Source organism: Brevibacillus reuszeri (assembly GCF_002897295.1).
Taxonomy (GTDB): Bacteria; Bacillota; Bacilli; order Brevibacillales; family Brevibacillaceae; genus Brevibacillus; species Brevibacillus reuszeri_A.
The window spans coordinates 1-42,874 of the sequence record NZ_BEXF01000035.1; the positions used below are offsets into that span (position 1 = coordinate 1).

At 49.1% G+C, this 42,874-nt stretch carries 41 protein-coding genes, 1 rRNA gene and 1 riboswitch; of the genes, 31 read left to right on the plus strand and 11 right to left on the minus strand.

What is annotated here, in order from left to right; genetic code table 11:
* Nucleotides 1–142 precede the first annotated feature (142 nt).
* From C3B52_RS31775 to C3B52_RS31785, 3 genes are all read right to left on the minus strand, one after another.
* The gene (locus C3B52_RS31775; RefSeq protein WP_305765424.1) at nucleotides 143–1,036 is read right to left on the minus strand and encodes an NAD(P)-dependent oxidoreductase; all 894 of its coding nucleotides are present in this window, start codon (nucleotides 1,034–1,036) and stop codon (nucleotides 143–145) included.
* A gap of 12 nt (nucleotides 1,037–1,048) precedes the next feature.
* Nucleotides 1,049–1,864, minus strand: coding sequence for a pyrroline-5-carboxylate reductase family protein (locus tag C3B52_RS31780; RefSeq protein ID WP_103110348.1), 816 nt, complete (start codon nucleotides 1,862–1,864; stop codon nucleotides 1,049–1,051).
* Between the two features lie 104 nt (nucleotides 1,865–1,968).
* Complete coding sequence (locus C3B52_RS31785) at nucleotides 1,969–2,649, minus strand: zinc metallopeptidase (protein ID WP_103110349.1); 681 nt, start codon at nucleotides 2,647–2,649, stop codon at nucleotides 1,969–1,971.
* Between the two features lie 283 nt (nucleotides 2,650–2,932).
* Here C3B52_RS31785 and C3B52_RS31790 point away from each other — a divergent pair, with 283 nt between their 5' ends.
* Both C3B52_RS31790 and C3B52_RS31795 read left to right on the plus strand, forming a co-directional pair.
* The gene (locus tag C3B52_RS31790) at nucleotides 2,933–3,820 is read left to right on the plus strand and encodes a hypothetical protein (RefSeq protein WP_103110350.1); all 888 of its coding nucleotides are present in this window, start codon (nucleotides 2,933–2,935) and stop codon (nucleotides 3,818–3,820) included.
* Nucleotides 3,821–3,964: 144 nt separating this feature from the next.
* Entirely contained in the window at nucleotides 3,965–4,411 is a 447-nt protein-coding gene (locus C3B52_RS31795; protein WP_103110351.1) for a hypothetical protein, read from the plus strand.
* A gap of 106 nt (nucleotides 4,412–4,517) precedes the next feature.
* Here the strand turns inward: C3B52_RS31795 and C3B52_RS31800 are convergent, their stop codons facing one another.
* The 3 genes from C3B52_RS31800 to C3B52_RS31805 all read right to left on the minus strand — a co-directional run bounded on the left by C3B52_RS31800 (nucleotide 4,518) and on the right by C3B52_RS31805 (nucleotide 10,882).
* Nucleotides 4,518–9,050: a glutamate synthase-related protein gene (locus C3B52_RS31800; protein WP_103110352.1), complete on the minus strand. Its 4,533-nt coding sequence runs from the start codon at nucleotides 9,048–9,050 to the stop codon at nucleotides 4,518–4,520.
* Nucleotides 9,051–9,295: 245 nt separating this feature from the next.
* Nucleotides 9,296–9,436: a hypothetical protein gene (locus C3B52_RS36955; RefSeq protein ID WP_012684780.1), complete on the minus strand. Its 141-nt coding sequence runs from the start codon at nucleotides 9,434–9,436 to the stop codon at nucleotides 9,296–9,298.
* Nucleotides 9,437–9,589: 153 nt separating this feature from the next.
* The gene (locus C3B52_RS31805) at nucleotides 9,590–10,882 is read right to left on the minus strand and encodes a glutamate-1-semialdehyde 2,1-aminomutase (protein WP_103110353.1); all 1,293 of its coding nucleotides are present in this window, start codon (nucleotides 10,880–10,882) and stop codon (nucleotides 9,590–9,592) included.
* Nucleotides 10,883–11,036: 154 nt separating this feature from the next.
* Between C3B52_RS31805 and C3B52_RS31810 the strand changes: the two genes are divergently transcribed.
* From C3B52_RS31810 to C3B52_RS31825, 4 genes are all read left to right on the plus strand, one after another.
* On the plus strand, nucleotides 11,037–11,879 hold the full coding sequence (locus C3B52_RS31810; RefSeq protein ID WP_103110354.1) for a PP2C family serine/threonine-protein phosphatase: 843 nt from the start codon (nucleotides 11,037–11,039) through the stop codon (nucleotides 11,877–11,879).
* 90 nt (nucleotides 11,880–11,969) lie between these two features.
* Nucleotides 11,970–12,980, plus strand: coding sequence for an ABC transporter ATP-binding protein (locus C3B52_RS31815; RefSeq protein WP_103110355.1), 1,011 nt, complete (start codon nucleotides 11,970–11,972; stop codon nucleotides 12,978–12,980).
* Nucleotides 12,973–13,767: an ABC transporter permease gene (locus C3B52_RS31820; protein ID WP_103110356.1), complete on the plus strand. Its 795-nt coding sequence runs from the start codon at nucleotides 12,973–12,975 to the stop codon at nucleotides 13,765–13,767. The genes C3B52_RS31815 and C3B52_RS31820 overlap by 8 nt, the downstream gene beginning before the upstream one ends.
* 3 nt (nucleotides 13,768–13,770) lie before the next feature.
* Nucleotides 13,771–14,568, plus strand: coding sequence for an ABC transporter permease (locus tag C3B52_RS31825; protein WP_103110357.1), 798 nt, complete (start codon nucleotides 13,771–13,773; stop codon nucleotides 14,566–14,568).
* Nucleotides 14,569–14,802: 234 nt separating this feature from the next.
* Here C3B52_RS31825 and C3B52_RS37600 read toward each other — a convergent pair whose 3' ends face one another.
* Complete coding sequence (locus C3B52_RS37600) at nucleotides 14,803–14,898, minus strand: putative holin-like toxin (RefSeq protein ID WP_235615922.1); 96 nt, start codon at nucleotides 14,896–14,898, stop codon at nucleotides 14,803–14,805.
* Nucleotides 14,899–15,124: 226 nt separating this feature from the next.
* A riboswitch (FMN riboswitch) is annotated at nucleotides 15,125–15,281 on the plus strand.
* A gap of 253 nt (nucleotides 15,282–15,534) precedes the next feature.
* On the opposite strand from C3B52_RS37600, the gene C3B52_RS31830 reads away from it, so the two are divergent.
* Nucleotides 15,535–16,146 (plus strand): ECF transporter S component, encoded by a 612-nt coding sequence (locus tag C3B52_RS31830; RefSeq protein WP_103110358.1) that lies wholly within the window; start codon nucleotides 15,535–15,537, stop codon nucleotides 16,144–16,146.
* A 77-nt stretch (nucleotides 16,147–16,223) separates the two neighbouring features.
* Here C3B52_RS31830 and C3B52_RS31835 read toward each other — a convergent pair whose 3' ends face one another.
* Complete coding sequence (locus C3B52_RS31835) at nucleotides 16,224–16,973, minus strand: DeoR/GlpR family DNA-binding transcription regulator (protein WP_103110359.1); 750 nt, start codon at nucleotides 16,971–16,973, stop codon at nucleotides 16,224–16,226.
* Between the two features lie 384 nt (nucleotides 16,974–17,357).
* On the opposite strand from C3B52_RS31835, the gene C3B52_RS31840 reads away from it, so the two are divergent.
* The 14 genes from C3B52_RS31840 to proS all read left to right on the plus strand — a co-directional run bounded on the left by C3B52_RS31840 (nucleotide 17,358) and on the right by proS (nucleotide 32,292).
* Nucleotides 17,358–18,254 carry a sugar phosphate isomerase/epimerase family protein gene (locus C3B52_RS31840; RefSeq protein WP_306418841.1) on the plus strand — a complete coding sequence of 299 codons (897 nt, stop codon included), beginning with the start codon at nucleotides 17,358–17,360 and terminating at the stop codon, nucleotides 18,252–18,254.
* Between the two features lie 25 nt (nucleotides 18,255–18,279).
* A complete protein-coding gene (locus C3B52_RS31845) occupies nucleotides 18,280–19,089 on the plus strand; it encodes an ABC transporter ATP-binding protein (protein ID WP_103110360.1) in 810 nt (269 codons plus the stop codon).
* 16 nt (nucleotides 19,090–19,105) lie between these two features.
* Nucleotides 19,106–19,900 carry an ABC transporter permease gene (locus C3B52_RS31850; RefSeq protein ID WP_103110361.1) on the plus strand — a complete coding sequence of 265 codons (795 nt, stop codon included), beginning with the start codon at nucleotides 19,106–19,108 and terminating at the stop codon, nucleotides 19,898–19,900.
* Between the two features lie 29 nt (nucleotides 19,901–19,929).
* Nucleotides 19,930–20,727, plus strand: coding sequence for an ABC transporter ATP-binding protein (locus tag C3B52_RS31855; RefSeq protein ID WP_164685009.1), 798 nt, complete (start codon nucleotides 19,930–19,932; stop codon nucleotides 20,725–20,727).
* A gap of 21 nt (nucleotides 20,728–20,748) precedes the next feature.
* Entirely contained in the window at nucleotides 20,749–21,513 is a 765-nt protein-coding gene (locus C3B52_RS31860) for an ABC transporter permease (RefSeq protein WP_103110363.1), read from the plus strand.
* A gap of 30 nt (nucleotides 21,514–21,543) precedes the next feature.
* Nucleotides 21,544–22,857 (plus strand): ArgE/DapE family deacylase, encoded by a 1,314-nt coding sequence (locus C3B52_RS31865; RefSeq protein WP_103110364.1) that lies wholly within the window; start codon nucleotides 21,544–21,546, stop codon nucleotides 22,855–22,857.
* A 35-nt stretch (nucleotides 22,858–22,892) separates the two neighbouring features.
* Nucleotides 22,893–24,062, plus strand: a complete 1,170-nt coding sequence (locus tag C3B52_RS31870; protein WP_164685010.1) for an ABC transporter substrate-binding protein — start codon at nucleotides 22,893–22,895, stop codon at nucleotides 24,060–24,062.
* A gap of 42 nt (nucleotides 24,063–24,104) precedes the next feature.
* Nucleotides 24,105–25,115: a Gfo/Idh/MocA family protein gene (locus tag C3B52_RS31875; RefSeq protein ID WP_103110366.1), complete on the plus strand. Its 1,011-nt coding sequence runs from the start codon at nucleotides 24,105–24,107 to the stop codon at nucleotides 25,113–25,115.
* 27 nt (nucleotides 25,116–25,142) lie between these two features.
* Entirely contained in the window at nucleotides 25,143–26,669 is a 1,527-nt protein-coding gene (locus C3B52_RS31880) for an FGGY-family carbohydrate kinase (protein WP_103110367.1), read from the plus strand.
* Between the two features lie 12 nt (nucleotides 26,670–26,681).
* The gene (locus C3B52_RS31885; protein ID WP_103110368.1) at nucleotides 26,682–27,503 is read left to right on the plus strand and encodes a BtpA/SgcQ family protein; all 822 of its coding nucleotides are present in this window, start codon (nucleotides 26,682–26,684) and stop codon (nucleotides 27,501–27,503) included.
* A gap of 77 nt (nucleotides 27,504–27,580) precedes the next feature.
* Nucleotides 27,581–28,684 carry a M42 family metallopeptidase gene (locus tag C3B52_RS31890; RefSeq protein WP_103110369.1) on the plus strand — a complete coding sequence of 368 codons (1,104 nt, stop codon included), beginning with the start codon at nucleotides 27,581–27,583 and terminating at the stop codon, nucleotides 28,682–28,684.
* A 19-nt stretch (nucleotides 28,685–28,703) separates the two neighbouring features.
* A complete protein-coding gene (locus tag C3B52_RS31895; RefSeq protein ID WP_103110370.1) occupies nucleotides 28,704–29,435 on the plus strand; it encodes an SDR family NAD(P)-dependent oxidoreductase in 732 nt (243 codons plus the stop codon).
* 30 nt (nucleotides 29,436–29,465) lie between these two features.
* On the plus strand, nucleotides 29,466–30,437 hold the full coding sequence (locus tag C3B52_RS31900; RefSeq protein ID WP_103110371.1) for an acetylxylan esterase: 972 nt from the start codon (nucleotides 29,466–29,468) through the stop codon (nucleotides 30,435–30,437).
* Nucleotides 30,438–30,825: 388 nt separating this feature from the next.
* Nucleotides 30,826–32,292: a proline--tRNA ligase gene (proS, locus tag C3B52_RS31905; RefSeq protein ID WP_103110372.1), complete on the plus strand. Its 1,467-nt coding sequence runs from the start codon at nucleotides 30,826–30,828 to the stop codon at nucleotides 32,290–32,292.
* 118 nt (nucleotides 32,293–32,410) lie between these two features.
* Here proS and C3B52_RS31910 read toward each other — a convergent pair whose 3' ends face one another.
* On the minus strand, nucleotides 32,411–33,028 hold the full coding sequence (locus tag C3B52_RS31910; RefSeq protein ID WP_103110373.1) for a winged helix-turn-helix domain-containing protein: 618 nt from the start codon (nucleotides 33,026–33,028) through the stop codon (nucleotides 32,411–32,413).
* A gap of 243 nt (nucleotides 33,029–33,271) precedes the next feature.
* Here C3B52_RS31910 and bcp point away from each other — a divergent pair, with 243 nt between their 5' ends.
* The 5 genes from bcp to C3B52_RS31935 all read left to right on the plus strand — a co-directional run bounded on the left by bcp (nucleotide 33,272) and on the right by C3B52_RS31935 (nucleotide 36,557).
* Entirely contained in the window at nucleotides 33,272–33,742 is a 471-nt protein-coding gene (gene bcp, locus C3B52_RS31915) for a thioredoxin-dependent thiol peroxidase (RefSeq protein WP_103110374.1), read from the plus strand.
* A gap of 37 nt (nucleotides 33,743–33,779) precedes the next feature.
* Nucleotides 33,780–34,832: a M42 family metallopeptidase gene (locus tag C3B52_RS31920; RefSeq protein WP_103110375.1), complete on the plus strand. Its 1,053-nt coding sequence runs from the start codon at nucleotides 33,780–33,782 to the stop codon at nucleotides 34,830–34,832.
* Nucleotides 34,833–34,841: 9 nt separating this feature from the next.
* Complete coding sequence (locus C3B52_RS31925) at nucleotides 34,842–35,603, plus strand: class I SAM-dependent methyltransferase (protein WP_103110376.1); 762 nt, start codon at nucleotides 34,842–34,844, stop codon at nucleotides 35,601–35,603.
* Nucleotides 35,604–35,648: 45 nt separating this feature from the next.
* On the plus strand, nucleotides 35,649–36,200 hold the full coding sequence (locus tag C3B52_RS31930; RefSeq protein ID WP_103110377.1) for a cob(I)yrinic acid a,c-diamide adenosyltransferase: 552 nt from the start codon (nucleotides 35,649–35,651) through the stop codon (nucleotides 36,198–36,200).
* Between the two features lie 72 nt (nucleotides 36,201–36,272).
* The gene (locus C3B52_RS31935; RefSeq protein ID WP_103110378.1) at nucleotides 36,273–36,557 is read left to right on the plus strand and encodes a hypothetical protein; all 285 of its coding nucleotides are present in this window, start codon (nucleotides 36,273–36,275) and stop codon (nucleotides 36,555–36,557) included.
* Here C3B52_RS31935 and C3B52_RS31940 read toward each other — a convergent pair.
* Entirely contained in the window at nucleotides 36,554–37,456 is a 903-nt protein-coding gene (locus C3B52_RS31940) for a complex I NDUFA9 subunit family protein (protein WP_103110379.1), read from the minus strand. The genes C3B52_RS31935 and C3B52_RS31940 overlap by 4 nt on opposite strands.
* Before the next feature lie 131 nt (nucleotides 37,457–37,587).
* Between C3B52_RS31940 and nth the strand changes: the two genes are divergently transcribed.
* From nth to C3B52_RS31955, 3 genes are all read left to right on the plus strand, one after another.
* The gene (gene nth, locus C3B52_RS31945; RefSeq protein WP_103110380.1) at nucleotides 37,588–38,277 is read left to right on the plus strand and encodes an endonuclease III; all 690 of its coding nucleotides are present in this window, start codon (nucleotides 37,588–37,590) and stop codon (nucleotides 38,275–38,277) included.
* Nucleotides 38,278–38,423: 146 nt separating this feature from the next.
* Nucleotides 38,424–38,858, plus strand: coding sequence for a peroxide-responsive transcriptional repressor PerR (perR, locus tag C3B52_RS31950; protein WP_049736954.1), 435 nt, complete (start codon nucleotides 38,424–38,426; stop codon nucleotides 38,856–38,858).
* 229 nt (nucleotides 38,859–39,087) lie between these two features.
* On the plus strand, nucleotides 39,088–40,848 hold the full coding sequence (locus tag C3B52_RS31955) for a glycosyl hydrolase family 18 protein (RefSeq protein WP_103110381.1): 1,761 nt from the start codon (nucleotides 39,088–39,090) through the stop codon (nucleotides 40,846–40,848).
* Between the two features lie 97 nt (nucleotides 40,849–40,945).
* Here C3B52_RS31955 and C3B52_RS31960 read toward each other — a convergent pair whose 3' ends face one another.
* A complete protein-coding gene (locus C3B52_RS31960; RefSeq protein ID WP_103110382.1) occupies nucleotides 40,946–41,320 on the minus strand; it encodes a YgzB family protein in 375 nt (124 codons plus the stop codon).
* Nucleotides 41,321–41,438: 118 nt separating this feature from the next.
* On the opposite strand from C3B52_RS31960, the gene C3B52_RS31965 reads away from it, so the two are divergent.
* Entirely contained in the window at nucleotides 41,439–42,314 is an 876-nt protein-coding gene (locus C3B52_RS31965; protein ID WP_103110383.1) for a nucleotidyltransferase-like protein, read from the plus strand.
* 249 nt (nucleotides 42,315–42,563) lie between these two features.
* Nucleotides 42,564–42,874, plus strand: a 16S ribosomal RNA gene (locus C3B52_RS31970); the annotation flags it as partial.

Sequence of the window (42,874 nt, forward strand, 5' to 3'; positions counted from 1 at the left end):
CGAAGGTCTTAAGAGTCTTAAGGATAGGTATTTTCTTTTACGTCAAACTTAGATGAACCGCCGTATACCGAACGGTACGTACGGTGGTGTGAGAGGTCGGGGGTTAGTCACCCCCTCCTACTCGATTTTTCTGAGCCGATTACTACTTGGCGGCTACGACTTCCTTTTTCTGTTCCAAATGCCGGATAATCGCCATCAAATCCATTTCACCAAGTCCGTCCTCCAAAGCCTGGCGATAACTCGCATTCGCCGTATCTGCCATAGGTGTGGATACGCCCGCTTCCTTTGCGAGTCGGAGGTCTTTTGCCATATGCTTCAAAGCAAAGGCAGCCGGGAATTCATCGGCGAGAATCGAGGCAGCCTTTCCACGGATGAGAGGAGTTCCTACCGCACTTTCCGAAATGATATTTAGCATTTGCTCGCTGCTAATCCCAAGAGAACGAGCAAAGAGCAATGTTTCAGAAACACCCTGCACCGTTATTCCAAGCAACAGATTGATCGCGAGCTTGGCAGATGTACCCGATCCGTTCGGTCCTAGGTGCAGCGCTACTTTCCCGAGCTTGTCCAGCATCGGCTTTGCTTCCTCGTAGTCTACCTCTTCCCCGCCAACCATGATGACGAGTGTGCCTTCCTTGGCAGGACCTACGCTTCCCGAGACAGGAGCATCGAGAAAGCGCAAACCGACTTTCTTTGCCTGCTCAGCCAAAAAGCGAGATGTATCTGGTGCGATGGTACTCATATCTACTGCCAGCTTTCCTTTGACTGCGGCAGAAAGCAGACCGTTTGCTCCCGTATAAATCGCTTTTACAGCGTCATCATCACTGACCATTGTAAACAAGATATCGCACTCATCGACCAACTGTGCAAGTGTCGCTGACTGTTTAGCCCCAAGAGCCAGCAGGGGTGCTGCTTTGTCTGGTGTTCGATTCCAAACATACAGGTCAAAGCCTGCTGCAAGCAAATTGCTCGCCATTGGAATCCCCATGTTGCCGAGTCCAATCCAACCGATTTTCACTGTCACTTTCTCCTTTATCATCTTGTTGATTTGCTACTTTGTAATTTGTTGTTGCACGAGCTCTTTGAGCATCGCATGCTTGGACTCTGTCATAGAAAAAAGCTCGTCGAACCCGCCAGGAAGAGTTTTGTCCAAGACACGTAGTCCTTCTTCTGTAATGCCGCCTTTGGTCGCTACTTGAGTGATCAGCTGATCAAAGCCTAGCTGTTCATTTTTCAAAAGCAGGGCGGTGCCGAGCATAGTCTCTACCAATATGCTGCGTGCTGTATCGATGTCTAGCTGTGGTGTCTTGCGCACTGCAGCCATGGCAAAGGATTCGAGTATTCCTGCAATCAAGCCTGGAGCGCTGCTACTGATGATGGTGGCAGTCTCGATGACGTCCTCTGTTACTTCTTGGGCGGTGCCAATCGCAGAGAGCAGGGTTACAAATTCGCTGCGCTGCTCAGCACTCACTCGGGTGCTGCACGTAAACAAAGAAACACCATGTAACTCCTGAGATGTTACGGTAGGGATGACTTTACTAACGGGACCAGCGTGGCTTTTTTCCAGATCAGAAATGCTCACGCCTGCCGCTACGGAGATGACATGCTTTTCAGCAGAAACGGCTAGACCACCGAGGAGCGGCAAAATGTCCAGAGGCTTGGTACACAGAAAAATATGGTCTGCCTGCTCACAAATCTCCTGCGCATTATGGGCAACCGTGATACCGTACGCAGCTTGTAGTATTTCCGCTTTTTCGCGTGTGCGGTTATATACAATCACATTTTCCGGTGAAATGACGCCGCTTTTGCACAAAGCCTTCACAAGCATTTGTCCTATACTGCCTAATCCAATAATTCCGATGCGCATCGCAACAACCTCCCCTCGTATTGTAACGCAGCCTATGTAAAAAAGGTACAATCTCCCGGAAAGAGAGACTGTACCTTAGGTTTCAAAAGGTTCGAGCCGAATGATTAGTCGTCAGAGCTGCGGAAGATCATGATGTACTTCGCCAGCTCCAGAACAGAGATCAGAGCAGCCGCAACATAAGTCAGAGCAGCAGCACCGAGAACCTTGCTCGCGCCACTTTCTTCGCTATTGCGGATGAAGCCCATGCTCACCATCAGTTCCTTGGCACGGCTACTTGCGTTGAACTCAACTGGCAGTGTGATCAACTGGAAGGCAACCGCTGCGGAGAAGAAGATAATCCCGAACAGCAGAAGACCGGACATGTGGAACAAGAGACCAGCGATCAAAAGCAAAGGAGCCACTCCAGAAACGAGATTCACTACTGGAAAAATGCGGTGACGTGCAACCAGCATCGGGTACGAAACCTTGTGCTGGATCGCGTGGCCTACCTCGTGACAAGCTACCGACAAAGAGGCGATAGAGTTGCCGAAGTAAACGGGGTCAGACAGGCGCACCACGCGCGACATTGGATCGTAGTGGTCGGTCAGTGTCCCTGGGATATGCTCTACCGGAACGCTAGTCAAGCCGTTTGCATCGAGCATACGTCTGGCAGCTTCTGCACCGGTGAGACCGGAGGAAGTAGGAACATCAGCGAACTTGTTAAAGGTCCCTTTAACCCGAAATTGCGCCCAGAGCGACAGTCCGAATGCGATAAAAATCAGAATATCCATGGGGTGGAATAACATTGAACATTCACTCCTCATTTTCATCTATACAAAAGTGCAAACCATACTCATTCAGTGTGTCCCATATCCATATATACGAATAAGTATCATGGCGGTTTCACTATTTATTGTACAATCTCTGACCTTCATTGACAATATTAACGTATGTTTATATGTACACAAAAGGCACAAACCTTTTATCTAATATAAAACTATTATGGAAAATATTTCTTGATTTCTAAATTAGAAATATATTATTATTATTTTTGTGAATCTAATAATAAAACAGGAAAGGATGTATTAAATGAGAAAAAAAGTATTTAATTCCCTTTTGGTTCTATCGTTATTAGTTCCAACTGTCTTTGGTAGCGTAGTTTATGGACAAGAAGAAACTAAAATTGATCGTAATACCTTAGAGAAACGTAAAGAGATAGAGAAAATAATTATTGAATCAGAAATCAAGGCTAGGGAGTATGCAAAAGATAAACTTAAAGAACAAAAGGGGAAAACAGCTGAAGATTATGAGGGAAGTTCCGAATTCATTGAAATATTGTTAGAAAAAGAAAAAGATATACTAAGTGAATATGACATTCAAAGAATCGATGAAGCTACAATTAACGAAGATGGGGGAATCAGTATTCAATCTACATCTCCACCAACTAATGCAATTGATCTAGGTAGTCCAAAAGTATATTCTTCATCTCAAGGGTATTTAATAGTGTCTAGTGTATACTGGAAAAATGAGTATTGGAGGAAACATTTACCTGTTACATCTGGATCACCAGCGAAAATGGGGGGAGCTGATGGCTTGGGAATATTTTTTAATGATTCCACAAACATTGAGATCTCAAGTTCTTCTTTTTACACCTACGATGAATCATTAAAAACATATAATAATAATTTATATCCACATAGAATAGGTGGTAGTGGGGTTTATTATAAGGCCCAGGATACCGTAAATGTATTATGGCCAAACGCTAACAGCTACTCATGGGATAGCTCTTATATTACAGTGTGGCCGTATTTTAAAGGCCGGGTAAACACAACTGCCAGAACACAATTCACTCATACTTGGGGAGATACAGATATTTCAAGTGTCACCATTGGTAATGGCTACATTGGTGTCACATTTAGTAATCCTGGCTATGAATGGGATGGATACTCTTCTGGCTACGCACAAATTAATAATTAAGAAAACATAATATAAGACTTGATAGGGCTATTCCAAATCTCGAATAGAAAGGGATAGCCCAATATTTAAAAACCATTTATTCCTGCTTATCTTAGATAAAGATATAAGAATTACTTCTTGAAATGACTGGGGAGGGATAAGTATTTGCGCAATAAAACAGTGTCTGTACTTGTAGCTTTGGTTATTGTTCTAATCGCAATTATATTGCTAAATAAATATTTAAATCCCAAAAACGAAGATATTTTCATTGACAAAAATAGCTTATTAGTTGAAGAAATCGATAATGTTCAAATTTATGACGCAGAAAATAAAAATATATATACACTCAATCAGTCGATAGAAATATCATCTATACTGTCTATTTTAGAATCTATGAATAATTTAGAGATTTCTAGTATTGATGATTTAACTGCAGATAATGTTAATGTTATTTTTCAGATCTACATAAAACGTAAAGGCTATTATCCAAATTCCCCTATAACTATATTTGAAGATGGAACAGTTCTTGTCGGTGCGAAAGTAGTAACCTTAGATAGTAAAGCAAAGGCAATTTTAGAAAAAGCCCTTAAAGATGCATTAAAATCGAAATAATGTGAAATGCTATCTGTAGACGATGGAATATGTTGGGGGCTAGTAATGGAAATAGACACTCCACCAATTAAGGGAGGAGTGTCTTTTGAAGGTTGAGGTAAGTTTATCACTCTGTAGACACAGACGGATCAGCCTGCTCTTTCTTCGGCGAAATCATGATAAATTGGGAATCCGCTTCGTCGATCCATTTTTGTACGCGGGCAGCCGTTTCGTATTGCTCAGTAGCAAGCAGCTCTTCCTTGTAGTGACCGAGCAGTTCCTGCACATCGCTGACTCCCTGCTGATCCAGCTTGTAGAGGAAGACTTTTGCCCCTTTGGCGATGCGGCGCTCCAATGCTGCCTGGTCAAAGCTCATTTCCGGGTTAAGCTTGACGTAGATGACACCACCTGTCATTCCTGCACAAATCCATGGACCTGGATCACCCAGGACAACCGCGCGTCCATTGGTCATGTACTCGAAGGCAAAGCCCTTCAGATTCGCACGTGAGCCAATGCCGCCAAGCTCATCCTGAATCGGCTCCGTAATCTCTCCGCCAAAGACAACATCAGCACCGGAGAGGCGGATGCAGGCACGGGAATCTGCGTTTCCTTGAACAACGAACAGCCCTTTTTGCGCCCCATAGCAAAAGCTTTTTCCGACAGAACCGTTCACATAAGCACCTTGAAGCCCTTTTGCTTTAAGGACAGAGACACGGCCACCAAAGCTCGTTTTACCGACGCCATCCTGTGCGCCACCCTCGACACGGATGTTGACGCCTTGGACATTGTACGCTGCCAAACCATTGCCTGGCACACTCCCTGCGACAAAATTCAAGGATACCTCTGGCAACGAGGTGTAGCTGCCATCGAGATGGTTTTCTACCCGCGCTCCTGCCCAGCGACTGCCTAGGACACGCTCTCCTGAGAGTATGCTGGTGAACGTCTCCTGAATAGGGCGATCTGCATTGAAATAACGGCTCTCGGAGGCAGTCGCCAAAGCACCTGCTGCTACAAGGACACGCTCCTCGGTTTCATCCACCTGTCCATTCACCGCAGCTTTATAGAGAGGATGTACCGCCAGTAGAGCCGTCAGATCAATTTTCTCCAGCAGACGCTTCTGTACCAGTAGATCAGAGCGTCCGACGAGGTCTTGGGTACGGGTAAAGCCGAGAGCGGCAGTAATACGTCGTACTTCCTCGCCAAACAAGGTAAAGAATGTTTTTAGCCCAGATACCGCAAGATCAGCCTGACGCGGTACGAAGCGGCGGAGTCCTTTTTCATGAGCTTCCTCTACATTGTCGATTTGCGTAGCGATCCCGACGTGGCATGTATCCAAATGACAGCCGCGGCAAGTCGTACAACCTACGGCGATCATAGCGAGCGTAGCAAATCCGATCCGGTTGGCACCAAGCAGCATCAGCTTGACGACATCCGCGGCACTTTTTACGCCACCATCCGCCCACAGCTCCACCTGATCGCGCAGTCCTGCTTCGAGCAGTGCATTGTGAGCTGCTTTGACCCCGATCTCTGCTGGCAAGCCTACGTGCTGAAGCGCATGGACACGGGCAGCACCTGTTCCGCCATCGAAGCCGGAGAGGGTGATATAATCTGCGCCTGCCTTGGCTACACCTACAGCAATCGTTCCGATGTTTGGCACGATCGGCACCTTCACGCAAATTTTAGCTTTGTCATTGGCGGTTTTCAGCTCGGTGATCATCTGCGCCAAATCCTCGATCGAGTAAATGTCGTGGTTGTTGGAGGGCGAGATCAGATCCGAGCCGATGGTCGCGTTACGAGCAGCAGCGATTTTCGCAGTTACCTTGGAGCCTGGCAAATGACCGCCTTCACCTGGCTTTGCGCCTTGACCGATTTTGATTTCTAATAGATAAGCAGCATTTGCCAGTTCTACATTGATACCAAAGCGACCGGACGCGACCTGGATGCCACGAGTATGCCGGTAGCGACCTAGCATATCCTTGATCTCGCCGCCTTCGCCGTTCATACATATCATACCCAGCTGATCGGCTGCTTCTGGATAAGCGCGGAAGGCCGTTTCATTTTGCGAGCCAAAAGACATAGACGAAATCAAGAATGGCAAGGAATGCTCACCAACGCTGATATCGACCTGCTCAGGATCGATCTGTTCTTTTGCCTGCTCAAAGTCAAAGTCAGCAACGTGACGAATCGCGATAGGATTATCCCGCTCGTTTTCATCCAGCTTGAGGGCATAGTCAGAGTAAGGGATGTCACCAGCTGCCATTTGTCCGATCAGCTTCCATAAACGCGGGAAGATATGGAAGGTTTTCGACTCGCGAGCTGTTTCACTAGAAAAGTCGTGATGGCGGCGGATGCTGTCCTCTTGCAGGTCACCAAACGAGACACCTGCCTGCTCGGACCCGCAGAAGTTGACGATGCCAAGCGCTTCTGCTACATCCTGGCGCAAACCGATGGAAGAAAAGAGACGCCCGTAGCCGCGCAGCTCGTGGATGCCGATGGTAGAAATGACTTTTTCCAATCCTTTGTTTATCGCGCTGTACAAATTGCTTGCAGAAACATCGCCATTTTTGGCAGCAGCTGTTGCAAACATCAGGTAAGGTGAGACAGCATCAGCGCCAGAACCGATGGACAGCGCCAGATCATGCAGCGAGCGAATCGCCCCGGATCGCAGAATCAGACTTGCTTTTCGACGCAGGCTGATGCCTTCTTGGTCAAAGGAAGCCTTGAGAGCCTGATCGACAGAAGCGATGACGAGCAGCGGGTCCATCCAGTACTTTTCTTGCTGATGAGCGTCTGTATCGTCGAGAATGAGCAGAACCGCACCGTTTTTGACCGCTTGAATTGCTGTCTGGGTAAGCTGCTTCAGTCCTTTCGCATAGCCATCCTCTGCGATGAAATGAGTGGATAGAATCGCAATGCTGGCTGGATGGTTGTTAAAGTGATGGATAACCTGCTCCAGAGAAAGGGTATGTTGATCGGCAGACGTCTTTTGCAAGGCTTGCCCTTCCACGAGCAGGGGAGATGGCAGCTCGATCCGCTGGTACGTTCCCGCCTTGGAAGAGAGAGGAACACGAGCGCCGATGACGACACGAGTGGAGAAATGCTCCATCTCTCGGTCTCGGTCAATGGCAGGGTTGGTCACAACCGCTACACTTTCCTTGATGAAATCAGCGAGGTTTTGACGTTCCTTGGAGAGAACCCCCAGCGGACCGTCGTGACCAAGTGAACGAATCGGTTCAACACCGTTTGTGGCCATCTGCTCAATCAGCTGCACCTGCTCGCGATCCCAGCCATATGCACTGTAAATGGAAGAGGTCGGAGCGGCGATTTCTGGTTCTGTAGCAAGAACCTCTGCTTCATACAAGTAATGCAAATGTTGACGTGCACCTGAGCTTTCGATTTTTTGCGAAAAGCGCTCGTAAATGATTTGCTGGAGCTGATGATGCGAGAGAACCTCCACCTGTTTTCCAGGGTTGAGGACCACACCGACCTTTTCTCCAGGAGCAAGCGATTTTGGCTCACTTGCCATTTGATGCACAGGAATGACACCTTGCTCAGACGAGAAGTACAGGGAGGTAGGGCCTTCTACCATCCAGAGTGGACGCAGACCGAGGGCATCCACGCTAAATACGCATTCGTTGGAATAGCGGGAAACAATGCCGGCAGGACCTTGGGCAAAATGCCCCCATGCCTGGCGCAGATAAACATAGAGATCCTGAAGATGAGCGGGGAGCAGCTTCATTTCATGGTGAATCGGAGGAAAGACGACTTCCATCGCTTCAAAAAGGCTGAGTCCATAGCGATGAATAAACGTCTCGATGGTCCGATTTACATTTTGCGAGTCGCTGCCGCCATCGACGAGTGGAACCCCAAGCATCTGGGCTTCCTCTTCCAGTTTGCTGATCGTATTGATTTCTCCATTATGGCCGAGTAGCGAAAAGGGCTGGACCCTGAAAAAGTTAGACAACGTATTGGTGGAATAGCGATTATGACCGACAGTAACGGAGGATTGAAACTGTTCATCTGCCAGATCGTCGAAATACGTTGGCAAAATGTTGGCGGCACCCATGACCTTGTAGGCACTGCTTACAGGACTGAGGGAAGCGACATGCACATTATGCGCAGACTCAATGGCTGTATGGATTTCAAAAAGCTGCTTGCTGTATTCGGCTTCGGTCAAGCCTTCTGGGGCAGAGATGGCTATTTGCCAGAATATTGGCTCATCTTTTCTCCCGTTTTTCCCGAGCACGTCCGAGTTAACCGCATTTTCACGTTCAAGCAAAATAGCAAGCTGATTGCTTGTAAACAAGGTGCGAATTTCGTCTTGAACAAGCTGTGCATCATGTCCATTTCGTGGAACAAATATATGAGCGACGGAAAAGCGAGGATCATGAGCAAAATCCCCATCCAGTCCAGCCTGATGCAAATATCTCGACCATAGTGTGCGGGGAATATCGGTCAAAATTCCACAGCCATCACCTTCGCCGTCGATAAAGCCGGAGCGGTGCTCCATTTGAATCAAGGAGCGAATGGTCTCGTCTACATTTTTTCGCGTAGGGATACCCTGTTTTTCGATGATACAGATGATTCCGCAGCTATCATGCTCGATGCGATGATAATCGTGGAATTGTTCAATGGTTTCTTTCTGGTCTCTGTTTAGCATGATTTCTCGGTCAGTTGTAACTGACCATCCACCTCCTATAAACAATTCTGAAACTTCTAAAAATATTGTGGTGTTAAGAATAGCATGAACATTCGCTCAGCGCAATAAAGTGAAAAGCGGCAAATCGTAATGTAAGCGTTTTACCTTTAAGAAAAGTTTTTTAATCGATCAAAACGCCTATGTATCAACGACAAAAAATAGACACATTCCCTTGGTAATTGGTGGAATGTGCCCGTTTCAGGTTTCTAACGATCGTGATTTTGTGTTTTATGATGCTCCGTTTTTCGAGGCGTTTGGAATCCTTTTACTTCGAGCATTTTACTGCTCATCTTGGAATCCAGCGTTTTTTCAGGAGCTTGCGGATAGCTCTTTTCGCCTTTTGACACCAGGATCTCCTCCTCAGATGAATACGGAATCAGACGTGACATCCATTAGTATGACCGAAAAAAGAGGCCCATGATGGTGGCAATGGTTGGTTGCCAGTCATGGGCACAGCTTTGATGTGTTTCTAAAAGGCTCACATCACTAAGCTAAATCATTTACGCCTGCAATTTTGCAAAAGAACGTTCTACCGCAGCGATCGTCTTTTGAATGTCTTCCTCGGTATGGGCGGTCGTGATAAACCACGCCTCGTATTTGGACGGAGCAAGGCAGATTCCCTCATCGAGCATGAGACGGAAGAAACGGGCGAAAAGCTCGCCATCTGCTTTTTGTGCAGCATCATAGTCATGGACAGGCTCGTCTGTGAAGTATACAGCCATAGCGCCTTTGACACGATTGAGCTGGATCGTTACGCCATGCTTATCTGCCGCTTCATGAATACCATTTTCCAGGATGGCACCCAGTCGTTCGAATTCATCATAGACACCGGGCTGCTTCAATACTTCCAGGCAAGCGATTCCGGCGCGGATGGAGGCTGGGTTGCCGGCCATCGTTCCCGCTTGATAAGCAGGGCCGAGCGGAGCTACTTGTTCCATAATTTCACGACGTCCACCGTAAGCGCCGATCGGCAGACCGCCACCGATAATTTTGCCAAGTGCAGTCAAGTCCGGCTCCACTCCAAGCAGGTTTTGTGCGCCGCCGTAGCAGAAACGGAAAGCAGTGATGACTTCATCGTATACGACGAGCGCACCTGCTTCATGTGTCAGTCGGTTCACTTCCTCAAGGAAGCCAGGCTCAGGTGTCACGATTCCAAAGTTGCCGACAATCGGTTCGACCAGCACGCATGCAGTTTCGCTGCCCCATTTTTCAAGCGCCTCAGCGAATGCTGCCTTGTCATTAAACGGTACAGTAATCACTTCGCTCGCGATGCTTTGCGGGATGCCCGCGCTGTCTGGAATGCCCAAAGTGGAAGGCCCAGAGCCTGCAGCCACCAGCACCAGATCAGAGTGACCGTGGTAGCAGCCAGCGAATTTGATAATTTTTACACGGCCAGTGTAAGCACGAGCTACACGGATGCAGGTCATGACAGATTCCGTACCGGAGTTGTTAAAGCGGATGCGTTCCATAGAAGGAATAGCTTCGCGAATCATGCCAGCGAAGGTAACTTCCCATGGAGTAGGCGTGCCGTACAACGTGCCGTTTGACGCTGCCTCGCAAATTGCTTTGGTTACGTGCGGATGAGCGTGACCAGTGATGATCGGTCCGTACGCTGCCAGATAGTCGATATATTGATTCCCGTCCACGTCCCAGAAGTATGCTCCCTCAGCACGTTCCATTGTGACTGGGGCACCTCCGCCTACGGCCTTGAAAGATCTCGATGGGCTGTTTACGCCACCAAGAATCACATCCAAAGCTTGGTTGTGCAGCTCTGCGGATCGTTCACGTTTCATGGTTAATCCCTCTTTTCTTGTCCCAAAAGTCCTTCATTATCTTACCACAGCAATTGAGTAGGTGGGTATGGACCAACAGCTCTGGATGTGAAAAAGGAAAAATGATACAATTTTTGGGCAAATCACAACACACAGACAAAGGCGGTTGTCCACTATGAAAGTCGAGTGTATTTCGATTAAGGGTAGCGGCAAGAGCAACGAGGATGCTTATGTTATTTCACAGGTCAAGCACGTATTTGCAGTGGTAGACGGTGTTTCTGCTCTCGTTCCTTATGAGAACGAAGCGGGGCAAACAGGGGGAGCTATTGCCGCTGAGCTCGTAAAGCGTCAGTTGGAGGCTTTGTCAGAGGAAGTGGCTCTGCACGATTCACTGAGTATGGCGAACGAGGCGCTGCATGACAGTATGGGCAAAAGTCAGATCGATGTGACGCAAAAGGAAGCACTCTGGGGTGCGGCGTGTGCAGTAGTTCGCGTAGGAGAGGCGCATATTGAATACGCGCAAACAGGGGATTGCATGATTTTTGTTGTTTATGCAGACGATACAGTACGCCCCTTGACGCATCTGCAGGTCAATCATTTGGAAAGCAAAGCTTTTGACAAGTGGGAGGAAGGAATTGCCCAAGGTGTAGGGACCCGTTCCGAGCTGCTGGAACGATGTAGGGACGTACTAATCCACAATCGGTATCAGGCAAACACACCAGGCGGCTATGGCGTATTGAATGGGGATACTTCTGCCAGGGATTTCATCGAATACGGTCGTGTGAATCGGATTGGTGCAGTGGCATTGGTGCTTTTAACAGATGGACTGTTCATGCCGCGTCCTTATGGAGGGGTCGAGCCGAATTGGGAACAGACTGTCTTGCCGATCGTTCATAAAGGACTGCAGCGATATACCGACGACCTATTGGCGCTGGAAAACAGCGATCCCGAATGCACCAGCTACGTTCGCTTTAAAAAATCGGATGACAAGACGGGTATTGTCCTGTATTTGGAATAGCAGTTTTGTGCAGTTTGCCTTTTGCAGAAATTGAATCGCTCATATACACTAACAGGTGTTATGCAACCGAGTAAAAAAGGACGGTTTTCCATGATTCAAGTAAATCATTTACAAAAGGAGTTTCGCATTCATCAGGCCAGATCAGGACTTGGTGGTGCTTTTCGTGATTTGTTCAGCCGCGAATACAAAACAGTAAAAGCGGTGGACGATCTTTCCTTCACGGTAGAGGAAGGCGAGATGTTTGCGCTGATTGGGGAAAACGGCGCCGGTAAATCGACGACGATCAAGATGCTGACGGGAATTCTGACACCGAGCGATGGTGAGATCGTGATTAATGGCTATGTTCCTTTCAAGCAGCGCGAGGAATACGTGCGCTCGATTGGGGTCGTTTTTGGACAGCGCTCGCAGCTGTGGTGGGATTTATCTCCACTAGAGTCGTTCCGTCTGTTAAAAAGCGTCTACAAGGTCGATGAGGCAGAGGGAGAAAAGTGGCTGAATCGTTTGATCGAGGAGCTGGAAATAACCCCCTTCGTCAGTCAGCCAGTTCGTAAGCTGAGCTTGGGCCAAAGGATGCGGTGTGAGGTAGCCGCCTCTCTGATTCACAAGCCGCGTCTGTTGTTCCTGGATGAGCCGACAGTCGGGCTGGACGTTTTGGTAAAGCAAAAGATTCGTGAGTTTCTGCGCAATTTGAACGAGACGGAAAACATGACGATTTTGCTCACTACCCATGACGTTTCAGACATTGAGGCCCTGTGTAAACGCGTGCTCGTTATGGACAAAGGAAAGCTGATTTTTGACGGACTGCTGAATGACCTGAAGGAAAAATGGGGCAATGGCACGGAGGTGTCGTTCCAGATGAAAAAGCGCACGACGGCAGACGATCTGCGCCATGCTTTGGGGGATATGTCCTGTGAAATCGAGCAGGTCAACGAATATGCGCTTCGTGTAAAAGTGGCGCGTAGTCAGGAAATGCTGCCGTTTGTTTTATCCACAGTCATGTCTACGTTTGAGGTCAGCGATGTGAAAATCCTGGAAACGAGCACGGAGGATATTGTACGCAATATTTATTCGACAGACAGCGAGGTAGTAAGCCATGCGTAAGCTTTACATGGAACTGATTCGCATGCGTTTTTTGACCATGCTTGCCTATCGGGTGAACTACTACAGCGGCATCATCATTTACGCCATCAATATTGGAGCGTACTACTTTTTATGGGGAGCGATCTACGGCGGACAGCAGCAGCTTGGAGGTCTTTCTGTCGAGCAAATGACGTCCTACGTCGCAATCGCCTGGATGTCCCGAGCGTTTTACTTCAATAACATCGACACGGAAATAGCCCAGGATGTGCGAGAGGGTAAGGTCGCGATCGAGATGATCCGGCCGTATAACTATCTCACAGTGAAAACGGCGCAGGCATTTGGCGAAGGGATTTTCCGGTTCCTGTTTTTTGCGGGTCCGGGGATCTTCCTGATCAGCCTGATCATACCGTTCAGCTTCCCGGCCACGGCAACAGGGTGGGGCTTGTATCTCATCAGCTTGATGTTCGCCTTTTTGATTAATACACAGGTCAATCTGCTGACAGGCTTGTTTACATTTTTCCTGTTCCGCAACGACGGGATGATGCGTGCCAAACGGGTAGTTGTCGACCTGATGTCCGGTCTCGTGCTGCCGATCAGCTTTTTTCCGGGCTGGGCGCAAACCGTTATGGGCTTTTTGCCGTTTCAGGCGATCAACTACTATCCAAGCCTGATCTTTACAGGTGCAATTACCCCGTCACGGGCGTGGGAGCTAATTGGATTTCAGGTCATCTGGATGTTCGTGATTCTGGTTCCCATCTTGCTTCTCTGGCGCAGAGCCAAAAGCAAGCTGGTTGTGCAAGGAGGGTAGATCATGCAAAACATCAAGCATATTATCGGCATTTTCGCAGACTACCTGGGGCAATATTTCAAAACAAGGCTCGCGTATCGTGCTGACTTTCTCGGCGATCTCGTATCCAACCTGATTTCCGAGCTGATCAATCTGGTGTTTATTATTGTCGTGTTTACACATGTTCCGATGATGAAGGAATGGACGCGCGATGAAATCATTTTCATCTACGGCTTCTTTTTGGTTCCGTATGCACTGTTCTCCATGTTCTTCGGCTTCTGGGATTTCAACGAGCGATATATCATCCGTGGGGAAATGGACCGTATTTTGACCAGACCGATACACAATCTGGCACAGGTCTGTCTGGAATCGATCGCACCGGACCGGATCTTTGGCGTCATTACCGGCTTGATCATTATGGGCTATGCGGCCATTCAGCTGGAGCTGTCGTTTTACTGGTACGACCCGCTGATTTTTATTGGACTCGTCATTAGCGGCGCTCTCATCTATGGAGGCGTGTATACGGCGATTGCCGCCGTCAGCTTTTTCTCTGACTCCCGGACAGGGATTGCCCCGATGATTTACAACATTCAACAGTACGGGCGCTATCCGGTTGATGTGTACAACAAGGTCATTCGTTTTGTGCTCACTTACGTCTTGCCATTTGCTTTCGTCGGAGTCTATCCGGCGGCTTACTTTTTGCGCAAAGAGGTTTGGTATACGTATGCGGCACTTACGCCACTGATGGCTGTGATCTTCTTCGGGGTGGGCCTCTTAGTTTGGAACTGGGGTGTCACGAAGTACAGGGGAGCGGGGTCGTAAGGTCTAGCCTCGCTATACATGGCATAACCTGATGAGGATTCCTTTGTTTTGCAGATCAGATGTCTATTCATTATTTTTATTTCACTGTTGTTGTGGTAATATTAAAAGTAACAAGTAACAAAAAAAGACCGCCCGGCTGCAACCGGGACGGTCTGCACAATAGACGCTTCCCACAAGGGGGCGGCTCAATACTGGATGTGAAATAGACCGCAGAGCTGTCGACTCAAGGGCGGTCTATTTCTTTTTGGTCAAGGTAACTACCAAGCCGATGAAAGCCACTAGGAACAATCCAAACTGGAATATCAGCCCGAGTGTTTCAGTCGTTACCACTAGCCTCACCCCCTTTCAAATGGGGATGAGCCTGACCACCCTTGAGGAGCCCGATTCTATTGTACAAGTGGATTATAGCATGAAAAAGTATTCGTAAGGTTCAGATTATCGAAAAAGCACATAATCCGACTAAATACATCGGAAAAATTATTGAAAAGTGTCGTTTTGCCACTTTCCACTATTGTCAAATCAAAAAACAGCAGTATAATATGCTGTATACAACTTCACATTCCTTCGGGGCAGGGTGAAATTCCCGACCGGCGGTGATCATGCTTATGTAGCGTGTTAAGCCCGCGAGCCTCCCAAGCTGTCAAAAGCGACGGAGTGCAGGATCTGGTGAGATTCCAGAGCCGACAGTACAGTCTGGATGGGAGAAGGATGACGACAGTACGTTTACCACACGTGCTTGTTTGCCTGTGCAAACGGGATGAGACGCAGGGGTGATTTGTGAAAAATCCGCCCGCTTGTTTCTCGTACCCATTTTTTGCGCGAGCTATTTGTCATGCGCTTGTACCAGCCCTGAGGAGATATTATCCTCAGGGTTCTTTTGTTACGATAGGCATTCAAAGACGTGTGGATTCACGACCACTGTTGCCATTCCTCAAGAAGGAAAAAAATACTTGGGAGATGGTACACATGAAAGAAACAGCGCTGCATACTTCACGCGCGCGCTCAACCCAAAAGCTGGTGACGATTCCGATGCTGGCTGCGGTTGCGTTTATTTTGCAATACCTGGAGGTTCCGATTCCGCTGATGCCTAGCTTTTTGAAGCTGGATTTCAGTACGCTGCCAGCTTTGATCGGGGGACTTATGTTTGGTCCCGTAGCAGGCGTCCTTATCGAAGTAATAAAAAACACACTGCACATGCTCTTGAAAAATACAGATGGACTGATTATTGGTGAAATCTCCAACGTGATTGCGGGTGCGTGCTTTATTTTGCCGGCGATCTATATGCAACGCCTGGGCAAAGGGAAAAAAGGCTTCCTGACAGGTCTTGCTTTGGGGACACTGCTGATGACGATCGTTATGGCGATTGCCAATGCGTACGCGCTCTTGCCGGCTTACGCTGTGCTGTATCAAATGCCGATTGAACAACTGCTCGCGATGTTCAACGCGACAAGCATCTGGTCGCTTGTCTTGGTGGGTATCGTGCCGTTTAACCTTTTCAAGGGAGTAGTCATCTCGTTGATAGCGTATCCGGTGTTCGCCAAACTGGCACCGAGATTGCAAGTAAGAACAGGGAAATAACGATAAGCATATTGGATGTGAGGCCTCTGTCCCGATGTGGGACGGAGGTCTTTTTTGTTTGAAAAAGCCCGCAGAATTTACACCTGAACAAGCTTTCCGGTGAAATGAGCCATTTCCCTGCGAATTGTGCCATCGTCCTGATTCGTGATCATGGTTGTAATATCATCCATTTCGCAGACTGTCACCAGCGAGGATTTGCCGAACTTGGTTTTATCCACCAGCGCAATGACTTCCTTGGACTTGGAGATAAAACAGCGTTTGACCTCGGCGTCCTCCAGACTGTAATCGGTTGGCCCCGAGTTGAGGCTGATTCCTGCAAGCCCCATGTAAAAGCGATCGTAGTTGAATTTAAGAACGGTGTCCTTGGCAATCGAGCCCACCATCGACATTTCCGATTTGCGCAGCATGCCGCCTACAAAGTAAACCTGGTGCTGGCTTTTTGCCAAGATAGAAGCAGCTTGAAAGGAATTGGTAAATACCGTTAAATTATTCTTTTTCAATAGCTCTTTGGCAAATTCGGCTGCTGTGGTGCCAACGTCGATGGCGATTACTTCGCCTTCACTGACTTGTTCCGCAGCGTATTTGGCGATTTGCTTCTTAAGCTCCAGATGCTGCTTGTGCCGCTGATGAAACATCGGCTCAATCGAGTTGCTGGGAAGGGCTGCACCGCCCCTTTGCCGGATGATCAAGCCGTCGTTTTCCAATTCGGACAGGTCACGGCGCACTGTAACGGTGGAGACTGCCAGCAGAGAGGCGAGCTCATCTATCGAAAGGGGGGATCTGCGGTTCAAATGCTCCAGTATTTCTTTGGCACGTGGATTTTCCATCTTCGTATAACCTCTCTCATTTTAAATGATTAAATAAGGCAATAAATGAAAAATTTCGATTTGTATGATTAATTTTGATCATGAAATGATAATATCATGATTCAAATTATAAATAAATGAAGACTTTTTGAATGATAATCCTAATCGATAAATTTCAACAAATTTTTCTGCCATACATGAAAAATAGCGAAAGGACAAGGGATAGATTCAAATTATTTTCACAAGAAGCAGGCGCAATATTTTGTTGACATGGATTGAAGAAGAGAATATTCTGAAAAATATAGATCAAAAAGTATCAACATTTAAACTTATTGATCGTAATTTTATCATGGAAGCCAGTTTTTTCTGCCTAACATTCGATCTCGATAGGAAGGGAGTGCTCACGTGCATTGCAAAATCAAGAAGGGCATTAACATATGGTCATTTCCTGAACAAATGAACATCGTGGACTGTATGAGATTGGCGAAGGAAAGCGGATTCGAAGGAATTGAGCTGGCACTAAGCATGAAAGGCGAGCTGAGCCTGACAAGCAGCGACGAAGAAATTCTTCACTTGAAACAGACGGCAGATGAAATCGGGATCGTGATCAACAGTCTGGCTACCGGACTGTACTGGCAGTTTTCCTTGACCAGCAATCGTGAGGATATTCGCCAGAAGGCAAAGGAGACGGTGAGACGCCAGTTGGACATCGGAGCTTTGCTCGGTGTTGACTGTATATTGGTCTGTCCGGGAACCGTAGGAGTGGATTTCACCCCTGATGAAGTGGTGCCGGATGCTAGTAGGATCGAGTTTTTTGCTGGTTCAGAGGTAATCGATTACGATGTCGCCTATGAACGTGCGCTGTCAGCCTTCATCGAGCTTGCGCCATACGCGGAAGAAAAGAAGGTCGTGATCGGAGTAGAGAACATTTGGAACAAGTTTTTGCTCTCGCCGCTGGAAATGCGGGACTTCATCGACAAGATTGGATCGCCGTGGGTACGCGTCTTTTTCGATGTTGGCAATGTGGTCGCGTTCGGCTACCCGGAGCAGTGGATTCGCATCTTGGGCAAGAGGATCGTGAAGGTGCATTTCAAAGATTATCGACGGGACGCAAAAGGCCTAGCTGGCTTTGTCGATTTGCTCGCTGGTGACGTGGACTATGTGCGGGTGGTGGATGAACTTGTCGCTCTGGACTACGACGGATGGGCAAATGCCGAGATGTGTCCAGTGTATAAATGTTATTCTGACCAGATCGTCTACAACACTTCGGTCACAATGGACAGAATATTGCGAATTGGATGAGGGGTGAAGGGTGGAGGTGCGGAGCGTGTCAAAGGTGATCATGCGTGTGAATGCGCTTTCAAAATCATTTTCACAAAAAGGCGCGGAGCTTCGTGTTCTAAATCAGATCAGTATGGACATTCACGAGTCGGAATTCATTTGTGTGATTGGTCCCAGTGGTTGCGGCAAATCTACTTTTTTGAAATGCGTAGGGGGTATTCAGCCTCCTTCGACAGGAACGATCATGCTGGATGGGGTGATGTACGAACAGGGCATTCCATCCCACGTACTCAGGAAATTTGGCTTCGTCTTTCAAAGCAATAACCTGCTCCCCTGGCGCACCGCGGAGAAAAATCTCAGACTCATGCTGGAAGTGCTAAAGGTCAAGGAATTTGACTGGGAGCAAAGAATGGACGAGATGCTCCAGATTGTAGGCTTGGCCCAATACAAGGATGTATACCCCCATGAACTGTCCGGGGGGATGCGGCAGCGGGTCGGGATCGCCAGGGCTCTGGTCCATAACCCGGAGATTCTGCTGATGGATCAGCCGTTTGGCGCCTTGGACGCGATCACAAGAAAAATGCTGTCCTATGAAATGCTGAACATTTGGAAGCAAACCAAAAAGACGATCATCATGGTGACCAACAACGTGGAGGAAGCGCTCTTGCTGGCCAATCGCATCTTTGTCTTCTCACCCTTGCCCGGAGAAATCGTCTCCGAGATCGAGGTAGACATCCCACTGGAGGAACGGGGACAGGACATCGCGAGCAACAAGCGCTATATCGAGCTTCGTACCTTGATCAACCAGGTGATTCGCCAGGGGCATGCTGCCGAAGCAAAGCGTCTGGCAACCTAGCTGAGGGGGATTGACATTGGAACTCATACGCACGAAAAGCAAGCCAGTCCCGAGAGACCGTGCATCGATCATGCACTCATTATCTCCCATTCTGTTGTTTGTAGGCTTGTACTTGCTGCTCGAAATCATCATCCGAACTGCTGGCATTTCCAGAACTGTATTGCCCACGCCTACGGGAATCCTGGTGGAGACGATCCGGAATTTTGGTTCTGATATCTGGCCTCATTTTGTCTTTACCCTAAAAGTGGTTGTGATCGGCTTCATCGTAGCGACGATTCTCGGGATGACGCTGGCAGGCCTCTTTTCCCAGTACGATCTGATTGTCAAAGCCGTCTCGCCGTTTATTATCCTCTTGGTCGTGACGCCGATGATCACGATTGTTCCACTTTTCATGCTATGGCTGGGGTTTGACCCGAACATTCGCATCCTGGTAGTGATTTTGCAGGCGGCTCCGATCATTATGCTAAATACACTGTCCGGGTTCACCTCGGTGGAAACGGAGAAGCTGGAGCTGATGCGATCGATGGGCGCAAGCAGGCGGCAGACCTTTTTCAAGCTGATTCTGCCTAATGCGATGCCCCAGGTGTTTACCGGCATTAAGCTTGGCTGCATCTTTTCCACGATTGGTGCAATCAGTGCTGATTTCGTGGGGGGGTCAGTCGGACTCGGATTTCGCATTCTCCAGTATTCCGGCCTGGTGATGACAGAGATGACGTACGGAACCATTCTCATCGTCGCGCTCATCGGGATCATACTCTATCAATTGGTCAGTTTTGCGGAAAGCAAGTTCATCGTGTGGCGTAAAAAATGAGGCAGCTTATCGGATCGGGGGGAGATCACGTGCAAAATCCCAAAATCAAACTGATCGATGTCACAAAGGTCTTCAAAACACGAAGCAAAGACATCGTGGCCGTGCGAGATGTGAATATGGAGGTGTATCCTGGAGACTTTGTTGCGATTCTTGGTCCCAGTGGCTGCGGCAAATCGACGATCATTCGGATGCTCAACGATATCATTCAGCCCTCATCGGGAGAGATGTACATCGATGGGCAGGAGATCACAGGGAGGAAGACGAGCAGGGACCTGATGAAAAAAATGGGCTTCATCTTTCAACAGCCCAACCTGTTCCCGTGGCTGACCGTACGCCAAAATGTCGCTCTGCCACTCAAGGTATTCGGCTTGCAAGGGAAGGAGTGGGAGCAAAATGTTGATAAGCTGATCGAAATGGCAGGCTTGAAGCAGTACGAGCATGCCTATCCGACTGAGATTTCCGGCGGAATGATGCAGAAGGCCGGTGTGATCCGGGCGATGGTTCACGAACCAGAAATCCTGCTCATGGATGAGCCGTTCGGGGCGTTGGACGAACTTACGCGAGAGCAGTTGGATCTGGAGCTGTTGACGATTTGGGAGCAAACCGGAAAAACGATCATTTTTATCACGCATGAGGTGGAAGAGGCGGTATTGCTCGCTTCCAGGGTGTATGTAATGGCGACCAATCCGGGACGGATCGTGGCGGAGGTAGAGATTGATCTTCCGAGACCGCGAACGTTGGAAATGATCGAGCATGAGAGGTTCATTACATATGAGATGGAACTGACGAGCATGATTGGAAAAGTGGAACTACGGCATATCAAGTAATTCAGAAGGGAGGAACGTGCGTTGCAGAAACAAGTGGCCTCATCGAATGCAACTAGCGTGCTCGCGCCTGTCATCATGTTTTTCATCCTGTTCGGAACCTGGCAATTTGCCGCCGTGGGCTTTGATATTCCGCGCTGGATCTTGCCGAATCCCGTGTCGATCATAGAGACGATGTTTGTTTCGTTCGGCGAATTTGCACCGCATATCGGAATCAGCATTGTGACGATTGTCTGCGGTTTTTTGGTCGCAGTGCCTATCGGGATTTTGCTGGCTGCGCTCATCACCAATTTCAAGATGATCGATAAGACGCTCTCGCCATTCGTTATTTTCCTTGTGATCACGCCGTTGATTACGCTTGTTCCGCTTTTGATGATCTGGTTTGGCTTTGGTATCGAGGTGAAAATGCTGGCTGTCGTTATCCAAAGCTTTCCGATCGTCATGATGAATTCGGCGACCGGCTTCAACAATGTGGAAAACATCCGCCTAGAGTTGATGAAATCATTGTGTGCGAGCCGCTGGCAGACGTTTACGATGGCAATTTTGCCCTCTGCTCTTCCCAATGTTTTTACGGGCATTAAACTGGCCAGCATCTTCGCCACCATCGCAGCGGTCACCTCCGAATTGATCGGTGGCAACATCGGAATCGGCAGCCAAATCATCAAGTATTCCCAGTACATGCAGACCGAGAAAGCATTTGCCTGCATTTTCTTCACGGCGATCATCGGTACGACCTTTTACGGCTTGATTAATCTCGTGGAGAGAAAAATCGTCCGTTGGAAAATCTGACATCTGCGATGGAAATGAGGTGAGTAGCACGTGAACAGCAAACAAAAGGTGTTTGAATATTTGGATAATCATACGAATGAGCTTGTCGAATACATGAAATCGCTCGTAAGCATTCCCTCAATCAACCACACGTTTGGTGGCGATGAGAAAACCGTTCAGGACTGGCTGGCTGACAGTCTGCGCTCTCTTGATTTTGCAGAAGTAGAGCAATTCGCTGCAGACGCGGAGCAGGTCCGGCCCAATGTTGTGGCGTTGATGAAGGGGACGGGTGGCGGAAAAAGTCTGCTGTTCAACGGTCATATGGATGTCGTTCCCATCGCGGAGCCGCATAAATGGCGCAGTGATCCATTCGAGCCACTCCAACAGGGGAACAAAATCTACGGGCGCGGCACGAGCGATATGAAAGGCGGTGTTTCTGCCGCAATCTGGGCGATGAAAGCGCTCAAGGCGTGCGGGATTCCCTTGCGCGGCGATGTTCTGCTGCAAGCCGTCACGGGCGAAGAGTCGAACGAGGCAGAGGAAATCGGGACTGTACAGTGTCTGAAGCGAGGCTATACCGCAGATTTTGCAGTCGTTTGCGAGCCTACCGATCTGGAGCTGCATACCGCCTCTGTCGGACTGTTTTTCTTTGAACTGATCGTCGAAGGCAAGGCCGTACATATTTCAGCCAGAAACCAGGTCTTGTTTCCACAGCCGGCAGGCGTTCCGAGCGGACCCACAGTAGGAGCAGACGCACTGAAGAAATCGCTCCTGTTCGTGAACTACTTTTATTCCCTGGAGGAACAGTGGAATCATCGCTGGCGGGATGCGGTACTGGGTGCTGGCGGCAGTCCCGGACACGATGTGCAGGGAGTAGGCTTGTTTACGATCAACCCTTCGTTTATCGAGGGCGGCGAATACCTCGGCTCTGTCCCTGCCAAAGTAAAGCTCACTTACGGTGTCTGGTACCCGGATCAGTTGGTGAAAAAAGAGGACCTGTGGGAGGAGATCAGAAGGGGCGTAGAAGCGCTCGCCTCGACGGATGATTTTCTGCGCAAACATCCTCCGAGGCTGACCGTGCCTGTGCTGCAGGAATGGCAAGGCTTTCATGTTCCCGCGGATCATGCAGGTGTGCGCACGATGCTGGGGGCGATCACGGACGTGGAGGGATGCAAAGCCGTCTTGTCAGGCTTCCGAGCCGTTTGCGATGCTGCCTATTTGAACAAACACGGCGTACCTGCTGTTGTGTTCGGGCCGGGTTCGCTGAGCTGGTCAGTTCACGGAGAGAACGAGTACATCACGGTAGACAGCCTTGTGGCGGCGGCCAAAGTATACGCCAGCATGATAATGGATTGGTGTCAATGATTCAAGACATAAATGATCCAAGGAGGGTTCCAAAGATGAGAAAGGTGCAAATCACGCTGTTGATCGCTGTGCTTTGGTTAGTGGCAGTGCTTGCTGGATGTGCGCAAAACAGCACGCAGCCAGGGGGAAGTAATTCTTCGGGAGGAAACACGTCTGGGGGCCAAGGCACTGGCACGGCGCCGGGGACCAATACCGCTGCTCCTGCTGCTGGCAATTTGCAGAAGGTGACGGTCGTTGTCCCGCGCACGGTCGAAGTGTTGGATGATGCGCATATTTGGTCCGCGATCAAGATGGGCTATTTTGCCGAAGAAGGCTTGGACGTGAAGATCGAACAGTCCTTTGGTACGACAGATACGAAAATGGTAGCACTCAAAAATGCACAGTTTGCTTTGCCTTCCCCGAATTTCCTGTTTATGGGAATTGAAAACGGATTGCCGCTCAAAGCCGTGTTCCAAAACGACTCCATCAATATTTTTGGCATGGCTGTCCGATCAGACAGCGGGATCAAAACCTGGCAAGACATGAAAGGCAAAAAGGTGGCACTCGGGGATGCGGCTTGGGCCAATATCATTAATCCGACGCTGATTGCTGCCGGGCTTGATCCGGAAAAGGATGTCGAGTATGTGGTTGCAGGGGAGAATCGATTCCAGATGGTGCAGGAAGGCAAGCTGGACATCTTGTTCACATGGGTGGCGGAGTATTCGCAATTGAAAGGCCAGGGATTTGATTTCGAGTATATCGATGGCAACGAGATTCTTCCGTATACCTCGAATCCGCTCGTAACCAATGCCGCGTACCTCACCGAAGATCCGGAAATGGTGCGCAAATTCGTACGCGCGCTGGCAAAAGGAATGTACTTTGTGAAAATGAACCCTGAAGCGGCAGCCGATCTGACGTTGGAACAATTCCCATCGATCAAAATTCCTTGGGACGGGGCTGTCGGTGCGATGATGGGCCGCGTGTATCAAGGCTTCGGGCTAAATGAAGCTGACCAGAAGAAAATCGTGGATGGAGGCATCGGCATCGCGGATATGGACAAATGGAAGCTCAACATGGATTGGGCTGTGAAAACTGGCATCATCCAAAAAGAAATTCCGCTGGATCAGGTAGTGACCAATGACTTTGTCGATACGACCTGGGATAAGTCCAAGGTAGAGGCCGATGCGAAAAATTACGTGTTCAAGGTAAAAGACAAGTACCAGTAAGCCCGTCTCGCCTTTAACGCTTACAGGGAGGGGAGAACGAAGATGCACAAGATCGGAATTTTAGGAGCCGGATTGATTTCCAGAAGTCATGCAGAATCGATTCGTGCGCAAAATGGCGCGGTGTTAACAGCGGTGGCCGATATTCGCGAAGAGGTCGGGCAGCGCTTTGCCGAGGAATACGGCTGCGTCTACTTCCAGGATGCCGAGGAGATGCTGAGGCAGGCAGACGTGGAGGTAGTGATCATTGCTTTGCCAACCTTTTTGCATGGCAAGTATGTGGAATTGTGTGCCCGATACGGCAAGCATGTGCTGTGCGAAAAGCCGGTCGAAATGACGGTAGAGGCCACAGAGCGCATGCTGGAGCAAGTGAAGGACGCCGGGATCATCTTTATGGTCGGGCAGGTTGTCCGCTTTTGGAGCGGATACACAGAGATCAAGGAGCTTTACGAAAGCGGCGAGCTGGGGCAGGTTCACATGGCTTTTGCCAGCAGGTGCTCCACGTTGCCGGACTGGGGAAATGAATGGCTGTTGAACCCGGAAAAAGGAGCCGGAGCGATCTGCGACATGCATGTCCATGATGTCGACTTCCTGCGCGATCTGTTCGGCGAGATCGATTCCGTATATTGTCTCGCCAATAAAGACCATACCGGATGCTGGAATCACGCCATGTCCTCGATTTCCTTCAAGAGCGGCGAAAAGGCGGTTGCCGAAGCGGCGTTTACGATGTCCGACGGGTATCCATTCACTATGTTCTTCAAAGCGGCCGGGACAAAAGGGACCGTAGAGTTTACCTACAGGGCGGGCTACAACATCGGGGAACGGGATGCTTCCACCTCCGAGCTGCGTTTCTATCAGCAAAACCAAGAGCCCGTCATCCGCAAGCTTGAGCAGCATGATCCTTACGCGAGACAGCTTCAATACTTTTTGTCTTGTGTGGAAGCGGGAGAACAGCCAGCGCGCGTGCCGCATCATGAGAACCTGGAAGTGATCAAGGCCATCGCAGCCATTCGCGAGTCAGCCGATACAGGTAAAATTCTCTCGCTTACCAGTTAAACCTTGTGGATACGGCAGGTGGTCAAGATGTCTTATGTAATGGGAATTGATATTGGAACCTATGAGTCCAAAGGCGTTCTGGTCGACAGGGAAGGTCGCAGGGTCGCTTACCAGTCTTTACCCCACTCCCTGGAGATTCCGCAGCACGGCTGGGCAGAACATGACGCTGAAAAGACGTGGTGGCACGCAGTGAAAACCTTGTCCAAAGCGTTGATTGCCGAGGGACAAAAGAGCGCCGGATTTCACGCTTCTCTGATCGAAGCTGTCGGAATCAGCACAATTGGCCCTGCTGTGGTACCGATTGATCATAACGGCAACGCGCTGCGCAAAGCGATTCTCTACGGGATCGACACGCGGGCAAGCAAAGAGATAGATGAGCTGAACCAAAAAATCGGCCCGGCCGAGATATTGCGAAAAGGGGGCCACTATTTGTCCTCGCAATCCGCCGGAGCCAAAATCCTCTGGATTCGCAACCAGGAGCCCAGCGTGTACGACCAAACCGCCTGCTTCCTCTCTGGCAATGGCTATCTGGTGTATAAGCTGACCAAAGAACGCGTAATCGATGCCTACACGGCATGCGCCTTCTCACCTTTGTTTAACTTGCAAAAGCTCGACTGGGATGATGAGCGCTGCGCCTATGTTACCGAGCGGGAAAAGCTGCCGCGAATTGTGTGGAGTCACGAAATAGTCGGCTGCGTGACGCCAGAGGCCGCTGAAGCGACAGGACTGTCAGCGGGAACCAAGGTGATCGCCGGGACTGCGGACGCAATGTCGGAATCAATCAGCGTGGGTGCGGTAAACGAGGGCGACATGATGATCATGTACGGTAGCTCGACATTTTTCATCCAGGTGATTGCGGAGCAGACCCAAACCGAAAAATTCTGGCCCTCTGTACACGCAGTACCGAATCTTCATACGCTCACGGGTGGGACCTCTACCGCGGGCTCCATTACCAGATGGTTCGTCGATCAATGGCTCCAGCCGGGAGAGTCCAGGGATGAAGGATATACCCGCTTGACGCGTTTAGCTGAACAAAGCAAACCAGGAGCAAACGGACTGATCATGCTGCCTTATTTCAGCGGCGAGCGCACACCGATTCACCATCTGCAAGCCCGCGGCACGTGGTTTGGCCTGACCCTGAAGCATACGACCGGAGATTTGTACCGGGCGATTCTGGAAGGAATCGGCTATTCAATCCGCCACAACATCGAAGAGATGAGACTTGCGGGATATCCGCCGCGCAAGCTGGTGGCGATCGGAGGCGGTACGAAAAACCGGCTCTGGCTGCAGGCAGTCAGCAGCATTTGCTCTGAGGGGCAGTACATCCCCAAAGTGACCTATGGAGCGGCATACGGAGATGCTTTTCTGGCAGCACTTGGACTGGGCTGGTATGACAGGCTGGAAGAGATTGAATCGTGGGTGGAATATACCGAAGTGATCCTGCCGCAGTCCAAAGACGCGGAAATCTATGAAAAGTACTATCGCTTATACCGTGAGATTTACGAACAGACCAAAGGCAGTATGGATGCGTTGTCATCCATATCAAAGGACTAGGAGGGTCAAAAGATGACTTGGTTAAAAGAAGTGATCGGGACAGAGAAAGCCATTATTGCCATGTGCCACTTTTTACCGTTGCCGGGTGATCCTTATTTTGATCAGGAAAAAGGGATGGAGTATGTCATTGAAATGGCTCGCAAGGATTTCCTCGCGTTGCAGTCCGGCGGCGTAGACGCCGTGTTGTTTTCCAATGAATTCAGTCTGCCGTACCTGACAGATGTCAAAACGGAGACAGTCGCCGCTATGGCCAGGATTATCGGGGAGCTGATGTCGGATATCCAGATTCCGTTCGGTGTGAACGTCCTGTGGGATGCCAAAAAATCGCTCGATCTGGCTGCCGCGACAGGTGCCAAATTCGTCAGGGAAATTTTTACAGGTGTATATGCTAGTGATTTCGGCATGTGGAATACAAATGTCGGCGAGACGATCCGCCACCAGCATCGCATCGGTGCCAAGGATGTCAAGCTGCTGTTCAACATTGTGCCGGAAGCGGCAACATACATGGCTGACCGCGAGATCGAGAGCATCGCCAAGTCGACGGTCTTCAACAATCGGCCGGATGCTTTGTGCGTTTCGGGTTTGACAGCGGGAGCGGAGACAGACTCCGCCATCCTGAAGCGTGTCAAGGATACAGTTCCTGACACGGTCGTCTTGGCCAATACCGGGATGAGGATGGAGAATCTGGAGCAGCAGCTATCGATTGCGGATGGGGCAGTGGTGGGAACGACGTTCAAGCATGACGGAAAATTTGAAAATCACGTCGATCCGGAGCGGGTTAAATCCTTTATGGATAAAGTAAAAGCGTTCAGAAGCCAGATTGTGTATTCGTAAGAAACGACGCAGAGGGAAAGCGGTAGTATTGCCGTTTTCGCTCTGTGTTCGATTTTCAAAAGTGGGAGCGGTGACAGATGACAACAGACTATTTGACGCACATAGCCCAGCGGCTGCAAGGATTGACACAGGTCGTATCTCCAGCCGGATACGAGGATGCGATGATTCGCAAGGTGCAAAGCGAATTGCCGAAAGACTTGCATGAGGTCAGCGTGGACAATCTCGGGAATGTCATTGTTCAGGTCAACAAAGTAGATGAGCCGAACCCCTTTAAGGTGATGGTCTTTGCGCATATGGATGAAGTTGGATTCATCATCAAAAAAATCGAAGAGGACGGATTTATCCGCGTAGAGCGCCTGGGAGGCATTCCGGAGAAAAGCATGCTGGGACAAAGCGTGATCGCAGAGACTCCAGAAGGAAGAATAATGGGCATCATCGGTACGAAATCACATCATCTGACGAAGCCGGAGGAGAAATTCAAGCTGCCTCAGGTGAATGAAGCCTATCTTGATTTTGGCTTTCGCAGCAAGAGTGAAGCGCTGGAAGCTGGTGTATTTGTCGGAATGCCAGTAGTCTACGCCAGGCAATTTTTCCGCCGCCAATCCCTTGCCTTCAGCAATGCGATTGATAACAGAGCAGGATGCCTGATTTTGCTCGAGCTGATCGACCGGCTCGCTGGTAAGTCGCTTCCATGCGAAGTGATCATTGTCTTTTCTGTTCAGGAGGAGTTTAATTTGCGCGGAGTGATTCCGGCGGTAAGGGCGGTTAATCCCGATGTTTCGATCACATTGGACCTGGTCGTAGCCGCCGATACGCCTGATTTGAAGGGAAGCGCCGATATCCGCCTGGGAGAAGGGCCGTGCCTGAATCTGTACAGCTTCCATGGCCGAGGAACGCTCGGGGGGCTGATTCCTAATCCGAAGCTCGTCAGCTTCGTAAAGAAAGTGGCAGATGCAGAGGATGTGTCTCTCCAATACTCGACATTCATGGGCGGACTGACAGATGCGTCGTTCAGCCAGTTGGAGAACGCCGGAATTCCGATGATCGACCTCGCTTTTCCTACCCGCTATACACATGCGCCTGTAGAAGTGGTTGATCTCAATGACTTGACCGCACTGATCAAATTGCTGGAAAAGCTGGTTCCCGCATTTCATGCTGGAGTGGATTTGAAGAGGGGCTAAACGGGAGGGAGGGGCTTGGATGAGCGAAGAGGGACGCGTTGCTTTGATTACGGGTGCGAACAGAGGGATCGGCATGGCGATCGCACGCAGATTTCGGCAGGCGGGGGACCGTATCATCATCCTGGATATGGCAAAAGAGCCGAGCCAGGAAGCGGCGGAGGTGACCACAGGCGGCAGCTATTTTGCTTGCGACGTAACGGACAAAGCTGCGGTTGACGATGTGATGGAACGCGTTTTTGCGGAATACGGCTTTGTGGATGTGCTGGTGAACAATGCCGGGGTACAGCGAAGAAAAGGGTTTCTGGAGACGACAGAAGAAGATTTTGATCTGATTTTCAACGTAAACGTCAAGTCCATTTACCTGGTATCGCAGCCCATCGTCCGGCGCATGGTCGAAAGGGAGCGCGGCTGTATTTTGAATATGGCCTCGATGGGCGGAAAATGGGGAGGAGCGGACGAGTCCGCTTACTGCGCGAGCAAGGCAGCTGTCATCGAATTGACCAAGACGATGGCGATGGCGCTCGGTCCCCATAACATTCACGTCAACAGCGTCTGTCCGGGAATCATTCTGACTGAAATGGCCAAAACGCTTTCTGCCGAATCATTGGATGCCTGGCGGGAAAAATCGCCGCTGGGTCGTCTCGGTTCTCCCGAGGAAGTAGCGGAAGTATTTTATTTCCTGAGCTCGCCTGCTGCCCGCTATATGACCGGACAGGCGATAAATGTGACGGGCGGCATGATCATGTACTGATCGTTGCTGCTGAAATGGGGAGGAAAACAGATGGGACAGCCGTATGATATGCCTTTGGACCAATTGCGGGAGTACAGACCAGCGCTGACCAGGCGTGACGACTTTCTCGCCTTTTGGGAGGAAAGCAAGCAGCTGCTGGCACAGGTGCCGAGCGATCCGCAGCTCACAGCCATGGAGTATCCGACAGGTGGGGTACGGCTGTACGAGCTAAGCTTTGCTGGTTTTGGGCATGCTCGAATTCGCGGGTACTACGCGGTGCCTGACCGGGCGGGACAGCATCCGGGGCTGGTTATGTACCACGGCTACAATTGGAGCCATGACGGACAAATTCATGACGTGGTCAACTGGGCTTTGCACGGCTATTCCACATTTGGGATGCTGGTGCGCGGCCAGCAGTTGAGCGAGGACAATAGTGTCGCCCCACATGGAAACTCGGCTGGCTGGATGACCAAGGGCATATTATCCAAAGAGACGTATTATTATCGCGGGGTATACATGGACGCGCTGCGAGCTCTCGACGTGCTGGCAGAGCGCGAAGAAGTGGATGCTTCCCGCATCGGGGTCTCAGGGGGAAGCCAGGGAGGAGCCCTGAGTCTGGTCGCTGCAGCCCTTTCCGCCATTCCGCGCATCGTAGTGGCGGAATACCCGTATTTGAGCCATTTCCGGCGATCAATCGATATGGCTCTTGCCGGACCATATCTGGAGCTCAACGAGTTTTTTCGCCGCAACAGTGCACCCGGGATCGAGGATAAAGCAATGGATACGCTCTCTTACTATGACGTAATGAACTTGGCTCCTCTGGTTACATGTCCGGTGCTGGTCTCGATTGGTTTGATCGATGAGATCACGCCTCCATCCACAGTGTTTGCCACCTACAATCATTTGCAAACAGCGGAAAAGCAGATCCGCGTCTACCGTTATTTCGGCCACGAACCGAATGCTGCCTTTCATTGGGAAAAGCTGAAATACCTGCGTGAGCATTTGACTCATCAGGGACGGTAGGCAAAACCCATTCATTTCTTTGCTCGTGAGTGACGCATGCCACAAATTGACAAGAGCAGCTGAACTTGTTAACATACTGTGTTAAAGAAAGCTTGCGAACACACAAAGGCAATGAAAGGACCCGCAGCTATCCCCTGGTCACAGAGAGTCAGCCCTAGTCTGGAAGGCTGATACACAGGCATACCTGCACCCCATCCTCAAGCCGCTGGCGAAGAGCCGTGCCGGATGCCCGCCGTTATCGGGACTTATGAGCGGATTGAGCGCTAGTCGCTTCAATCAATCAGGGTGGTACCGCGGATGTTTGATCCTCCGTCCCTTTTTTGGGATGGGGGATTTTTTGCATTTCAAAAAGAAAATCAATCAATAATTCCGAGAAGGAGCGTAGACGATGAAAGAGGAAAAAGCGTTTGTAAAAGAAATTACCCCACAAGCAGAAGACTTCTCTCGCTGGTACATCGACGCGATCAAGAAAGCTGATTTGATGGATTATACGCCAGTGCGTGGCTGTATCGTTTTCAAGCCGGACGGATTTGAGCTATGGGAGAGAATCCAAGAGGCGATGAACAAGCGCTTCAAGGAGACGGGCCACCGAAATGCCTATTTCCCGATGCTCATTCCAGAGTCCTTTTTCCAGAAAGAAAAAGAGCATATCGAGGGCTTCAACCCAGAGCTGCCTTGGGTGACGGAAGCAGGCGGAGAGCCGCTGGAGGAAAAGCTGGCGCTGCGTCCTACCTCGGAAACGATTATCGGTCATATGTACAGCCAGTGGATACAAAGCTACCGAGACCTGCCAGTGCTCATCAATCAGTGGGCGAATGTGTTTCGCTGGGAAAAACGCACGATGCCTTTCCTCCGTACATCTGAGTTCCTTTGGCAGGAAGGTCATACGGCACACGCTACGGAAGAGGAAGCACGTCAGGAAACGATGCAAATGCTGGAGATTTACCGAGAGGTCGTCGAGCAGGAGCTGGCGATTCCGGTTTGGAAGGGGCAAAAAACGCCAAGTGAACGCTTCGCTGGAGCGGTAGATACGTATTCCATCGAAGCGATGATGAAGGATGGAAAAGCCGTGCAGGCAGGGACCTCACACTATTTGGGCGATAAATTTGCACGCGGCTTTGAAATCAAGTTCCTGGATCGGGACAACCAATTCAAATACGTTCACACTACCTCATGGGGAACGTCGACGCGTCTGATTGGCTCGATGATTATGGTACACGGGGATGATCGTGGTCTGGCTTTGCCACCGCGCATGGCGCCTACTCAAGTCATTATGATTCCGGTTGGCCCGATGAAGCTGCGCGAAAAGGTGATGGAGGCGTTCGATCCACTCTTTGACGAAATCAAAGCGGCAGGCGTGCGTGTTCGTGCCGATCTGCGCGAAGAGACGCCAGGCTGGAAATTTAACGAGTGGGAAATGCGTGGAGTGCCTTTGCGTCTGGAGCTTGGACCACGTGATGTAGACAACGGGCAGGTCATTCTTGCCCGCCGTGATACGGGAGAGAAAGTAACGGTATCCTTGGAGGGAATCGCGCAGACAGTGGCCGCACTACTGGAAGAGATTCAGCAAAACATGTTCCAAAAAGCGCTGGAGTTTCGCGAGCAGAACTCTCATCTGGGCATCGATACGTTGGAGCAATTGTCAGCTCACATTGCCAAGAGCGAGAGTGAAAATACGACGAGTGGCTGGGTGCTGGCAGGCTGGTGCGGGGATGATCAATGCGAGTCCAAAGTGAAGGAAGAAACCAAATTTACTTCGCGCAACATTCCGTTTGAGCCACCAGTTATGAAAAAGACCTGCATTTGTTGTGGAAAAGAAGCACAGGATACTGTCTGGTTTGGTCGAGCTTATTAATTCAAAAAAGATAGGCGAAAAGGGTGCGTCTGGCGAAAGAATCGGCAGGATGCACCCTTTTGCATTCAAGGCTGCGAAAGAAAACCATCATCATAGATGGTTTTCTCAGCTGTCTTGATTATTCATCTGAATCGTCAAACGGTTCTTCTGGATCATCTGTCGGATCTGCAGGAGTCAATGGAAAAAGAACATCGAAAAACTTGAATTTGCGACGTCCATCTTCATTTTTAAAGCCTTTGTACTTGTGAAGCAGTTCACTAATTTCGTCAACCAATTGATTGCGCTCTTCTTGACTTAAATAAAATTCAGTCAAATTGAACGCGAAGGTATGCTTGTACTCTTTACGAACATCCCGATCACTGGCAACAAAACGGTTGAGCGTGCGCATGAGATCCTTTTCCGTCGTACGGAATGGAGTAAACATCACGTCGCTCAATTGCTGTGCATTTTCTTCAATCATGAGTTGAAGCTTTACCTGAATCACCTTGGCAACCGGCTCGTAGTATTTCTCAACAATGGAACCTTTTACACGAGTATCTACCTGTTCCAACAAACCAACGCGCACGAGCTCTTTCACATGGTAGTGAAGACGAGCGGCGTTTTCGCCCAATTCTGTAGCGATTTGTTTGGCTGTCCTTGGCTCCAGATCCTCAAAAAGTTCCAAAATTTTAACACGTTCGGCTATAGCAAGGGATTTTAAGGCTTCCGGGTCCGTTACTTCAAAAAACTCTTTCATGCATTTCTCACCATCCAACTGACTTGGCCAAATTTTTTGTGTAGGAATATTTAAGTACTTCACAGTGTGAGTGCTTCATAGCTTAAACGTTCCGAGACGTAGAACAACCTGTTCTTAATTTTTCTTAATTAATTCTAGCGTTTTCTGTTCGAAAGCGCAACGTGTATACAGATGAAGTGACTGTCAGCTTGTGGTAAAATGGGACAAGTAAATTCCAGGACAAAAGTAGAAAGAAGGGATAGCATGACCGCGATCGGACAAGCCGCTCCTCCATTTACATTGCAGGCAAGCGACAATCAGACGATCTCACTTTCCCAGTTTCACGGAAAAAATGTTGTGCTTTATTTTTATCCTAAGGATATGACACCGGGTTGTACGACGGAAGCATGCGATTTTCGTGATTTCCACCCTAAGTTTTCCGGGCTGGATACAGTTGTGCTGGGGATTAGCCCAGATACGGTGAAGTCGCATGACAAGTTCATAGCCAAGCATGAGCTGCCATTTACGCTTTTGGCAGACCCTGATCATGAAGTGGCTGAGGCGTACGGGGTATGGGTGCTGAAAAAAATGTACGGACGGGAGTATATGGGAGTCGAGCGCTCTACGTTTGTTATCGATAAAGAAGGCAATATTGCAAAGGTATGGTCGAAAGTCAAGGTAAAGGGACACGTACAGGAAGTGCTCCAATTCATACAAGAAGAGTTGCAAAAATAAAAATCTATGGTCGCAGCTGCGAATGGAGGAACGGAAGATGAGTGTGTCAACACAGTATGTAGTCGAATCCTTTTGCCAATTAGCCAATATCGCAAGTCCATCGGGCAACACTGCAAAAGTTATGGCGTGGGTCGCACAGGAGCTGGAAGTGCTTGGTGCCAAATTCAAACGCACGAACAAAGGAGCAATTATTGCAACTGTACCGGGCGCAAATGAAGAAAAAGCACGTTTGCTTACGGCGCACGTCGATACATTGGGTGCCATGGTCAAGGAAATCAAAGGCAACGGTCGACTGAAGCTGACCTTGATCGGTGGATTTGAATTCAATGCAGTAGAGGGTGAGCACTGCGTAATTGAAACTGCCAGCGGTCGCTTGGTGACAGGCACTATCCTGTCTACGAAGGCTTCCGTGCATGTGTACGGACGGGAAGCAGGAAAAGCCGAACGGACAGATGCAAATATGGAAGTGCGTCTGGATGAAAAAGTGACTAGCAAGCAGGAGGTACAGGCGCTGGGCATTTCTGTTGGCGACTTTGTTTCATTTGATCCGCGTGTGACGGTAACGGAAAGCGGATTTATCAAATCTCGCCACATCGATGACAAAGCGAGTGTAGCGATTTTATTGGGCGTGCTGAAATCATTGCGTGAAACAGGCGAGAAGCTGCCTTACACAACGTATTTCTTTATCAGCAATAATGAAGAAATCGGCTACGGCGGCAATTCCAGCATTCCGGCAAACGTCATTGAGTATTTGGCAGTCGACATGGGAGCGATTGGTGATGGGCAGACGACAGACGAATACTGCGTTTCCATTTGTGCCAAGGATTCCTCGGGACCTTACCACTATGGATTGCGTACACATTTGACTAAGCTGGCGGAAGCAAATGGGTTGAATTATCAGGTAGATATCTATCCATTTTACGGATCAGATGCGAGTGCGGCGCTTCGAGCTGGCTATGACATCGTTCATGGCTTGATCGGGCCGGGTGTAGACGCTTCTCATTCCCACGAACGGACGCACACAGAAGCACTCGACAATACAGCGAAGCTTGTAATGGCGTACCTCCAATCAACCGAACTGCAAGCATAGGAGGACCGTATGAGCAATATGTATCAATGGGCTGATTATTACGATTTGACGCAGCGAGGCGTAACCGGTGACGTCGATTTTTACATGGAGCAGGCACGCAAGGCGGGTGGCAAGGTGCTTGAGCTCGGCTGTGGAACCGGACGAATCACTATTCCGCTGGCACAGGAAGGAATCGAGACTACGGGCCTCGACCTCTCTACAGAAATGCTTGCCAGAGCAGAGGCAAAAGCAAAGGAGCAAGGAGTTGCGACAGGCTTGAAGCTGCTGCAAGGAGATATGCGCAGCTTTGATTTGGGTGAAACTTTTTCACTCATTATCATTCCGTTCCGCTCTTTTCTCCATCTGCTGCACATTTCCGAGCAGATGAAGGCCCTGACATGTATACGAAAGCATTTGGCACCGGGCGGCAAATTCGTGATGAACGTGTTTGTGCCTAAGATTAATCATTTTTATGAAGAGAATGAGAAAATGTCGCTGCGAGGAACCTTCAGACTGCCTTCGGGAGAGGAAGTAGCGATGTGGGATTATACACGCTATGACCACTTTCAACAACTGTCGGAAGTGACCCGGACCTACGAACGCACAAATGCACAAGGGCTCGTGACCGAGCGAGTGACAGGACGTTTTAATTTGCGCTACATTTTTCCTGCAGAGCTGCATCATCTGCTGCGGCTGAACGGCTTCAAGGTCACACAGCGTTATGGTTCGTTTGCCAAGACGGTGTTTGATGCCAGCAGCTCCGAATTGATCATCGTCGCAGAAGCTTTGTAGCTGTCGCTTTCCACAGGAATCCCGAAATGATGGAGGGGTATATGGATGAAGATTTACACGAAGTCAGGAGACAAAGGCGAAACGTCACTTGTTGCAGGTGTTCGTGTACCGAAGTTCGCAGATCGTGTAGAGGCATATGGTACGTGTGATGAAGCGAATTCGCAAATCGGCCTCGCATTATCGCTGTTGCCACAAACCGACGAGTGGAAGGAGCTAAATGAAGTCTTTCATCTCATACAAACAAAGCTTTTCCATGTAGGAGCAGAGCTGGCTACGCCAGAAGGCAAAAAAGTTGGCTGGCCGCTTGGGGAGGAGGACGTTACGTTCCTCGAAGAACAGATTGATCTGCTGGATGCCAGTTTGCCTCAGTTGACCAATTTTATTTTGCCTGGCGGTCATCCTGCGGCTGCTGCTTTTCATGTGGCTCGGACAGTAGTCAGAAGAGCGGAGCGAAAAGCCGTTCACGTAGCGGCACAGGAGCAGGTAAACAAGACAGTTATCAAATACCTCAACCGCTTATCTGATTACTTGTTCGTGGTCGCGCGTCACGTCAACAAGCAGTTGGATGCTGTAGAAAAAACATTGCACGAATCCTAAGCATTAGCGAAGAGCCCCTGTTTTTATCGCAGGGGCTTTTTCTCAAATGAGCAGGAAGGAAAGGGGTAAAAAGTGAAAAAGCTCGCTCTCGCATTTGTATATTCTGCATTGCTTAACGTCCTGTATTATTTGGTTTTGCCTGTCGTCAGCGGTGTGTTGCTCACCTGGCTGTATGTCCCGGACGTAGTCTTTGCCTATGATTCCGTGGAATACCTGCAAAACGAGGTAGCGTTTGGTCAAATAAACGATTCTTCGTTTGCATGGTGGCAAAGCCTCCCGTTGACGCTTGCGCTCGGTATGCTGATCAGCTTGGCATTTATGTCCATCACACAACGGTTTCGCCAAAAGAGAGCCTAGTGCAAGTAGGTAGCAATTCCTTCTTGAAAAGAAATCTTTGTCGTAGGGAATGTTTCATACAGTAGATTTCCGTCATTGCAGGCATTTCCTTCAAGCAGCATGGTCAGCTGCGTATTCGTGATCGGAAAAAAGGAGAAGCCTTCCATGACGTTTACTACGGGCTTCATGAGTCCGAGTGGAATATGTAGCTTGCGAACGGTCTTTTTACCAACCGCCTCCCCGATCGCATCCAGAATTTGTCCATACGTGAGAGGAGCAGGTCCACCCGTTTCAAAAATTTGATTAGTGGAAGCAGGCAGGGTCAGTGCCTGGACGAAAACATCTGCTACCGTTTCACGGGCAACAGGCTGCAAGGGATAAGTCCCGTTTCCGATAACAGGTGTGACGGGCAAGCGTACCAGATCAGCCAGCATGTTCACGAATTCATCCCCTGGGCCAAAAATCACGGACGGGCGGAAAATGACATGCGGTATTCCGCTGGCTTGTACGAGTCGCTCTGCTTCGTATTTAGTACGATGGTAGGCACTGGTTGCATTTTCGCGGGACCCGAGGGCGCTCATATGGATAAAACGGCTAACCCCTGCCTTTTTGGCTGCTTCGAGAACGTTTCGGGTGCCCTCTACATGAATTCGTTGAAACGTAATGCCTTTTCCCGGCTGCTCGCGAATGATTCCGACCAGATGAATAACAGCATCACAGCCCTCCATCGCCTGAGCAAGTGAATGTGGATCAAGCAGATCACCACTCGCTTCCGTGATGAGCGGGCTATTTTTGTCTAAACCGAGCTTTCCAGAAGAAGCAGGTCTCGTCAAGCAAACAGTATGGTATCCACTTGCTTGCAGCCGAGCCACCATGCCTTTTCCCACAAATCCACTGGCACCAGTCAGGAATACTTTCATTTGAATCCCCTCCCGTAAAATTCTTCCAAGCTTATTGTACCTCATGCAACGTCCGCCATGCCAAGCGAACCTCCAGCTAATTGCCGAGTTGACGTAGATCGGTATAATGTAGGGAAAAGGGGGACATATCTATGGCACAACGCAAAGTACCCGTCGCGGAAATTTTGGATGAGCTGCATGAGCTGTATCCAGACGCGCATTGTGAATTAAACTATACGACCCCGTTTGAGCTATTGATCGCCACGATTCTTTCGGCACAGTGCACGGATAAACGGGTGAATGAGATAACCGAGCCGATGTTCAAGCAATTGAACCAGCCTGAGCATTATCTTCATTTGACACAGGAAGAAATGGAAGAGCATATAAAAGGGCTCGGATTGTATAAGAATAAGAGCAAGAACATCTTGGAGACCTGTAGAATCTTGTACGAAAAGTACAATGGTGAAGTTCCGCAAACACATGCTGAGCTTGAAGCGTTGCCTGGTGTTGGTCGAAAAACAGCCAATGTCGTGTTATCCAATGCATTCGGGGTTCCGGCTATTGCAGTCGATACACATGTATTTCGCGTAGGCAATCGCCTGGGCCTTGCCAAGAGTGATAATGTCGATGAAGTTGAGCGACAGTTAATGAAACGGATTCCGCGAGAAAAATGGTCCGATGCCCATCATTGGTTGATCTGGCACGGGCGACGGGTATGCTCAGCACGCAATCCACAGTGCGGACAATGCACGCTGCAATCCATGTGTAAATTTGCTGCTGCTGAGGCGAAAAAGCAAAAAGCGAAGCCTGCTGCTAAGAAAACAGCCAAGGCGAAATCCTGATTTCCACCTTCTTCATCTTCAAATTACGTGTAATGCATATTGACAGTTTTCGCTGACTAGACGTACACTTATTTAAAGTAATTCTAATCAATGACAAAGAAGTGAACTATTCTTTTGTCTTGCGAAGGACTGTGGGGTGTAACAATATGGCACAGCGTGTAGAAAAGGCTGTTGAAATCCTCAAGAATACCGGGGTTCGGATGACACCTCAGCGCCATGCAATTTTAACGTATTTGCTGGAGACGATGACTCACCCGACGGCTGACGAAATATACAAAGCTCTCGAAGGCAAATTCCCCAATATGAGTGTTGCTACGATCTATAATAATCTGCGGGTTTTTAAAGATGCAGGATTGGTTACGGAGCTCACCTACGGGGATGCGTCCAGTCGATTTGATGCCAATGTTGAAGAAGATCATTATCACGCGATCTGCTCAAGCTGTGGTGCGATTCGAGATTTCCATTTCCCTTATTTGCGGGATGCGGAGGAATCGGCTGCAAAAGATATCGGCTTTCGCGTGACGGGTCATCGCATGGAAGTATACGGCATCTGTGAGTCCTGTCAAAAGAATCCCCACTAAGTAATGCTTTTCGAGAAAACACCTTCTGCAACAACCGGATACCCAGTTGCTGCGGGAGGTGTTTTTGTGTCGGTATGTGTAACGTTTTGGCTTTTCACACGTCTTTCTTCTAGGTATAGGTTTCTATAAGCATTGAGGCTTATTTGAGTTTTGCCAGAATGTAAAAGGTTGTGAATTTATTGAACGCTAAATCTGATCGGAATTATTTCTTTGAGGGGAGGTCGCGTCCATGAGCTTAGCAGTAGGGATGGCTCCTCGTCCAAGGCGAAGAAGGAGACGGGCGGCGCGGCTTTTCTTTTTGCTCATTTTCTTGCTCGTCGCTGTTTTTGGCGGGATTTACTGGTTTTTTGTGTTGCGGGCGTCAACGGAGCATGTACAGCCGTACGATGGAGACCATAATGTGATCGTATATGAAGGCTCGAGGACCAAAGCATCCTACTTGCTGGAATCGGACCAGATTCTTTTGCCATTTGAGTTTTTGAAGGAACAAATTGATCCAGCTATTTTTTGGGATGAGCCTACCAAATCAGTCATCGTAACGACAAAGGACAAGGTGCTGCGCATGGAAAGCGGCGAAGTTGTAGCCCATCTCAACAAGCAGCCAGTGAATCTGCAGGTTCCTGTCAAGGAAGTCAACGGAACTCGCTATGTCCCGCTAGATCCTTTGGAAAAGCTGTATGCCTACTCGTTTGAGCGAAAAGAAGACACAGAAGTCTTGATCGTGGAAAAGGAAGGCTACGAGATTCAGCAGGCAAGTGTGATCACAGATGAAGAGAAGCAAAAGGTTCGGGTAGGTGCTTCGCATCGAACGCCGATCGTCGCTGAGGTAGGAGCAGGGGAAAATGTCGATATACTCGGAAAAGAAGAAGATTACTATCATGTTTTGACAGCTTCCGGAATCGCGGGCTTTTTGCCGGTAAAGAGTGTTGAATTCACGAATGTTCGAAAAGTCGCTCTTGACCACCCGCAAGATTCCCAGCCGTATACCGTTTGGAAGCCTGATGGGAAAAAGATAAATTTGACATGGGAGCACGTTGTAAATCGAAATCCGAACATTGCAGCAATTGGTCCCATGCCTGGTGTGAATGTCGTATCGCCTACCTGGTTTGAAATGAAGGACGCAGAAGGAACACTCCTCAATAAAGCTGACCCCGCCTACGTGAAATGGGCACACCAAAGAGGCTACAAGGTATGGGGCCTGGTTACCAACGGATTTAATCCCGATTGGACAAAATCGGTGCTGAGCAGTTTTGACAAACGGGATAAAGTAATCGCCCAAATTATTCACTATGCTCACATGTACGATCTTGACGGCATCAATATTGACTTCGAAAACGTGTACCTGGAGGAAAAGGAGAAGCTGGTTCAGTTCGTTCGGGAAATGACTCCTTATTTGCACCAACAAGGGCTGACCGTATCTATTGATGTAACGATCAAGTCAAACGCCAAAACGTGGTCGATGTTCCTCGATCGCAGGGCGCTTGCTCAGGTGGTCGACTACATGGCGGTCATGACGTATGACGAGCATTGGGCAGCGAGTCCAAAAGCAGGCTCTGTCGCTTCACTGCCGTGGGTGGAAAGCGGCCTGCAAGGTGTACTGGAAGAAGTACCGCATGAAAAGCTGCTCCTCGGTGTGCCGTTCTATACACGGTTGTGGACAGAGGCAAAGCAGGCTGATGGAAAGATCAAGGTCAGCTCAAAAGCATTGTCCATGACGAGGGCGCAAGAATGGATCAAGGAACGCAAGCTGACTCCAAAACTGGATGAGGCATCAGGCCAAAACTATGTAGAATATAAAGACCCGAAGGATGGGAATGTCTATAAAATGTGGCTTGAGGACGTAAGCTCCATGCAAAAGCGTATTGATATCGTGAACAAGTATGACTTGGCTGGAGTAGCGTCTTGGCGCCGAGGCTTTGAAGTTCCTGAAATCTGGCAAGCCATTGAGGAAGGCTTGACGTCAGAAAAATCGACTCAAAAATCCTCGTAGAAAGTTGGATAAATAGAAGAAAGCCACCTGCTCGCCCTGGTGAAGGGAGTGCGCAGGTGGCTTTTTACGTATGAATGGCAATTGATAAAGGTACATATTATGTCTGGTTTTGTTGAGGCTGTCCGTCCTCAAGGCGCAATGGTTGTCCGCAAAACATACAGGCATCCTCTTTTCCGAGCATCTTCGTTACCTTTTGGCAAGAAGGGCATTGTACCTGTGGAGCCGATGTGGAAACCATCCCGGAAATCATGAACATGACTGTGCTTCCCATGGTCAGGATGAAGCCGATAATGAGTAGCAAGGTCATAAAGATGTAAGACCCTTTTAACAGGCTGCCGAGAAAAGGAATAAAGTCCAGATATCCTGCAAAGAAAGCGTAACCTGTATACATCAGCAAAATGCCGATTACCATGCTCCAGTTGCCCCAAGTTCGCATGCGTTTGATCTTGCTCAGGCGCTCAGTATTTTTCATCATCATTCCTCCTATCCTACAGTATATCACACAAAAGGATTTGTCTGTTGACAAGCAGGAAACGGGCAAGGCGTGTAGAATCCATAAGTTCAACCCAGGGGCAGGGAGGAAATAAGGCATGAATAGAAGGCCAGATGACAATCAGCAAACCTATCTTGAATTGCTCCGAAAGCGTATGGATGTACAAGCGGTGCTGATTTTGCCTGAATCGGATATGCTTGTCCCATTCCGTGAGGGAACCTTCTATATAGTTGTTGTCAATCATTCGCATGTAGATACTTCAATTAGACGCATGCGGATAAAAAAGCAAGTAATTGTCGAACAACAAATCAGCAGATGGCAGTTGGAAAAGGGAGCAGTAAACGGTTTAGATGAGCGGCTTGCAATGATGCTGGCCAAAGCGGAGATTTTATGGGACAAAGAGGGTTACATGAAACATATGAAGCAAAGGCTTAGCCGTCTGCCTGAATTTCTCCAAAAGAAAAACATTTGCCGTGAGTATTCACGTTTGCTTCGCTTTTTCCATGAGACAAAAGAACGGCTCCAGCAAGGTATGGCTTTGGATGCCTATCATTCTTCTATTCAATCGCTCGATTCGTGGGCACGACTCATCGTGTATGAAGCCGGAGAAAACCCGCAGGCTGCGATCTGGTCGCAGGTTAAGCAGTTGGATTACTCTGTATATAAGCTGTATGAGGAGCTATCTTTTAATGCCGAGGCGCTGGAGAAGCGGATTGAGCTTCTATTGCTCGCCATGGAATTCTGGATTATTTCTCATATGAAGAATTCGGTCAGATTTCTGATAGAAGTGATGGAGAAAAGGAGCGGTCCGTGGAGCTTGCAAGAGCTGATGAACCACCCGCTCATTCAGGACGCTGAGATTGAGGTTCCGTTGATTGTAGATAAAATGGTGCAACGGTCCTTGATCCAAGAAGTAGCTTGTTCAGACCGTCCAAATGGGGATGAAGAAATTTGTTTTATATTGTTGGGGTAAAATTTTTTAAATACTGTTGACTTCTTGTTTTGATCCATGCTATATTAACAAACGTCGCTGCTGCACAAACGAAAAAATGGCAGCGAAGAAATAAAAAAACCACTTGATTTTCTGAGTAGAGATGTGGTAAATTAAAAAAGTCGTCTCTGGGCGACGGAGTAGCACGAAATGCTCTTTGAAAACTGAACAGCGAAAGCGTTAATGAGTCTATCATTAAATGATTTGCCAGCTTTGAACCAGTAACAAACTTTATTGGAGAGTTTGATCCTGGCTCAGGACGAACGCTGGCGGCGTGCCTAATACATGCAAGTCGAGCGAGTCTCTTCGGAGGCTAGCGGCGGACGGGTGAGTAACACGTAGGCAACCTGCCTCTCAGACTGGGATAACATAGGGAAACTTATGCTAATACCGGATAGGTTTTTGGATCGCATGATCCGAAAAGAAAAGATGGCTTCGGCTATCACTGGGAGATGGGCCTGCGGCGCATTAGCTAGTTGGTGGGGTAACGGCCTACCAAGGCGACGATGCGTAGCCGACCTGAGAGGGTGACCGGCCACACT

Coding starts and splice junctions, on each gene's coding strand:
- C3B52_RS31775 (WP_305765424.1), bottom strand. CDS start 1,036: ATGATAAAGGAGAAAGTGACAGTGAAAATCGGTTGGATTGGACTCGGC.
- C3B52_RS31780 (WP_103110348.1), bottom strand. CDS start 1,864: ATGCGCATCGGAATTATTGGATTAGGCAGTATAGGACAAATGCTTGTG.
- C3B52_RS31785 (WP_103110349.1), bottom strand. CDS start 2,649: ATGTTATTCCACCCCATGGATATTCTGATTTTTATCGCATTCGGACTG.
- C3B52_RS31790 (WP_103110350.1), top strand. CDS start 2,933: ATGAGAAAAAAAGTATTTAATTCCCTTTTGGTTCTATCGTTATTAGTT.
- C3B52_RS31800 (WP_103110352.1), bottom strand. CDS start 9,050: ATGCTAAACAGAGACCAGAAAGAAACCATTGAACAATTCCACGATTAT.
- C3B52_RS31805 (WP_103110353.1), bottom strand. CDS start 10,882: ATGAAACGTGAACGATCCGCAGAGCTGCACAACCAAGCTTTGGATGTG.
- C3B52_RS31810 (WP_103110354.1), top strand. CDS start 11,037: ATGAAAGTCGAGTGTATTTCGATTAAGGGTAGCGGCAAGAGCAACGAG.
- C3B52_RS31815 (WP_103110355.1), top strand. CDS start 11,970: ATGATTCAAGTAAATCATTTACAAAAGGAGTTTCGCATTCATCAGGCC.
- C3B52_RS31820 (WP_103110356.1), top strand. CDS start 12,973: ATGCGTAAGCTTTACATGGAACTGATTCGCATGCGTTTTTTGACCATG.
- C3B52_RS31825 (WP_103110357.1), top strand. CDS start 13,771: ATGCAAAACATCAAGCATATTATCGGCATTTTCGCAGACTACCTGGGG.
- C3B52_RS31830 (WP_103110358.1), top strand. CDS start 15,535: ATGAAAGAAACAGCGCTGCATACTTCACGCGCGCGCTCAACCCAAAAG.
- C3B52_RS31835 (WP_103110359.1), bottom strand. CDS start 16,973: ATGGAAAATCCACGTGCCAAAGAAATACTGGAGCATTTGAACCGCAGA.
- C3B52_RS31870 (WP_164685010.1), top strand. CDS start 22,893: ATGAGAAAGGTGCAAATCACGCTGTTGATCGCTGTGCTTTGGTTAGTG.
- C3B52_RS31875 (WP_103110366.1), top strand. CDS start 24,105: ATGCACAAGATCGGAATTTTAGGAGCCGGATTGATTTCCAGAAGTCAT.
- C3B52_RS31880 (WP_103110367.1), top strand. CDS start 25,143: ATGTCTTATGTAATGGGAATTGATATTGGAACCTATGAGTCCAAAGGC.
- C3B52_RS31885 (WP_103110368.1), top strand. CDS start 26,682: ATGACTTGGTTAAAAGAAGTGATCGGGACAGAGAAAGCCATTATTGCC.
- C3B52_RS31890 (WP_103110369.1), top strand. CDS start 27,581: ATGACAACAGACTATTTGACGCACATAGCCCAGCGGCTGCAAGGATTG.
- C3B52_RS31895 (WP_103110370.1), top strand. CDS start 28,704: ATGAGCGAAGAGGGACGCGTTGCTTTGATTACGGGTGCGAACAGAGGG.
- C3B52_RS31900 (WP_103110371.1), top strand. CDS start 29,466: ATGGGACAGCCGTATGATATGCCTTTGGACCAATTGCGGGAGTACAGA.
- proS (WP_103110372.1), top strand. CDS start 30,826: ATGAAAGAGGAAAAAGCGTTTGTAAAAGAAATTACCCCACAAGCAGAA.
- C3B52_RS31910 (WP_103110373.1), bottom strand. CDS start 33,028: ATGAAAGAGTTTTTTGAAGTAACGGACCCGGAAGCCTTAAAATCCCTT.
- bcp (WP_103110374.1), top strand. CDS start 33,272: ATGACCGCGATCGGACAAGCCGCTCCTCCATTTACATTGCAGGCAAGC.
- C3B52_RS31920 (WP_103110375.1), top strand. CDS start 33,780: ATGAGTGTGTCAACACAGTATGTAGTCGAATCCTTTTGCCAATTAGCC.
- C3B52_RS31925 (WP_103110376.1), top strand. CDS start 34,842: ATGAGCAATATGTATCAATGGGCTGATTATTACGATTTGACGCAGCGA.
- C3B52_RS31930 (WP_103110377.1), top strand. CDS start 35,649: ATGAAGATTTACACGAAGTCAGGAGACAAAGGCGAAACGTCACTTGTT.
- C3B52_RS31940 (WP_103110379.1), bottom strand. CDS start 37,456: ATGAAAGTATTCCTGACTGGTGCCAGTGGATTTGTGGGAAAAGGCATG.
- nth (WP_103110380.1), top strand. CDS start 37,588: ATGGCACAACGCAAAGTACCCGTCGCGGAAATTTTGGATGAGCTGCAT.
- perR (WP_049736954.1), top strand. CDS start 38,424: ATGGCACAGCGTGTAGAAAAGGCTGTTGAAATCCTCAAGAATACCGGG.
- C3B52_RS31955 (WP_103110381.1), top strand. CDS start 39,088: ATGAGCTTAGCAGTAGGGATGGCTCCTCGTCCAAGGCGAAGAAGGAGA.
- C3B52_RS31960 (WP_103110382.1), bottom strand. CDS start 41,320: ATGAAAAATACTGAGCGCCTGAGCAAGATCAAACGCATGCGAACTTGG.
- C3B52_RS31965 (WP_103110383.1), top strand. CDS start 41,439: ATGAATAGAAGGCCAGATGACAATCAGCAAACCTATCTTGAATTGCTC.